Raw genomic sequence first — 57,671 nt, forward strand, 5'->3', positions numbered from 1 at the left:
GCCGCGTCCAATTTTCCGAACAACATCGACGCAGCACTGTTAAGGCCCGGTCGGCTTGATCGTCACATCGCCATTGGTCTGCCCGACCATGCGGCACGGGCACAGATGCTCTCCATGCATCTCGAAAAAGTGCTTCCGCCGGAAGACCTGCAGGAGGTAGCCCGAGCAACAAGTGGCTATACCGGAGCCACCATCGCGCAGGTCGCGAAGGATGCTCGCCGGATCGCACGCAGACAGGGTAGGGAGCTCAGCGTGCAGGATCTACTGGCGCTTGTACCGCCCGTCGCTGTTCTCGGAATCGACGAGCGTTGGGCAGCATGCGCGCATGAGGCCGGACATGCCCTGGTCGGTCTCGAACTCGCTGTAGCCGAGATCGAAATGATTGTCGTCGCGAAAGAGATGGGTCATCGCCATGGTAGGATTGGGTACGTTCAATGGCGGAGGCAGACAACACGTCGCCGAAGCCGTCAATCCTATCTCGACGAGATCGCGATGATGCTCGGAGGTATGGCTGCCGAAAAGGTCGTTCTCGGGGATGTTCTCGAGGGCTCAGGCGGTGTCGATGGGTCAGACCTTCAGCGGGCTTCGGACCTTGCCACTCTCATGCTTGCCAGCCTGGGCCTCGGGTCGCTCCTTTACTGCGATGTATCGACGTCAAAGGACCTCGACGAGCTTCGAAGGCAGAATCCTGTGCTCCGGCGGCAGGTCGAACGGCTTCTCGCGAAGCAGCTTGAACGAGCTGAGGAGATTATTCAGGCCCGCATGAAAGATGTGAAGACACTCGCCGGACTTCTCATGGACCGTGATTTCGTTCCCGGCCGCGAAGTCTTCAGGCTGGTCAACGGATCGTCCGGGGATCAGACGGCTTCCTGACAAGTGACGACATGGGACGGCGCCTTTCGGTGCCGTCCGATCCTATGGTTCTCGGAGCGAAGCTCTAACGCAGACAGTCGGCTCACTGCCGAGGGGGCGGACTTGCCGAGATCGTCGAATTTGCCATCCACCCTAGTCTGTCTTGATCGACCCGCACGCGGCTCCAGCCTCCCTCGACCGCCATCACCACGACCTGCGTGCTCTTGGGGATGACGGTGATGACGGCAAACCTGGTACCGGGTCCGTCGCGAAGGTTGACTGCAGTCTGCGTGTACCGGAGTTCCAAATGATCGGAGGGATTCTTCTCGGTCGCTTCGGACCGGACTATGGCGACCGAGGACGGAGAGGAGGTTGTCGAGAGCGGAGTGGCTGCGGTACCTGCCGCCGGAGGCGAGGATACGGTCATGACGTCCAGTGACGGAAGCGGAGCCTTGGCCTCATCCGATTCGGGGACGGCTGTCTCAGCAATCAACGGAGGCTGCTGTCCGGTTGCCGGCTGCCTGCTCCCGGATGCGAATATGACCCCGAAGACCGGAACGCCCACCAGGATGCCGAGGATCGTAAACATTGCGGCCCTGAGGCTACCACGCCGTTTTACCTGCTCGACAGCGGGAACGGCCGCGATTGGATCGTCTGCGGGCGTAGCGGGCTGGAGCGCCAGGCGCTCTCGGGGCAATGCCGCAAGCATTCGGCACCCTTCAACGAAAGCGACTGCCACGCCAGTTCGGGAAAACTCAACGAGTTCGTTCACGCCGCTGCCGCTGGTGAAGTGCATCGTCTCGTAGAGGCAGATCGGGACCTGCCTGTTGTCCTTGAAGCGGCGGTCGGGGCCACCGTTCTTGTTAGGATGCTTCCAAGTGTGGTCCACGACCTTGGCATCGCTCGGAACGCGCTCGGTTTCGATGAACCGGGAGTCCTGCCATCGGATATTTAGATCGGCGTAGTTGACCGCACCGACCCGGCTGCCATGCTGAACAAGCACGATGTCGGGCATGAAGAACATGACCTGCTTCCCCACATGCAGAGCAGGGGGAGTGACGTTGCTCTTGATTACCGGAGGCAGACTGTAGGCGAGGGTGGTCGCCTTCCTCTTTACAAGGTGAGAAGCGCCCGCGTTACGCTTCCAAGCGGTGAGGCTCTGGATCGCGCCTCCGGCCTCGATGTGCCATTTGGCGGCGCACCCCGTGAGGCCATCAAACCCTTGCGCAAGGCGGGTGTACGCTGTCTCCGCGTCACCTTCTAGGTCGTAGTAGAGGACCATCGTCCTGCGATAGGAGTCGAACCAATTTCCGATCGCCCAGCCAGGCAGTGCAATGATGCAGAGCAGTAGGCCAGGGCCGCCGGTTGCAAGTCCTGCCAGAAGGCCGATTACCGCCGCCGTCCATGCCAGTGCATTGGACATACGCGTCTGGCCGGCCTTCGAGTTGATCTCATTGAGAAGTTCCGAGAAAGACTCGTCGCGCATGTGCATGACATCGCCGGATTCGATCTCGATCATCGCGACGTCATCGTTGTCGAAAGTCACTTGAGGCGCCGGTGATCGATGGGGTGCCCCTGACGAAGACGGGCTTCGCCCGGCGTGGCCCAGCGTGGCCCTATAATAGAGGCCTCCGCGCCCTGCGTGGACATAGTGCCCGCGGGGACCGGTGCCGATGCGCAGGCCTTTCACGCCCACTGAGACGCCGACTCCTCCCTTTGAGAAGTTGAAGCGGAACGGCCCCGCCGAAACCGATTTGCGAATGTAGAATGGCAAATGCGCCCCCGCACCGTAGCCCTTCCCCATACTTCCTGCGAAAATGCGCTCTCGCGATCGTAGAGGTATCTGGAATATTGAATAGGAAGCCGGACTGCGCAAGTGTATTCATGCCGTCGCCTGCAATCGGAGGCGGTGCAGTCCGCATTCTGCCAATATGACCCCATACCAGCAGCCGGTGTCAGGAGTGCAATGGGCGGTAGTCCGATTCCGGTTCCCATATCGGTAGGTACAGAAGGCCACGCAAGGCTTGCACGCAACTCGGATTTCCTGCCCCGGAGACGTGCGCGTTGGACCATTGTCGTGACCGGCTATCGTCAGTCCGACCTGAAAGCGGAGCTAAAGCCATGGATCGATGCCTTCTCAAGCAGACTAAAACCACGCGCAGCGTTTCGAAACGGAATTTAACGTCAAATCTCGGTCGCGTGCTTGTCGAGGCAGCGGGCGGAACGCTGACGGTTCGCGGGGTGGTGCGGGATGGTCTGAGTGCAGTTCTCAGGCGTGCCCGTGAGGGCGCCCCACGGGCGATCGGCGGCGGCCGAAGAGGGGGCGTGGTCATCTCGGTGAGAGACCTCGCCACTCTTATTGATGCGGTGATGGAGCCAACGCTTTCCGAAGTCCTTGAGCGCTCGGGTTCGAACCTTGCCGCGGCAAACGCATCGTTGTCGGTGAGCGACGCAACCACGAGTCGTTGAAGCGCCAAGGCGACACCCCGCCCATGCCAGAGGGCTGAGAGATATTTCATCTACCGCCCGTCGACGTTTGAGCGGACCGCCCAGATCCCTCAGCGTGTGCCGCTTCCCTCACGATTTTTTTGGGGGCAGTTCATTCGCGCTGCGGACGTAGTTTTCGGGAGTCGAAGCGAGCTGGAACCGGAGCGTCGCGTTTTGTTTACCACGGTCGTGCGGTCGATTTTGTCATTCCTCATCATTCGGTTGGCGACGAGTGCAATGATACCCGGTCTTCGCGCCGTTAATCCCCGGCTGGCCGAGTGTGGTTGTCGATCTGACCCGTAACTGCAAAGGGCACTGGCACTTTAGTAAGCGGTATTCCGGGAATAAACGCAGAAGTTGACGGCTTGGCTACTGGACCCGTTGGCCTTCTTTATGCATGACTTGTCATGGAGAGGGCTGAGGAAATGTACGACACTATTTTGAACCCCGGGGATGGATCCGAGCAATCCGTTTTCCAAAGCAACTTGTCTGTCGAAGCTAAGATTGAACGGGCGCGAACGGAACTTCTTGATCTGTCGGCCCGAAACCGGCTTCTGAACGTGCCGCGCTTCTCGAAAAGTGCGAAGACCATTGACATCGTGGACGAGCAGTCTTCCGAAATATTCAGGATACTTGTCACCGAAGGAAAGGCGATGACCTTCCTGGCAGGGGCGAAGGGGCGCGAGCCCAAGGATGGTGATGCAGCCGAAGAACTGATCGAACTTGCTCTTCCGGATGACGACGAGCGTGACGATAGCGGACGTCTTGTTCGACACGGTGACACCAAGCTCCAGACACGGATGACCCCCAACGCGCTTCAAAAGCGCCTCCTCGATCTCCATTTCGATGCCCGCACCTTAGAGGAGGAGCAAGGGGTCAACATCCTTTACCTGGGGCTTGGTACGCTGAAGTGGATTGACCCCAACAACGCCGAGAACATTCGTTATGCGCCACTCATCCTGGTTCCTGTCGCGTTGGAACGCGGCAGCGCGGCGGAGCGTTTCAAGCTACGGGTGCGGTCTGAGGATTTCGCATCCAATCTGTCGCTCGAAGCCTTCCTGGACCGCATTCATAAGATTCGCATGCCGGATTTCGAAGCGTCTGATGACTTCTCCTTCGAGCGCTATGCCGAACAGGTTGCTGCCGCTGTGTCGATCAAGCCCGATTGGTCGGTACAGCCAAATGATATTGTCCTCGGCTTCTTCTCGTTTGCGAAGTTCCTGATGTATCGCGACCTGGATCCGAACCTCTGGCCCAAGGATGCCAAATTTACGGACCGGCCGCTCATCACCTCGCTCGTATCCAACGGCTTCTCCCGCACCGACGATCTGCTGCCTGACGATGCTCGGATCGACGAGCACATCTCTCCAAACGAGATGACCCATATCGTTGACGCAGATAGTTCCCAAACCATCGCGATCCATGAAGCCAGGCGAGGGCGGGATCTCGTTATCCAGGGTCCGCCTGGAACCGGGAAATCACAGACGATCGCCAACATCATCGCGTCCGCCGTGGCAGATGGAAAGACCGTGTTGTTCGTTGCCGAGAAGATGGCTGCGCTCGAAGTGGTGAAGCGCCGTCTCGATCAGGCAGGTGTGGGCGACGCATGCCTTGAACTGCATTCGAACAAGGCCAACAAAAGGGCGATCCTTGCGGAACTGCAGCATGTCTGGGAACTGGGAGCGCCGAAGGGTGAACCCGCCGATGCCCTGGACCGCCGGCTTGTGGAAGCGAGGAACAGCTTGAACGCCCATCCGGCTCGGCTTCACCAAGTCTACCGCCCATACCAACTGTCCCCGTATCAGGTCATGGGCCACCTGTCGCGCCTGAGGCGCTTGGGAATGCCTCCGTCGGACATCGAGCTTGCGGATTCCATCTCGTGGACTCCCGAGTTCCGGGAACGCATTGTCGCCATCCTTTCGGAACTTGCCCAGCGGATCGAGGACATCGGTCTGCCCTCGCAGCACGCCTGGCATGGTGTGGGCGTGACAGGTATCACTCCGCTCGATCTGGAGAGGTTGACGAAGAGGTTGTCGGATGCGTCGTCGGACCTTTCGAAGTTGACTGCTTCCATGGGGGACGTGACCGATGTGCTCCATCGTGAGCCGACGGCATCGATTTCAGGGTTCAAGGACGACCTCGCGCTCGCAGAGCGTGTCGCGAGCTGCCCGGCAGGTCAGTCGGCCGAAGCGTTGGCCAATCCTGTCTGGAAAACGTCGCTCCAAGACATCGCCAACGTGATCCGGGGCGGTGCGGAGTTCCAGCGCCTTTCCGAGCAGGTTAGGGCGCAGATGCTTGACGAGGCGTGGGAAACGGATCCGCAGCCTCTTGTGACATCGTTCCGCAGACTGCCGAGATCATTCCTGCAGTCCGGATTTGCGACACTCGCGCAATTGGACAACCTGCTGCCGAGGTTCCTGAACGCTGCCGCTTCACTGAAGACGATGCTGGGTGTGAATGCATCGGCAACGCTGGGATCCATTGGCCGATTGGTCACAATCGGCGAGCGCGTTGCGGATGCTCCCGATGCAAGCCCTGATGCTTTCGTCGCTGCCGTATGGGAGCGGGGCCTCGATCAGGCAAGCGATCTCGCCGAGGCGGTCGCCACCTATCGGCAGGTGAGGACGGATATTTCCGGCAAGATTGCCGATCAGGCGTGGGATATCGATCTGGTCCCAACCCGGACCGCCGTCGCGATGCATGGGCACAAGTTCCTGAAGTTCCTCAGCGGGGACTGGCGCAAGGCGAAGGCTCTTCTGAAGACCGTCATGTCCGAGACGCCGCCGGCCGAGACGGTGCGGTTGCTGGACCTTCTTCAAAAGGGTAAGGAGGCCAGATCTGTCATCAATGACGGCGACAGCCTCGGACGCGCGGCATTCGGCGCAGACTGGCGCGGCGAGCGATCCGATCCGAAGCCACTTGAGAGTCTGGTGCTCTGGATGAGGAGTCTCCGGGGCGTGGGCGCTGAAGCGAGGATGATAGCAAGCAGGCTGACCGACAAGTCCTCCGTAGCCGCGCGCTGCGAGCATGTTCGGACTCTGCTCGAGGAGACGCGGAGGCTGTTGCTTTCGCTCTGGAGCGATCTGGGCGACGGGACGGGAGCATTGTTTCCCAATGCTATCGGGCCGGATGAGATTGTACTGACGCAGGCGGTCGCAGTCATCAAGGAGATCGCGGGCGCTGACCGCGCATTCTCGCCTCTTGTGCGCACCCTGCCGGATGATGCCGGAGGCCGGATTGCTGCCATCGAGCGGCTTGCGGCCGCCCAGGCTCGCAGAAGCTCCATTGATGCGTCGGCGGATCTCGGCCGAGCGGCATTCGGGGGGCTTTGGAAGGATTCCTTGTCCGAGTGGCAGGAGCTGTCCGTCATTTGCGACTGGATATCGCGGAATGGCGACATCAGGCTTCTTGTTACTCGTGTCGCCGATCGTGTGGGGGTGGCCGAGAAGGCGCGGCAGGCTGCAGCTCAAGGAGAAGCCTTCGCGACCACCATGTCGGAAATCCTTCAGTTCCTGAAGGCGGATCTGGATATGCTCTTTGGAACAAGCGATGTGGCCGGCGCGCCATTGTCCCAGATCGGCGCCAAGCTGATCCGTTGGATTGAGAACGAGGAGCAGCTTTCGAAGTTTGCTGCCTACAATGGCCGTGCAGGCGATGCCGCGAACATGGGTGTCGGTGCCCTTGTCGAGCGTCTTGAGGACGGCCGCATTTCCCCGTCCGATATCATTCCTCATTTCGAAATGGCGTTCTACGAAGCGATCCTGCGTCGTCAGCATACCCAGAATCCTGAACTCGCCCGTTTCGATGGGGAGGTGCATGGCAGACTGGTCGGTGAGTTCGCATCGCTCGACCGCAGCCGCATGAGCCTGTCTCGACTGGAAGTCGTGCGGGCGCATCATCGGAAAATTCCCTCGATCAGTGGTATCGGACCTGTCGGTGTCCTGCGTGCGGAGATGGCGCGCCGTCGCGGCCACATGCCGATCCGACAGCTCATGCAGCGGGCATCGCCCGCGATCCAGGCCCTGAAGCCAGTGTTCATGATGAGCCCGCTGTCGATCGCGCAGTTCCTTCCACCGGGCGTTCTCGAGTTCGATCTCCTTGTCATGGACGAAGCGAGTCAGATTCAGCCTGTCGATGCGCTCGGCGCTGTCGCCCGTGCGAAGCAGGTTGTCGTCGTTGGCGACGAACGCCAGCTACCCCCAACGAAGTTTTTCTCGAAAATGACGTCGGGGGCGACCGAGGAGGATGATGATCAGGAGGGTGCTCAAGTCTCCGACATTGAGAGTATCCTCGGCCTCTTCTCGGCCCGCGGTCTGCCGGAGCGCATGCTGCGCTGGCACTACCGCAGCCGCCACCAGTCGCTGATTGCCGTCTCGAATTCGCAATTCTACGACAGCAAGCTGTTCATCGTGCCGAGCCCATACACGCAGGAAGCCGGGATGGGGCTGCGTTTCCATCATGTGCCGGGCGGAGTGTTCGAGGATGGCGTGAACAAGGTGGAGGCCAAGGTCGTCGCCGAGGCGATCATCCGCCATGCCCTGCATTCGCCGCATCTTTCGCTCGGCGTTGCCGCGTTCTCGATCAAGCAGCGGCGCGAAATCCAGGACCAACTGGAATTACTGCGCCGTCTCAATCCTCAGACCGAGGAATTCTTCCACTCTCATCCCCACGAACCGTTCTTCGTGAAGAACCTCGAAAACGTCCAGGGCGACGAGCGCGATGTGATGCTGATCTCCGTGGCTTATGCAAAGAATGCCCAAGGCTACCTGGGCATGCGCTTCGGGCCCTTGGGTGCCGAAGGCGGCGAGCGGCGCCTCAATGTCCTGATCAGCCGCGCCAAGCGACGCTGCGAGGTATACGCTTCCATCACCGACGAGGACATCGATCTCGAACGCGGCAAGGGGAAGGGGGTGTTTGCCTTCAAGCTCTTCCTTCACTACGCGCGGACAGGGCGGCTTTCGATGTCACAGCGCTCTGACCGGGCGATGGAAAGCGTGTTCGAGGAACAGGTCATGGCGGCCCTCCAGGAGAGGGGATACCAGGTCCATCCGCAGGTCGGCATTGCGGGGTTCTTCATCGACCTTGCCGTGGCTGACGATGCGGTCCCCGGCCGCTACCTTATCGGGATCGAATGCGACGGTGCATCCTACCATGACTCCCGTTCGGCGCGTGAACGTGACCGACTGAGACAAGCGGTGCTTGAGGATCATGGCTGGACGATCCACCGCATATGGAGTTCGGATTGGTTCCAGAGGCCTAAGGCCGAACTCGATCGCCTGATTGCCGCCATCGAACAGGCCAAGATGAATGCTTTGTCTGGAGCAGATCACACGCATGCATCTTCTCGGGCGGTTCCGGTGGAAGTCGTGACAATCGAACGCGCCACTGTGACGGAGATCGGTCTCCAGCCGGTATCGACCGATGGAGGTGGCTCGAACCTCTACGAGGAGGCTTCGCTGAAGCCAAATATCGTGGGCGAGCTTCATGAAGCTCCGACAGGGACACTGGTCAAGTTGATCAAGGAGACGGTCGAGGTCGAAGGCCCCGTGCATAGGGACGAGGTGGTGACCCGAATCCGGACTGCCTGGGGTCTCCAGCGGGCAGGAAGCCGGATCGATGCGCATGTCGGCAACGCCATTCGTGTCGCCGTGAATTCGGGGGAGATTCTTCGCTCAGGAGATTTCCTCCTCTGGCCAGGCGCCATAGTTCGCATGCGCGACCGCAGCATGGTCGCCTCGCCCGGACTGCGCAGGAGCGACATGATCCCGCCGATGGAGATCGACGAGGGGCTCACCTCGATCATCGAGACGAGCTTCGGCGCGACCGAGGACGAAGCCGTCAATGCCATTGCGAGGGGACTGGGATTCCGCGCCACCAGCAGTCAGTTGAGAGATTTGATCGTGTCCCGGATCGAACTGCTGAAGGAGCAGGGGACCCTGCAGGTTCGTGATGGAATGCTCACCTTGGGGGCGACGACCGCACCCGCATGATGATCTTCCTCGGAGCGATAGAGCGCTTTCGGGCTTGCCATGGTACTTGGCGCATCCTCGTGGTCGCCACTGCTCTTATGCACGCAGCAAGTCTTCAGGCGGCGAATACTCCCTGCAGCGGGAGGAAGGGTGGCATCGCAGGTTGCCGTGGCGATACGTTCATCTGCAACGACGGCTCGGTGAGTGCCAGCAAGAAATCATGCGCCGCCACGATGGGCGGTGCCATGGGGCTGATGGGTAGCGCATCGCAATCGATGGCCCCGGCGGCAGATGAAGAGTGCCTGTGTCGTTCAGGGGCATTCTGCACAGGGCCTCGTGGCGGGCGGTTCTGCTACACCGACAGTGGTGCAAAGAGCTACCTTCGCAAATGACCTCATTGAATTCCTTCGCCCAGAGAGTTTAGGTTGCCTTATATTGAGGGGCTGACGATGAAGATGTCTGCGCGGATTGTTGTGGCCGGAATCCTTGCGGTTGCCGTGGTGATGGATGCTGCCGCCGAGGAACCGAAATCTTCCGGAACAGGATTCGCCGTTACCGCGGACGGCTGGCTCATGACGAACGCCCATGTCGTAGATGGTTGCGACCGCGTGGAGGTGAAGGGCAGGGGCGTTGCGACCGATCCGAGGATCGATGCGGCGAACGATCTCGCATTGATCAAGGTGAACGCAGACACCCCCATGGTTCCTCTCACCTTCAGGCGTGCGCCCATCCGATTGGGAGAGGACATTGTCGCCATCGGCTATCCCCTCGCGGATCTGCTGGCGGACTCCGTGAAGATCACGACCGGAAATGTCAACGCGCTCGCTGGTCTCAAGAATGATACCCGCTACATCCAGATTTCGACGCCGATCCAGCCCGGTAATTCCGGTGGCCCCGTCGTGGATCGCGACGGTTTCCTGCTGGGGATCACGAGCGCCACCTTCTCGAAGCAGGCCGCCGATCAGATCGGGATCACGGCACAGAACGTCAACTTCGCCATTCGAGCGTCCGTGGCCGATCTCTTCATGCAGTCACAGAACCTCGCGAGCCAGTCCGGAGACCGACAGGAGGGGCAACCCACGTTTTCGACCGCCGATCTCGCGGACAAGGTTACGCCGTCCGTCCATCAGGTGCTGTGCTACGGGAAACCCGACGTCGAAGGTTCGTCGCAGAGACAGGAGACAGTGACTTCGCTTCCCCGATCCTCGGTTTCGGTGACCCTTCTGGACGCTCACGGATACGATGCCATCGGCTTCGACTACGCCACGCTGAAGGATGTGACTTTTCAGGGCTGTCGGGCGGCTTGCGAGAGCGATAGCCAGTGCAAGGCGGTGACCTACAACTCTAAGCATCGGTTCTGCTTTCTGAAAGACAATGTCGTCGCGCTGATCCGGAATGCGGACGCGATCGCTGCCTATTCTGCCTCAAAGGCGGCGGACGTGATCATCTCCGACTTCACGAGCTATTCGGGAATGGATCTTCCCGGCGGCGACTACAAGCGGATCACGCAGACCAACTATCTGGAATGCTTCGTCGCTTGCGTCGGCGACAATGCCTGTCGTGCCTTCGCATACGTCTCCAAGAAGAAGGAGTGCTGGTTGAAGAACGTTCTCGGTCGGCCGACGGCGGCCAAGGGGGTTGATCTTGGGGTCAAATGACCCTCGCTTTGCTGGAGAGGTCGGCTCCGCTCTTCGATCACGGCCTGCCTGCAGGGTCATGTCCTGTCGTTTCCGCGACTGCATTTCCGGCCGGCTTCCGGAGCGTCGATCTCGTGGAGGCGACAGATGATGCCGTCGATCTCGACCGTGTCACCGTCGATGACGCGCATCGTGACCACTGCCGCGGTCGTGGCGGTCATCACCGCGAGGAATGGACGCAGGTGTCGAATGTAGGAAGAACTTATGTCCGATGCTCCGGATGCTGCGTGAAAACCGAGTTGGGGAAAACACGCCTGGCGTGTGCGATCCATAGTGCCTAAAGCATCGCGATGAAGTAGTCTGCGACCGGTCGTTCAATGGAAACAAAAATGGCGCGCTATTCTGCTTTCTATGCTTATCCTCAAGGATCCGCGACAGTGAAGGATGCGATCCATGGAGCGGTTGAAAAGAGTTCGCGGGGAAACCTGGCGATCAAACCTTGGGAGAACATGAACATCGCAGGCTTCAAGCTTGATGATCTTGTGCGCGACCAGATTAAGGAGGCCGACGTCCTCCTCGCGGATATCACCTATCCGAACCACAACGTCCTCTACGAGATCGGATATGCGATAGCTCTTGAGAAGCCTGTTATCCCTACGCTCAACCTTGCCATCGACAAGGCGGCAGACCGGGTCAGGATGATCGGGCTGTTCGACACGCTCGGGTGGACGACCTACCACAACGCAGACGAACTGCACGGTTACCTGATATCCTGGCAGGAAGTAAGCTGGATCAACCGTTACGTCCGGAAGCGCGATCACTCGCAGCCGCTGTTCATTCTGGACATGCTGGCGAAGACTGATTTCAGAAATCACATCTTCCATGCGGTGGATAACTCCAGCGTTAATGCCCGCACCTTCGATCCCCAGGAGATACCACGCCTGACCGCGGCGCAAGCCATCTCGGACATCTCGGCGTCCGCAGGGGTGATCCTGCCCATCATCGGAAAGGAAATCGTCGACGCCGAGCGGCATAACCTCCGTGCGGCGTTCATGCTCGGACTGAGCCGTGGCTACGGCATCGAGGCGATGGCGATCCAGTATGAGAACGGCCCGGCTCCTCTCGACTATCGTGATTTCATCACGAATTCCACGTTCCGCAGGGAAACCGAAGACCACATTTCGAGATACTGCGAAAGCACGCTTATCTGGAACCAAAAGGCGACGTCGCGCGACGCTCACGGCAGTCCTGGCTTGCTCGGGAAGATCGACCTCGGATCCTCCGCTGCCGAGAACGAGACGCAGCAGTTGAACTACTACTTCATCAGAACCGCCGAGTACGCCCGGGCGCTGCGCGCCGAGGGCGGGGTGGTCACCGGGCGCAAGGGTTCAGGGAAGACCGCAGTCTATCTCCAGATAGCAGCCGCCGCGCAGCATGACCGGGAATCCTGTGTCGTTGATCTGCGGCCGGCTACCCACAACCTGAGCGAAATGCGGGAGAAGCTTCTGACGGTGGTGAACGCGGGTGTTTACGACCACACCATCGCGGCGTTCTGGCAATACACTCTCTACGCGGAGATTGTGCTGAAGATGAGGGAGATCGTCCTGCCCAAGGCCCGCAATGACTTCTCGCTGCAGGAGCGGATCCGGAAGATCGAGGAGGATTTCCGTTTCGACGAGGGGGCTGTTTCAGGTGACTTCACCTCGAGGCTGGAGACAGCGGTCAGGGAGGTCATCCGCGCGACCCAGAGTGTGAGCACAGAAGCCGATCTCCGGAGCCAACTCACAAATGCGATGTACGAGAACCTCATTCCGAATCTCCGCGAGGCCGTCCTTTCATTCACGGACTTCTTCTCGACGGTGCATGTCCTCGTAGACGACCTCGACAAAGGATGGCCGCCCCGGCAAGTCGAACAACATGATGTGTTGATCGTGAAGCATCTCATTGAGGCGCTAGGACGAATCCAGCGCGACCTGACCAAGCGCCGTCTTGAGTTCAAGCACTTGGTCTTTCTCCGCAGCGACGTCTACGAGCGGCTGGTGCAGCAGACTTCTGACCGCGGAAAATACAATCCCATCAAGATCGATTGGTCGGATCCCGCGCAGCTTCGCCACCTGTTGAAGCAGAGGGTGGTTAGCAGCGTGGAGAAAGACCAGGAGGACGCGGTCTGGAACGCGTTCAACCCTGTCCTCGATGATGGGCGGAATGCGTTGGATTGGATGATCGAAACTTCGTTGCGGCGTCCGAGATTCCTGATCGACCTGTGCGAGCGCATCCTGTCCTTTGCCATCAACCGCGGCCACGCTTCCGTCGCCCAAGAGGACGTCGAGGAGGGACTCCGGCAGATGTCTCTGTATCTGGTCTCTGACTTCGGCTACGAACTACGAGACGTAGCCGGTACGCCGGAAGACATCTTCTACTACTTCATTGGAAAGGGCAGAAAGCTGTCCGCAGAGGAACTGCGGTCCCTTCTGTCAGACGATCATCTGGGGCTGGGGTTCGAGGAGACGCTCGACCTGCTGCTCTGGTATGGCTTCCTGGGAGTGGAGACAGCCTCTGGACCGGTCTTCATCTATGACCGGGCGTATGACATCCGGCGGCTGGAGGCGGAGCGCGGCCGTGATCGGGGGAACGCGACCTACTCGGTCAATCCCGCTTTCCTCCGGGGGTTGAACTAGGTCCATGGACATCCTGCGCCGGGCCGTTTGGATCTTGACATTGCGACGTGGCGAACACAGTGGGTTATTTTCTTCAGCATGCCAAGCAGGTTCCCAACGATCGTCGACTGCATGTCCGCGACCGGAAAGCCCAAGGAGCCAGCTAGCCCTTCGACGCACAACAGCGTATCCCGGTGGATCATGGGGCCGAATGGAAGGTTACTGAGCCATTGGAAAGCATCCGGCATGCTGCTGGCTTCGTTCATTTCCACGACAATGCTCCTGCGTTTTGTGCTTCCGATCAGGAACCACTCTGTAGATCATGCAGTTTGAAAGAAGTAATCCCCATTTCGGCTATATCTTTTTGCGGCCGATTGTAGGATTATTTACTCGAGAGGTTCTATCTTGATTCCATCTTAGGATGTGTGGGCGAAGGAGCCGAGGTTCTTGATTGTTGACTCGAAAGTCTTCCGGTTGGCAGAAGAGCGGGCGGCCGCTTCCGAGCGTCCAAATTTCAAGAATTCCCGGTCGCTGTTCTTCAAAGAGGTGAACGATGAGAACCTCACGTACGACAAATTTGCGGAGCTGATGCTTGCCGCCTTCATCAAGCGGCCGCAGCGATTTCGGTTTGCAAGGCCATTCTCCGACGACGACCTGGCTCCTAATTTTCTACTTTGGGTGGTTTTTGATTTCGAGCCAATAAGGCAAGAAGGTACAAGGGTCGATATTGATACCTTCAAGATATTCTATCCAGTAAAGTTTGCAGACAGATTCAGAGACGTGACGGGTGTTAAACTCGACTTCTTCGAACTGAGGTTCGGTTGCTTGGAGTTCACATATTCAAGCAAATACCTGACTAGGGAAGTCGTGGAAGTGTTTTGCACGCAAGATAGATTCGATGATCTCTGCGCAAGCTACTCAATCAAGATAATAAAATACGAAAACACATTTCTGCGCCGGGAAGCCTGAACAATGCGAGCAGCGATTATCATTGCTCTTGAAGAAGAGCTCTCTAATGCCTTTGATTGTCTTGAACGATACGGGAAATTCCTGGCTCCCAAACAATCCCTGAAAGAGGGCCAGACCAATTTCCGTTACATGCTCTCTGACGAAGCCGGCGGAGGCGCCCATGATTGCCAGATTTTCCTGATTAATGGCATGGGCAATGTGGCCGCCTCGACCTATGTAGGGCGCAGCTTCATGCACTCCGATCCGGACATTCTCATCAGCGTCGGTATATCTGGCTCTTTGCACGACGATGTTGCGCTGGAAGATGTCGTGATATCGAATCAAGTGAAGTTCTATGGACCCGACAAGATCGGCGAATTTCCAGAGAATGGAAAAGTGAAGACAATTCAGGTCTCCGAGGCTGTTCCGCAAAAGGAAGATGGCGAATATCTAGTCGACGTTCGCGACCTCCACGGTAATGTATATTTGCGGTTCCTCAGAGAACATATCATTCTCCGTGAATTCTCGTCCATCCTGGATGAGTTCCTGCATCATCGAAAAGGCGCCCAGGGTTCCGGTCAGGTTTTACTCGCGGATGCGAAATTGGTGCGCGGCACTATCCTCGGCTCCAACTGGGTCGTGGATTCCACCAAATATGCAGAATACATCCATTGGAAGAACGACAATGATCATCTCGATTACTACAAGCTGAACAAGCCGGACGAGTATCGTCAAAGGTGCACTTGGGGTGCGTCCGATCTGCATGCGGTCGACATGGAGACTTATGGCTTCTTCAAAGCGATAGACTTTCTCAATAAGACGCGTCAGATGAAAGTGCCTGGGTTCGCGATCCGGGGGATCAGCGATCGCGCTGCTGGCAAGGCGGCCCTCGATGAAAAGTCCGGTGGTTCGCATCGAGCGAAATCGGTCGAAAACGCAATGCTGGTGGTGGTTGAGTTTCTGCGGTTTTTTGCCTCGCAGAATAGGGCAAGCGGGGAAATGCGCGCCTATCGCTGAGGATCGAAGTGGATTCGTTTGCCATCTATCGGACATCAAAGCATGCTGGGCATTGAAAGGGTGGCCGAAGGTTTAATCGAGCGTGAGGTGATAGAGGCTTGTCTTGGCAGTCGCGAACAGGTCTTTGCCATCTTCCACCAAAATAGAGATTGTCTACGCATTCCGGAACTGCGATGTGACCGTTGCAAGCACATTGAGGCCGTGCGAATGCGTGTGGAATTCGCTGGGTTCCCCTTGCCATACGGCAACTGCAACCCTACCTTGAATCTGCGAGCGTCGGGAATGACATCTCGCCCGAGCACGATTTAACAAAGGTGTTCTTTCATGTCTGGCAACGGCAGCGACAATAGCAGCAGAAGCTCAACTCCGCGAACCACCCAAGTTCAGCCCCAGCCCGGCGGGCATGGTCACGAACAGGGTTCCGCTCAACCGCTGACAACTGGCTCTGGCGATACACCGCCGCCGCCAAGGCGCTGATTATTTCTTCCAGCCAATGTCGATTTGCTTGATTTCTGATCGCGGTACGTATGTGACGATATTTTCACCGGAGGGTGTCACCAGATCGTAATCCCTGCGATCGCCTTCCACTGGATGGACTGCTGTGGCATACAACGCGATGCCGTCCTCGTTGATGATAAGCGGCTTCGTGGGGATTCCCGATTTTTCGGCTTTGTGGAAAAGGCTTTCGAGAACCGTTCCGTTGGTTAGATGGATCTGAATAAAGCTCCATCGTGCGTTGGCGGATGTCAGAGATCTGAGAGCCGATGTCTCGTGGTCGTCATGATAGACGTTCAGCGCCGACATGAGTCTTTTGATGGCTCCGTCGAGATAGCGTCGCCAGACAAGAGCGAATAGGATAGCACCTGCTACGGCCAGCGTGCCGATGATCAGGACGCTTCTGTAGTCGGTGTCTACCACGGCCGTCGGCGCCGAGTAGCCGAGCTTCACCACCAGCTTTGTCACCACGTAAGAGAACGCCCTTCCGAGCGTGCCCAAGACCAAGACCTGCAGAAGGAAGTCTTCTGTCTTGTGCTCGACCTTCCGTGCGGCTGTCGTGAGCTTGTATCCGAGATAGCCCGCCACGAGGACGATCTGGATTTCGAAGGGAAGCTTGAGAAGCTCGTTCATCTGACCTCGTCACGCGACATACTGGGGAATCACGGGCACAGGTGTCGCAGCGGCCTTTCGCTTGCGCTCGGCAGCCATCCCGGCAGCTTCTCGGACGATCACCAGCTTCTCGGGATCGCCACCGAGGATACGCAGAACATCGGCGTCTTGTGCGCCTTCGATGTTCGCAATGGCGTCCAGTCGGGCTTCGGCAAGCGCGCAGTAGTCTCCTCGGGTAAGGCTCGCTCCGGCTTCCCTGGCGAGATCGGCGGAACTCGCCGGAATACCGTAAGTCAACCGAAGGCTCAGCTTCTGCACGCGGTCTGAAAGATCGAGTTCGGGATGCAGGATCTCGGCGACCCTGGCTGCTACCCCGATGAGATCAGCGGCACGGGATGCCACGCTCCGGATCGGACCCGCTGACCCGCCGAATGCGCCACCATGCTGCCCCATGGTTACTTCGATCTCGCTGATCGGTCGGCCTGAGACGTAGAGCAGCGACGCGACGGCCTTCTTTGCCCGCAGGGTCGCGCTATGCTGATCGAGCGCCTCGGATTCCAAGCTGCGAAGAACGCTCCACGGGATACCCTGCTGCTGAAGAAGGGAAGGCCAGGTATGCGGTTCCTTGTGCTTGCTGCGCTTGTTGATCGGAAAATGGACCTCATCCAACTCGACTGTGTTCTGAATGACAGCGAGCAGCACCGGATCCGTGATGTCCGAGGGCGCAAGCCGCGAAAGAGCGCCGACAAGGCGAACGATTGATCCAACCTCGCTGGCGCTTTCTCCGGCAAGGCGGCCGAGCGGCGCGAGCGCATAGAAGCCATCAGCGTCCTTCTCGATGAGCCCGTGTCCTTCGAGACTCGTGAGCGCTCGTATGAGATCCTCATGCGACCATCGCCATCCGTCCTGCCGGCGGCCAGCGAGAAACGCTCCGAAGCTGCTCTCCAGGAAGGAGACGATGGCATCGCTCGAGGCCCCAGCCTTCGCGGAGCGAGGCAGCGCGACAAGGACCCGGACGACAAGAGACCTCGGATCGGTATCTCCCGCCACGAACCGCGACGACAGATCTTCAGGCTTGCCCACAACGTACCTGCGCCAGAGATAATCTTCATCTCGTGGGTTCAGAGCAAGCAGATAGGAGGTCCCGGCCTCGGCATAGCCCAGGCGACCCGCACGGCCGACCAGGTTCTTGTACTCGGCGATCGAGTACGGGACTTGCCCCGGGTGCTCGAGGCCAGCGATGATCACGCTGTTGGCCGGAGTATTCACGCCCATGGCAAGCGTCGTCGTCGCAGAGATCACCCGCAGACCGGACCCTTCGCGACGGAATTCCTCCTCGATGACTTGACGCTCGACAGGTTGAAGGTCGGCGTTGTGGAAGGCGACGCCATGCTGGAGATCCGCGATCAGGTCCCTGTGCGCCTGCGACGGGTCGAGCCGCGGCATGCGCTTCACCGCCTCGCTTGCGGGCGGCAGTCCAAGCTGAGCGGCGAGATAGTTGCCAACGTTGCGGGATTCGCTCTTCGTCTCGCGAAAGATAATGACCTGTTCGCCCGCAGCAGTCAGATTCTTGATGAGCGGGATAATCCAGTCCTGCGCGCTGTCCTTCATCGCCATCCGGACGACAGCGTCCCGTTCGACTTTTTCGCTCCCGTCGGCAGGATCGATATACCGGAAGGAGCCATCGTATCTCAGCACGCCTTCGCGCAACGGTACGGGCCGCTCCTCGCGACGAAGTAGTCTGCCGCCAAGCCACGTTTCCAGACCGCCGGTATCGCCGATCACAGCGGAGAGGGCGATTATCTGAGGTTCGATGCCTTCTCGTCTGCGCATCTTGATCAGCGTGAGGATAAACTCCAGGTTGGCTCCACGCGATTGGTCGGCGATCATCTGGACTTCGTCGACAACGATCGTCCCGGCCTGAGCCAGGACATGCGGGTGGGCCAGGGCGAGGGCTGCGAACTTCTCGTAGGTAAGAAGTGCGATGTCGTACTTGCCACGAATGAGGGGCGAGATATCGTCGGTTTCTCCGGTAGCCTCCAGGATGCGGAGACCGAACCCGCCATAGACTTTCTCGAAATGACGGCGTTTGTCGGCAACGAGCGCCTTGAGCGGAAGAAGGAAGATCGCGCGTCTTCGATCCAGGACCTGCCGAAGGGCGGCCAACTCGCCAACCATCGTCTTGCCGGAAGAGGTCGGAGCGGACACGAGAAGATGTTTCCCTTGAAGGATGCCATACTCGTTGATCGCTTCGACCTGAAGTGCATTCAGCGAGGGGATTGTCTGTCCCCAAGCGGTGATGACGCCTTCCGGGAAACCGTGGGCGGCAAGACTCTGGATGTCCGATGTGACTGCAGCCGGGCAAACCGAAGGAAAGGCCTTCGTGAAACGCTCTCCTTGAACGAAGATGGGCCAGGTGAGGCCTCCATCGATCTGGCCGCGCATGGCAGGGTTCTGGCTCTTGCCAATCTGCCGGGCCGCCGCCTGCACCCGAGCAGTGACGTATTCAAGCATTCGATAGACGGAGAGCCGTCCGGCCTCCAAGATTTCCGCGGGGCCGCGGAGTGCTTCCAGAAGATAGTAGGTGAGTAGCCCGTGGCCGTGGCTCGAGAACTCCCATGCCTCTTCCGAAACACCCGATGCGGTGAGGACGAGACGACCATCGCCTGCTAGGTTCTGAAGGCGGACTTCCGTCGACTCAAGGCTGCGCGGCACTGCTGGCACTTGCAGAACCTTTGCGCCGAGACCTCCCGAGAAGCAGCAGTCCAGAAACAAAATGACTCGTCGAGCGGGAATCCGAGAGAACAACTCCTGAAGACGGTCGAGCGGGAGGGAAGTAGCCGGTATGTCGTTGTAGTCGGTATCATGAACGATCAGTTCGTGCGTTTCTGAACCATGACCGGAGAACGCGATAACAACGGTGTCGTCGGGGTCGCAAGATGAGAGCGTCGTGAGCTCTTCCTCGATCCTTGCAAGCGAGGCTTCCTGGTCAGTCAGGAGGACGGTATGGCCGCCCAAGGTATCGGCGAACATGGCGTCGAGCGCGGTCGCATCGCGCGTCGCGCACGACAAGTCGCGGATCTCGGACGATTGGTAGCGGTCGATACCGACAAACAAACCTCTGAAAGTCATCGCATTCACCGTTTGTTCCTAAAGGCATTTTCCGGGCACTTTTCAGTGCCCGGAAATAGTCAAATTTGGCATTGGCCAGTTTCAGGTTCCAAAATGGCCAGTTCTAGCGGTTTTTGGCCAATACTTGGTTCGGTTTCTCAGGCCGAATTCTCAATCAGAACTGATGCCTCAGCTGCACCCGCTCGTCGCGCCGCAGGTGTCGCACTTCTCGCAGGTGCCGTTGCGCACCATGGTGAAGTTCTGGCACTCCGAGCACATGTTGCCGGTGTAGCCCTGGGCGATCGAGCGCATGCGGCGCTCGGCCTCGACCTTCTTTGCCTCCGCCTTGGCCGATGCCGCGTCGGCGGCCGCCTTGTCGGAGAAGAGGGCGGTCTTTTCCTGGCCGGTCTCGTCGGTCACCGTCTCGGCCTCGATCTCCTCGGCGAGTTCGGCGGCGCGTTCCTCGTAGTCCCGCTTGAAGGAGACGATCTCGGAGGTCGAGATCGCGACCGTCGTGTCGAGCTTGCGGGCGGCGGAGCCGGCAAAGGCCGTCACGTTGCCGCCGGCAGAAGCCTTGGCGGGAGCGGCGGTCGAGGCACCCTTCGGTTCGGAGAGCGACCGGTCGACGCCCGTGCCGCCGACCAGCGTCGGCTTGTAGCCGCGGGTCCAGCCGGTGGAGACGAGGTTGGTCTTGCCCTCCTTGATGCCCTTGCCGAGCGCGGTGTTGGAAAAATCCGACGTGTCGACATGGGCGAGATCGTGGCGGCCGAGATAGGAGACGGCGAGTTCGCGGAACACGTAGTCGAGGATCGATGTCGCGTTCTTGATCGCGTCGTTGCCGATGACCATGCCGGCCGGCTCGAACTTGGTGAAGGTGAAGGCCTCAACATATTCCTCGAGCGGCACGCCGTACTGCAGGCCGAGCGAGATGGCGATGGCGAAGTTGTTCATCATCGCACGGAAGGCGGCCCCTTCCTTGTGCATGTCGATGAAGATCTCGCCGATGCGGCCGTCACCGAACTCACCGGTGCGCAGATAGACCTTGTGGCCGCCGACGGTCGCCTTCTGGGTATAGCCCTGGCGGCGGTTCGGCAGTTTCTCGCGTTCGCGGGTGACGCGCTCGATGACCCGCTCGATGATCTTCTCCGTGACCGTCACCGCCTGGGCGGCGGCCGGCTGCTGGATCAGATCCTCGATGGCGTCCTCGTCTTCCTCGTCCTCGACCAGCGAGGCGTTGAGCGGCTGCGAGAGCTTGGAGCCGTCGCGATAGAGCGCGTTCGCCTTCAGCGCGAGCTTCCAGGAGAGCATGTAAGCGCTGCCGCAATCCTCGACGGTCGCCTCGTTCGGCATGTTGATCGTCTTGGAGATCGCCCCCGAGATGAACGGCTGGGCTGCCGCCATCATGCGGATATGGCTTTCGACCGAAAGGTAGCGCTTGCCGATCTTGCCGCACGGATTGGCGCAGTCGAAGACCGGCAGGTGCTCGGCCTTGAGGAAGGGGGCGCCTTCCAGCGTCATCGCGCCGCAGATGTGGATGTTGGCGGCCTCGATGTCCTTCTTCGAGAAGCCGATGTGCTCCAGGAGGTTGAAGCTCATGTCGGAAAGCTGTTCGTCGGTGACCTTCAGCGTCTCCTTCAGGAAGTCGGCGCCGAGCGTCCACTGGTTGAAGACGAACTTGATATCGAAGGCGGCCTTCAGCGCGCCGTTGACGGCTTCGATCTTCTCGTCGGTAAAGCCCTTGGCCTTGAGCGTGCCGGGGTTGATGCCCGGTGCCTGGTTGAGGTTGCCGTGGCCGACCGCATAGGCCTCGATCTCGGCAATCTGGGACTCGGAATAGCCGAGCGTGCGCAGGGCTTCCGGAACGGCGCGGTTGATGATCTTGAAGTAACCGCCGCCGGCGAGCTTCTTGAACTTCACCAGCGCGAAGTCGGGCTCGATGCCGGTGGTGTCGCAGTCCATGACGAGGCCGATCGTGCCGGTCGGCGCGATGACCGAGACCTGCGCGTTGCGGTAGCCGTGCTTTTCGCCGAGTTCCAGCGCCTTGTCCCAGGCGGCAGTCGCATGGGTGATGAGCGCCGGGTCGGAGCAATCGGCGTGGATCAGCGCAACCGGGTCGACCGACAGCCCCTCATAGCCTTCCGAAAGGCCATGGGCGGCGCGGCGATGGTTGCGGATGACGCGCAGCATGTCGTCGCGGTTCGGCTGGTAGCCCGGGAAGGGGCCGAGCTCCGAGGCGATCTCGGCGGATGTCGCATAGGAGACGCCGGTCATGATGGCGGTCAGCGCGCCGCAGATGGCGCGGCCTTCGGCGGAGTCGTAAGGGATGCCCGAGGACATCAGGAGGCCGCCGATATTGGCGTAGCCGAGGCCGAGCGTGCGGTACTCATAGGAGAGTTCGGCGATCTGGCGGGACGGGAACTGCGCCATCATCACCGAAATTTCGAGCACGACGGTCCACAGCCGCACGGCATGTTCATAGTCGCCGATCGCGATCTTTCCGGTCTTGGCGTCCTTGAACTGCAGAAGGTTGAGCGAGGCGAGGTTGCAGGCCGTGTCGTCGAGGAACATGTATTCCGAGCACGGGTTCGACGCGCGGATCGGACCGGCGGCCGGGCAGGTGTGCCAGTCGTTCATCGTCGTGTTGAAGTGCAGGCCCGGATCGGCCGACGCCCAGGCGGCGTAGGAAATCTTTTCCCACAGGTCGCGCGCCTTCAGCGTCTTCATGACGCGGCCGTCCTTGCGGGCGGTCAGGTTCCAATCGCCGTCATTCTCCACGGCGCGCAGGAAGTCGTCCTTCAGCGAGACGGAGTTGTTGGAGTTCTGGCCGGAAACGGTGAGATAGGCTTCCGAATCCCAGTCCGTGTCGTAGGTCTTGAACTCCATGTCCTTGTAGCCCTGCTGGGCGAACTGGATGACCCGCTTGATGTAGCTTTCCGGAACCTGGTCCTTCTTGGCGGCGCGGATTTCGCGTTTCAGGGCCGGGTTCTTGCTGGGATCGAAGCAGTCTCCGTTGTCGGCCTCGCAGTTGACGCAGGCCTTCATGATCGCCTTCAGGTGCCGGGCGACCATCTTCGAGCCGGTGACGAGAGCGGCCACCTTCTGCTCTTCCTTGACCTTCCAGTTGATGTATTCCTCGATGTCCGGGTGGTCGATGTCGACGACGACCATCTTGGCGGCGCGCCGCGTGGTGCCGCCCGACTTGATGGCGCCCGCCGCACGGTCGCCGATCTTGAGGAAGCTCATGAGGCCGGAAGACTTGCCGCCGCCCGAAAGCTTTTCGCCTTCGCCGCGCAGGTAGGAGAAGTTGGAGCCGGTGCCGGAGCCGTATTTGAAGAGGCGCGCTTCACGCACCCAGAGATCCATGATGCCGCCCTCGTTGACGAGGTCGTCCTCGACCGACTGGATGAAGCAGGCATGCGGCTGCGGATGCTCGTAGGCCGACTTCGACTTGACGAGCTTGCCGGTGAAGGGATCGACGTAGAAATGGCCCTGGCCGGGACCGTCGATGCCGTAGGCCCAATGCAGGCCGGTATTGAACCACTGCGGCGAGTTCGGCGCGACGCGCTGGGTGGCGAGCATGTAGGCGAGTTCGTCGCGGAAGGTGAGGGCGTCTTCTTCCGACGAAAAATACTTGCCCTTCCAGCCCCAGTAGGCCCAGGTGCCGGCGAGACGGTCAAAGACCTGACGGGCGTCGGTTTCGGCGCCGTAACGCTCTTTCTCCGGCAGCGCCTTCAGCGCTTCGGTGTCCGGAACAGACCGCCAGAGGAAGGAGGGAACGTCGTTCTCCTCGACCTTCTTGACGATCTTCGGAACGCCGGCCTTGCGGAAATACTTCTGCGCCAGCACGTCGGTCGCGACCTGGCTGAACTGCGCAGGCACGTCGATGTCGGCAGCCCGGAAGACCGTCGAGCCATCGGGGTTCTTGATTTCACTCACCGCCTTGCGGAATTCGATCTCCGCATAGGGCGACTGACCCGGCTTGGTAAATCGGCGTTCGATGCGCATCTGCCTTCGTCCCTCGTTGTTCGGCGCCAGACGGCGCGACAAATCCCGTCCGGCCACTCGGTTCGACGCGTGCAGCCGGTCTCACTTTATATTGTTCAGGTGAATCATTCCTGTGATGATCGACCTGTATCTTGTGGTGAATGTGGCTGCAAACACTAAATATAGTATTAACAGTTTATTTCCGCCAGTCCCCGCATCGCGCTTTGGCAGAAAATTCCGCGCACGAATATCTCCAGGTTGCGCTCACGTCATGTGAACTGCCCCCTCGCTTCGCATCGCGATTTTTCTGGAACGAACCGGTCTCGTTAATCCCGGTCCAGCCGCCGCCGCAACATAAGAATGTATTAACTTTGAAACGGCCGATTCCGTCAAGGGCTGGTTTGCGTCGAAATGGTTAACACAAGATATTGGGGCGTTTCATTGTGGAAAACGGGGAAATCAGGAGAGACCTGTTCGACCCGGCGGACGGCGTCGTGGACCTGGATTCACGGACGAATTTGCGCTAGCGCTGAGCGCACCGCTCCGGAGATACAGTCCGGGTAGTACGTGGTCGTGGACGTCCCGAGGAAGCGGTGCGCGCCACTTTTGTCGTCTCTCACGAAGTCGTCGCTTCGAATGCCCCAAAAATTGGACGATCTCTAATCGAGAATTCGGCTTGTCTTCAGCTTTAGGTAGAATATATTCGCGCGACGAAAATAGTCGAGCTCTGTGCTGGTTGACCTGAAACTGTCGCTTTGACTTTCAATGGAGGGCATCGGTGAGCGGATATCGCTCCTCGCCATGGTGTATTGCTATTCGCCTCTTCGCATGTCTGATCGCGATGGGCTTCATGTCACTAGGCGCGTCAGCACTGCCGCGTAATCCCGAGAGGCCGATGACGGCCGCCTCATGCAAGGAAGCGAGAGCAAGGCTGGAAGAAGCCCGCCAGGGAAGCTCGCTTATTTCCGATAAGGAGAACCAGGAGGTCGTGCGACGCGCGGAGGCGCTCGTGTGCGAGCAATGCGCAGGGGGCAAGCCCTGACCCGTGCAGGCTTCCTGTCGGGCGGGCAGGAGGCAAAGAGAATGAAGTCAGCAACGATCGTGATGGTTGCGTCCGACCGATGAGAAGGGGAATCCAGCGTGCCGAATGTGATTGAGAGAAGTGACGCGGCTGCGAGCAGTTCGACGGCCTATGCGATACGCGTCGGTCAGACGGCGCAGGGGAACATCGGAAGCGCCGGCGACCATGATTGGTACGCCGTTCAGCTGACGGCCGGCCAGACCTATACGTTCGCGATGGTGGGGACCGGCACCAATCTTCTGGCTGATCCCTATCTCACCCTCAGAAGCGCCGGTGGCACGGTGATAGGCACGGATGACGATGGCGGCCCGGACCTCAATTCGACGATCACCTTTACCGCGACCGCGACCGGCACCTATTATATCGACGCCGGCGCCTATACCGCCAGCGGCCTTACCGGGCAGTACGGCATTTCGGTGACCGCTGGCAACCTAGCCCACTACGACTACATGATGGGCGCGGGCAATCTCGTACGCCCGGACAACAATTACCACCAGTACAGCTGGGCGTCGGGAGCAGGGCAGGCCGTCAATATCACCTATTCCTTCGACACGTCCAATCCGGACCAGACCGACGCTGACGGAAATCTGACTGCCTTCATCGCCCTGTCGGCTGCCCAGCGCGCGGCTGCTCAGCAGAGCCTGTCACTTTACTCCGACGTCGGAAATGTCACCTTCACCCAGGTCGCCGCCAATACCGGTACCATGCGTTTTTCAGCCTACAACTCTACCACTGACGCCGCCGGCGCCTACGCATATTTCCCGGGTGGCACCGGTGCCGGCGATCTGGCTGGCGACGTCAATCTGAACAATAACAGCGTGTTGACGGGCAGTATTCCGCGCGGCAGCTATTCATTCTTTGCCATCCTCCATGAACTCGGCCATGCGATGGGGCTTGCTCATCCCGGCGAATTCAACGCGGCACCTGGCGTCAACATCACCTACGACCCGTATGCCCAATTTATCGAAGACTCTCACCAATATACCGTGATGAGCTATTTCGATGAAAGCAACACGACTGCAAGCTTCAACAGTTACCCAGACACGCTGCTGATGTTCGACATCCTTGCGATCCAGCAGCTTTATGGCACTAACTATAGCACTCGCGCCGGCAATTCCGTCTACGGGTTCAACGCCAACACGGGTTCAATCTATGATTTCGCCGCAAACACCGATCCGGTGTTTTGTATCTGGGATGGAGGCGGCAACGATACGATCGATGCGTCGCTCTATTCCATGGCACAACGCATCGACCTCAACGCCGCTTCCTTCTCCGATATCGGAGGCTTTACGGGGAATATTTCGATTGCAGCTGGCGCTGTCATCGAAAACGCGATCGGCGGCTCGGGCAATGACAGGATCTACGGCAACGGCGCGGCAAACGTTCTGACCGGCGGCGCCGGTAACGACATTCTCTATGGGCGCGGTGGTGCCGACACCCTGAACGGCGGCACCGGCAACGACATCTACATTATGTCGGATCTGGGGGATAAGATTATCGACGCGGGTGGAACCGATACGGTCATGTCGTCGATCAGCTTTTCACTAGCCGCTTACGGCATGGTGGAGCGTCTGACATTACTCGGTTCTGCGAACATCAACGGTGTCGGGAACGCGCTCGCCAATATCATCACCGGCAATAGTGGCAACAACGTCCTGAATGGCGGGGCTGGCATCGATACTCTAATTGGCGGTCTCGGCAACGACGTCTATGTGCTGGGTGCCGAAAATGACAGGGTCTCGGACAGCGGTGGTATCGACACGATCACGTCGACCATTTCTCGGTCGCTGGCCGGCTACTCGGCGATCGAGCGCCTGACATTGCTTGGCACGGCGAACATTAATGCTACCGGCAACGGTTTGAATAACGTGCTTGTCGGCAACAGTGGCAGAAATATTCTCGACGGCGGCGCTGGCAACGACGTCCTGAATGGTGGAGCAGGGGCCGACAGGCTTATCGGGGGCCTGGGTAACGACGTCTATGTTCTTGGAGCCGAAAACGACACGGTCTCGGATGTCGGTGGTATCGACACGATCACGTCGACGATTTCTCGGTCGCTCGGAGCCTATACAACGATCGAGCGTCTGACACTCCTCGGCACGGCGAACATAAACGGGGTGGGGAATGGGCTCGCCAATCTCCTCTTGGGCAATACCGGAAACAACATTCTGAACGGTGTCGGCGGAAACGACACGATCAGTGGCGGAGCCGGCGCAGACAAGCTTTACGGGGGGCTCGGCAATGACACGCTGGTCGGCGGAGCGGGAGCGGACGCCTTTGTCTTCAACACCACGCCGAATTCGTCCAGCAACGTCGACACGATCACCGACTTCTCGGTTGCGGATGATACGATCTGGCTGGAGAACGCCGTATTCGCGACGCTGACAACGACCGGAACGCTCGCTTCCTCTGCCTTCTACGCCAGCACGGCGGGGGTCGCCCATGATTCAAACGACCGGATCATCTACGAGACCGACACGGGCAATCTCTACTATGACTCGAACGGCAGTGCCGCAGGCGGCGGGGTCATGTTCGCGCATCTGAAGGCCGGTCTTGATTTGACGTACCAGGATTTCCTCGTCATCTGACGATCTGCGGGTCTCCGTCGAAACGAACACGAAAGGCGCCGGCGATCTCTCGCCGGCGCCTTTCGTTTGTTCGGTTTGCGAAGAGCCTCAGCCTCTGTGGCCCTTGGCGATCGGTTCCTGATAAGTGAAACCCATGTCCCAGGGGAAATAGATCCAGGTGTCTTGGCTGACCTCGGTCACGAATGTGTCGACGGTCGGGACACCCTTCGGCTTTGCGTAGACGCAGGCGAAATGCGCCTTGGGCAGCATCGCGCGCACCTCTGAAGCGGTCTTTCCGGTGTCCGTCAGGTCGTCGACGACCAGAACGCCTTCTCCGCCGTTCTCCATGAGGTCGGCCGTAATCCCCTTCAGCACGTTCATTTCGCCCTGGCTCACATAGTCGTGGTAGGAGGCGATGCAGACCGTTTCGATAAGGCGGATGTTGAGCTCGCGCGAGATGATTGCAGCCGGAACGAGCCCTCCGCGCGTGATGCAGACGATCGCGCGGAATTCCTGGTTGAGGCCGGCGAGGCGCCAGGCAAGCGCACGGGCATCGCGATGGAACTGGTCCCAGGAAACGGGAAAGGCTTTATCGGGGAGGGACATTCTGGGACTCCGAAAGATGTTCGATAGTGGCAGCGCCGGAGGGCCGGCGGGTTTTCGGACGGACGGCCAGAAGCGATCGTCGTCGTGCCGGCGCGCGGCCAAAAGCACGATTCGCGCGGGCGGTGCCGCGCGAATGTCGCCCTGGGGCTTCTGTCTTCGATCGCTGCTATTACCGGGTTTTGCCGGCGCCTGGCAAGAGCGCCGCACAACTCGCTCAGCGGGAGAGAAGTGTGAGTGCTGTCATCGAATCAAGCACGGTGCGGGTCACGCCGCCGAAGAGTGCCTCCCACCACCGCTTGTGGCTGTAGGCTCCCATGACGAGAAGGTCGATACTGCTGTCCGACAGCCGGTTTTCGATGGCCGCGGGAGCGGGCATTGCATCCGTTGCCGCCTGCGAAACCGTCACGTTGATGCCGTGACGGGCAAGCGTGGCGGCGATTTCCGCGCCGGCGACCGTGGTGGAGCGGCCGCTCTGCTCCGGCGGCTCCACAGAGAACACTTCGACCGTGTCGGCGTTCTTCAGGAAGGGAAGAGCGTCGAAGGTCGCCCGCGCCGCTTCGCGCGAACCGTTCCAGGCGATCAGCACACGCTTGATCGGTTTCGGCTGCTTGAAGATGTACGGGACGAGGAGGACGGGCCGGCCGCTTTCGAACAGGAAGTGTTCCAGCTCTGACCGGCTTTCGGAGAGAATGCTGTCGTCTCCCTGAGCGGCGATCACGAGGTCGCAACTGCGGGCGCTGTCGACCAGCGACGCGGCATTGAAGCCGGCCGATGACAGAAAACTGCGCCACTCGTAGGAGATGCCTTCCCGCGCGCAACGATCGCGGAAGAACTGTTCGATGGTCACCGTCTCGTCATGCGCCATGTCCTGAAGCGCCTGAACGGTTGTCGGGTCCGGGATTTCCATCGGCGCCACCAGCGGTACGGAGGCAATGGCTTCCGCGTGGAGGCCGATGACATGGGAACCGAACTGTTCGGCGATGGAGAGGGAGAATTCGGTAATCTGCCGCGCGTCCTTGGGTGTGTCCAGGACGGCGAGAATGGTCTTATATGCCATGATTGCCTCCTCAGCGGTGACGCGGGGAAGCCCCGCATCAGAATTCTATGCCGCGATTGTCGCGCGCTTCCTTGACTTCGGTCAATCCGCGCGACGAAGAAAGGTCGGTCAGACAGGTTCGGCCGGATGCCCTCGTTCGTCGTGAACGGACTGTTTTTTCTCTGTGATTTCCTCAATCATCGCAGTGATCGCTGCTGTCGCCGCCTCAAGCGAGGCCTTGTCGCGCGAGCGCACGACAAGTTCGGTCGAGAAGCGTTCGCCGTCAAACTTCGGATAGGAGCCGATACTGGCCGAAGGGTGCGCCTTCTGAACGGCCGCGAGCGCCGTGCCGATGTCACCCTCGCCGTAGGGGCAGAGAACGGCCTGCGAGAGGACCCGGGCGCCTGCCGGCAAGGTGGAGATCACCTTGTCCACCATAGCCTGGAAGACTTGCGGCACGCCGGCCATTACGTAGACATTGCCGATGATGAAGCCCGGTGCGGTCGAGACAGGGTTCGGGATGTGGCGGCTTCCCTCCGGCATGCGCGCCATGCGCTGGCGCGCCTCACTGAACTCCATGTTCCGGCGCGCATACATTTCGCCGAGCAGGCGCATGGCCTCGGCGTCATGGGTGCAGGCAACGCCAAACGCACGGGCGACGGCATCGGCAGTGATGTCGTCGTGGGTTGGTCCGATTCCGCCGGAAGTGAAGACATAGTCGTAACGAACGCGCAGCGCATCGAGCGCCTCGACGATCGCGTCCTCTTCATCCCCGACGATGCGGACTTCCTTCAGGTCGATGCCGGCGAGCGTCAAGACATCCGCGAGATGGCCGATGTTCTTGTCCTTCGTCCGTCCGGAGAGGAGTTCGTCGCCGATCGCGAGCATGGCGGCCGTCTTGATGTCGTCAGTCATGGAGGTTGTCCCGGAAGAGATGGTCATACCTATCTAGCGGGCCGTGCCCGGTTTGAGAAGCGCGCCGCAGCGACCTTCTCCACGAAAAGCCGGAAAGTCGTTCGCACGTGTCGTTGCGCTGGATGGTGAACACTGCGTCTCGCAGCCGTGATCTGTTCGTCGTCGGGCCGAGTGCTACATGGGGGATTAGACAAAACGGGTGATCGCCCACAACGAAGGAGATGTTTCGTGGCAAAGGTCCTGGTTCTTTATTATTCGTCTTACGGCCATATCGAAACCATGGCGTATGCCGTCGCCGAAGGCGCGAAGTCGGCCGGCGCGGACGTGACCGTCAAGCGCGTACCGGAACTCGTGCCCGAAGAGGTTGCCCGGTCCTCGCATTTCAAGCTCGACCAGAAGGCCGAGATCGCGACGGTCGACGAACTCGCCGACTACGATGCAATCATCGTCGGCGCCGGTACACGATTCGGCACCGTCGCCTCGCAGATGCGCAATTTCTGGGATCAGACCGGGGGCCTTTGGTTCAACGGCAAGCTGGTCGGCAAGGTCGGCTCGGTCTTCACCTCTTCCGCCACCCAGCATGGCGGGCAGGAATCGACGATCCTCGGCTTCATTCCGACGTTGCTGCACCACGGCATGGTCGTCGCCGGGCTCCCTTATGCCTTCCAGGGGCAGATGGGCGTGGAAGCGGTGAAGGGCGGATCGCCCTACGGTGCATCCACCATCACGGACGGCGACGGTTCCCGCCAGCCTTCGGAAATCGAGCTCGAAGCGGCGCGCTACCAGGGGGCTCACGTGGCACGCATTGCGACCAAGCTCGCCTGATATTCGGCTCTTCGACAATCGGGGCGCGGGGACAGGTTCCTCGCGCCTTTTTTGTTGGCCGGAACAACAATTCATACTGGCGAAATCCCCCGTACGTTGTATGAATCATGCGTGATATTTCACATAGACGGCGGGGATGCAAAGCAATGGACGACAAGAGGGCGGAGCCACGCCTGCGCTCGCTCAAGGGCGCACGGATCGTCTTCAACAACGGCTTTTCGACGATGGACTGCATGGCGCGAAATCTCTCGCCCGGCGGCGCCAAACTCGTGCTGCAATCGACTGTCGGTATTCCCGATTCCTTCGGTCTCAATTTCGAAGACGGCAGTCGTCACAACTGTTCCGTGCGCTGGCGCACGGCCACGGAGCTCGGCATTTCCTTCGAAGATTGAGACAGCCGCGGGCCTGCTCCTGCGAGCGGTCGCACTGGATACCTCAATCGTCGCGGGCACTCTTGACGAGTGCGAGCAACTCGTTGAAACAGGAGCCCGCGCGGACGTGGCGAAACTGGTAGACGCAAGGGACTTAAAATCCCTCGGAGCGATCCGTACGGGTTCGACCCCCGTCGTCCGCACCAACAGCAAGCGGCCTCGGTCTTCTATTGCGCAGCGAGCGTGAAGGGCTGCTCCACCTCGGCCGTGGTGCCGCCGACCGTATCCTTGATCGTATAGTGCAGCACGTAGTCGCCGGGGTCGGCACCGCTCACATCCAGCGTCAGATGCGTGAATATTTCCTGGTTCCGCACGAAGCCCGTAAAGGTGAAATTGCCGAAACTTTCCTGCGACGCAAGCGTCTGCCCGGAGGTGTCGGTGATCGCTAGGTCAACCGTGAAATTGGCCTGGCGCCTGCCATCTTCGACAGGTTTCCAGTCGAGGCCGAGGAGCTCGACATAGGTGACGAGCGGCTCGCCGGCCTTGAAGACCGAATTGGTCCTCTCGTCGTAGGCGCCGTAGGCAGAAGGCTTTCCGGTGACGAACACCGCCTTCTTGACCGTAAAGGGAAGCGTCATGGCGAAATCGGCAGTCGCTTCGGCCAGCGTCTCGTAAGCCCCGACGACATCGCCGGAGGCCGCTTTCTCTTCCGCAGCTTTTGCCGCGTCGGCCAGCGGGCCGGCTTCTGCCTGGAAACCTGCGAGCAGCAATGCGCAGAGAACGCCGCAAGTGCGGCGGAACCAACGGCGGTTCCAACTGCGAAGAATTGACATTTGAAAAGTCCTCCCGCGCCCGATGATTTCGAGAGTTCTTCCAAAAGAGCCGCCCGTCAAGAGGCCGTCTTCAGGTGCGCCAGAACATCGGCATCAGCAGCACGAGGACGGTCAGCACCTCGAGACGCCCAAGCAGCATCAGCAGCGAAAGCACATAGAGTGCGGGTTCGTTCAACGTCGAGAAGTTGCCGGCCGGACCGACGATCTCGCCGACGCCCGGGCCGACGTTGGAGAGCGCGGTGATCACCGAGGACGTCGACGTCAGGAGGTCGTATCCGAACGCACTCATCGCCAGGGAGCCGACGACCCACAGGAACAGATAGGCGCTGAAGAAGAGGAAGACCGTGCGCTGGGTGTCGGCATCCACCGTCTGGCTGCCGTAGCGGACGGAGTAGACGGCGTTGGGGTAGATGAGCTTTCGCAGGCCGATCATCACGATATTGGCGAGGATGACGAAGCGGTGGGACTTGATACCGCCCGCTGTCGAGCCCGAGCATCCGCCCATGAACGTGGCGAAGAAGGCGGCCATCACCACGAATGGTCCCCAGAGCGTATAGTCCTGGCTGGCAAAGCCCGTCGTCGAGAGTACAGACGAGAAGTTGAAGAAGGAGTGGGTGAGGGCCGAGGCGAATTCCACTCCATTCATGAGGTGGTTGTAGACCGCGGTCGCGACGGAGAAGACGCCAAGATAGGCAATGAAGACGCCGATCTGCGGGTCACGCAGCGCATCGAGCCGCCCCCGCACGATGAACACGATCAGGATCGAGAAGGGCAGACTGCAGACGGTCATGAAGAATGTCGAGACCCACAGCAGGAGCCCGCTTCTGAAATAGGCGAACGAGGCATCGTGGGTCGAGAACCCGCCGGTGGCGACGGTGGTCAGCGCATGGTTGATCGCGTCGAAGTGGCTCATTCCGGCGAAGTCGTAGGCGATGGTGCAGAGCAGCGTTATGCCGAGGTAGATCGCGAAGAAGGCCCGGGTAAAGCTCGCGAGGCGCGCGAACGGCTTGTCGGCGATATCGGAGGATTCCATCTTGAAGAAAGACATGCCGCCGACCCTCAGGAACGGCAGCACGAACAGGCCGAGGGCGACGATGCCGATGCCGCCGAGCCATTGCAGCAGCGACCGCCAGACCAGCAGGCCCGGCGGCATGTGATCGAGCCCGGCCATGACGGTGGAACCGGTGGTCGTCACTGCCGACACCGATTCGAACAGCGCCTGCGCAAAGCCGGTGACCTGCCCGGAGAACAGAATCGGCAGAGCGCCGACCACCGAAAAGACGGTCCAGAGCAGGTTGACCAGCAGGAAGCCCAGCCGTTTGGTGAAGACCGGCGGTGGACAGCGCGTTGCCATCGCCGTCATCAGCGAGAGCCCGCCGACCATGAACGAGCAGAGCGCAAAGATCTGCCAGTCGGAATGGCCGTAGTAGAGGTCCACAATGGCGGGGATGAGCATCGCCGTCGCAAGATAGAGACCGCAGATGGCGGCGATGTATATCGAGAAGCGGAAAAGGCTTGCGTTCAATGAGGGCTCCCGTTCGCGGTGCCGCGGAAAGAACCTTTGTCTCCGCAATGGGCATATGCCATAGCGGGAGAAGCGCAATTTTTCAATGGATGGATGACGTGACGCGCAACGACGTGCGGGCGGCCGCAGAAGCCATGCGGGAGATCTTCCCGGTAACTCCCCTGCAGTTCAACGAGCACTTGAGTGCACGGCTCGGGGCAAGGGTCTACCTGAAACGGGAAGACCTGACGCCGGTCCGTTCCTACAAGATTCGTGGTGCCTTCAACTTCTTCCGCAAGGTCATCGCCGCAGGCGGCGGCAATACCACCTTCGTCTGCGCGTCGGCCGGCAATCACGCCCAGGGCTTTGCGTTCGTGTGCCGTCATTTCGGTGTCCCGGGCGTGGTCTTCATGCCGGTGACGACGCCGCAGCAGAAGATCGACAAGACCCGCATCTTCGGCGGCGAGTTCATCACCATCCGCCTTTTCGGCGACATCTTCGACCAGTGCTACGCGGCCGCCCGCGAGCATGTCGAGGCGATCGGCGGCCATATGGTCCCGCCGTTCGACGACGCCGACATCATCGAGGGGCAGGCGACGGTCGCCGCCGAAATCGAGGAGCAATTGCCGGAAGGCGAAAAGGTCGATCTCCTGGCCATTCCGGTCGGCGGAGGCGGTCTGTCGTCCGGCATAACCGGCTATCTTTCCGACACGCTGCCGCCGGAGGCCTTCCTGCTTGCCGAGCCCGCGGGTGCGCCGAGCCTCAGGAAGAGCCTCGAGGCAGGCGAGGTGGTGACGCTCGCCAAGGTCGACAATTTCGTCGACGGTGCGGCGGTCGCCCGGATCGGCGATCTCAATTTCGCAGCGCTCAGGCACTTTGCTCCCGAACAGGTACGGGTGGTGCCGGAAAATGCCATCTGCGTCACGATCACCGACATGTTGAACATCGAAGGCGTGGTTCTCGAACCAGCCGGCGCACTGTCGATCGCGGCCCTCGACCTCATGCCGCGCGAAGCGATCGCGGGCAAGACCGTGGTGGCGATCGTCACCGGCGGCAACTTCGACTTCGAACGCCTGCCGGACGTCAAGGAGCGGGCGATGCGCTATGCGGGCCTGAAGAAGTACTTCATCCTGCGGCTACCGCAGCGCCCCGGCGCACTGCGCGATTTCCTGAACCTGCTCGGACCCGACGACGACATCGCCCGCTTCGAGTATCTGAAGAAGTCGGCGCGCAATTTCGGTTCCATCCTGATCGGCATCGAGACGAAGGACCGGCGGAACTTCCAGGAACTCGTCGGCCGCTTCGAAGGGGCGGGGCTCGGCTTCGAGGACATCACGGAGAACGAGATTCTCGCCAATCTCATCATCTGACGGTGGGAGAGGGCGGGGCGCCGAAACGGCATTCGCCGCCGGCCGCGCCGGACTTTGCACAGAAGCCGCTTTCCTCGGCGTAGGTCCGGGCCTTTTCGATCCGGTTGGTCCAGATGAAGCCCGGGAAGCCGGCGGGCACCATGCGCCACGTCGCGACGTCATCGATGCCGGCGCTGCCGGTATCGCCTTTCTCGTAGGCTCCGAGCAGGATGACGTCGGAGCCGGCCGCCTGCATGCGGTTGTAGAATTTCTCCGGCCAGCCCCACAGCAGGAAGGCGTAATTGACCGGCACGGGCACGAGCGTATCGCGGCAAGCCTCGGGCACGTAGCCGCTCCAGCCGAGTGCGAGGTAGCCGAGCAGGCAGTCCTTGGCGCTCCGCGCCGTGTAGCCCTTGAGGCCCGGCGTTGCCGCAATTGCGGCTTCGGTCGGCTCGCCGCCGCCATAAACGGCAAACACGGCCTTGCGATAGGCGGGGTGCGAGGTCAGCAATCGGGCGAGAGCATCGCCCTCTTCGGCGCGGCGGCTCTTGAAGTTCACGAGAAAGCGGCCCTCCGGCAGCGCATCGAGAGCCTCGGTCAGTGTCGGCATCATGCCGATGCCCTGGCCGCGGAAGGGAAACGTCTTGCCGCCATCCGCGGTATAGCCGTGGCCGATGTCCAACTGCTTGAGCCGCGTCATTGGCGTGTCCTCGGTGACCCCGTTCGCCTCGGTCCGGCAGTCGAGCGTCCAGTCGTGGAAGACGGCGAAAGCACCGTCGGGCGTCAGGTGCACGTCGAGCTCCACCACGGCGGCGCCGGCATCGAAGGCAGCGCGCATCGAAGGAACGGTGTTTTCGAGGAATGCGTGTTCGGGCGGACGGATGCGGCCTGCCGTACAGGTTTCGGCGGTAAGCCCCTCACGGTCGAACATCTGGTGTTGGCCGCGATGGGCGAGCAGGCGCGGCGCCTCTCTCTCGGGAAAGCGCGAAAACAGGCTGGTGTTCACACCCCAGAGGAGGGCGATCACCGCGGTCGAGGCGATCAAGGCGATGCGAATCATGGTGTCTCCCGGAGCGCGTTCGCCACGAGCCTTGCTCCAATTCCGGCATTTCGGTGGTCAGGGGCCTTCTTCGTGCCGCGCGGATATGCTAACGAGGGCGCATGGCATCGTTTTTCTCGAACATCTTTTCGGCCTTCTCCGGCGCGTCCAAGGACAAGGCTGCCCCGACGGCCACCGCCGAACCTCAGGCCCATGCCGGCTGCACCATTCATGCCGCTCCGATCCGTGAAGGAAGCCAGTATCGCCTGGCCGGCCGCATCGAAAAGGTGGTCGACGGGGAAACGCTGGAGCGCACCTTCATCCGGGCGGATGTCTTCACCTCCGCCGATGATGCTCTCGAATGCACCTTCCGCAAGGCGCGCCAGATCATCGATCAGAACGGAACGGCTCTCTTCGCAGACGGCGTCAGGTCGCGTCCGGTCTGAAGGCCGGCGCTCGATCCCTCGGTTTATTCCTGCTTTGATCGCGGCGACGGTTTTGTCGCAAAACAGTCGACGGATTTGGACGTTCTTCGCGTTTTGCGGCTTGCGCGAAGCCGAGCTTCGAATCCAAGACTACCCCGGAGTATAGCGACTCAAGGCGCATTCGGCGTACCGGAGCGAGGGGCTGCGTGGCAACCACCACGGTTCGACCGTAGGAATGTTGCCGGAGAAGAGGGGCAAAGGGGATGAACCAGGGCACGAATCTTGCGCTCTTCGTGGTCGAGGCGGTGTTGTACTTCACTCTGCTGACCACGCTCCTTCATTTTCGCCACCGCATCGGTCTCGGTGTGTTCCTGACCGCGCTCGGCGTCATGCACTTCGTTGAGACCTATCTGGCCGCCGTCTTCTACGTCGACTTGCCGATCGGTGTCGTCTCGCCGGGCTCGTCGATCTTCTTCGCAGGCAAGCTGGTGATGATCCTGATGCTCTACATCAAGGAGGACGCCGCAACGGTTCGCCAGCCGATCTACGGCCTGTTCATCGGCAATGCCGTAACCCTGCTCATCGCCCAGTTCCTGCTGCTCCACCACACGGTGTCGCTTACGCCGGGACAGACGGCGGACGTGGCTTTTCTCCGTGAGATGGGCCTGCTGATGCTCTGGGGAACGGCCCTTCTCTATATCGATTCGCTTGCGATCATCCTGCTCTACGAACGGATCGGTCGACTGTTCCCCGGACCGACGATCACCAGGATCGCCGCAAGCAGCACGCTCGTGCTCACCTTCGACCAGGTCGGTTTCTACGGCTTGCTCGCCTATCTCTACGATGCGCCGGCGGCCGTGTTCTGGGGCGGCTGGAAAGCCAAGATGGTGGCGGCGCTTCTCTATTCGGCGATGTTTGCGCTTTATCAGATGTTCTTTCGTGACCCCGGCATGGTGCTTGCGCGCCGTCCGATCCGGGACATCTTCACCGACCTGACCTTTCGCGAGCGCTACGAGGACCTGCTGGCCCGGACCGGGCGCGATGTTCTCACCGGCGCCTTCGACCGGGGGCGCATGGAGATCGAAGCGCCACGCCTGCTGCGGGAATCAGCCGAGCGCCGCAAGGCGCTCAGTGTTGCGATCGTCGACGTCGATCATTTCAAGGCGGTGAACGACCGTTTCGGCCATCTCCACGGGGACAGCGTGCTTCGCGAGGTGGCCGACGAACTGCATCGCGGCACCCGCACCGGCGACCTGCTGTTTCGTTACGGCGGGGAAGAATTCGTCATCGTCCTGCCGGAGGCCAATCACGCCGACGCGATGCTGATCTCGGAGCGGATGCGGCAGGAGATCGCCGCGGGGATCCGCGACCATGGCGGTGAGCCGATTACCGTCAGCATCGGCGTCGCGACGGCACCGGAGGACGGCGCGAACTTCACCAGCCTCCTCGCGGCCGCCGACAACCGCCTCTACCGGGCGAAGAATGCCGGCCGCAACCGCACGGAAGGAAGGCCGGACAGCGGCGTCTGAGCACGCCGCCGGTTTCTTGCCCGAACGTCAGAGGATCAGCCGGAACTTGGCAAATCCTTCTGCGCCGTCGCCTGCATCCTCGATCTTCGCGCCCTTGATGTCCTTGGCGTATTGCCGACCCTTCGGCCCCGTCTCGAAGATCGCCGTGGCGCCCTGGTTCGGGGCGAAGGACCAGTTGCCGTCGGCCGACGGATTGATCTGGCCTTGGTCGACAATGTAGCGGACGATCACGTCGCGGTTTGTGTCCGGAGCGACGAAGATCACCTTGTCGGCTGCGATTTCCGGGAACTTGCCGCCGCCGCCGGCACGATAGTTGTTGGTCGCTACCACGAACTTTCGGCCGGGATCGATCGGCTGGCCGCCAAACTGCAGGTTGACGATGCGGTTGGCTTCCGGATTGATGACCTTGCCGTCGCCGTCGTATTTCGGCGGCTGTGAGAGGTCGATCTGGTAGGTGACCCCGTCGATCACGTCGAAATTGTAGGACGGGAAGTGCGGGTTGAGGAGCGGTGCGTCCTTCGCACCGGGCTCCACCTGGTTGAACATCCCCGCCGACATTTCGAGCCAGTTCTTGACCTGCTCGCCGGTCACCAGCACCGCCTGCACCGTGTTCGGATAGAGATAGAGGTCGGCGACGTTCTTGATCGCGACGTCACCGGCGGCCACGTCGGTATAGTATTCCGGACCACCGCGTCCGCCCGCCTTGAAGGGGGCAGCGGCCGAAAGGATCGGATAGTCCTTGTATTCGGACTCCTTCAGCATGTCGCGGATGTACCAGGTCTGCGCGTTCGAGACGATCTGTACCGAAGGGTCGTCCGCGACGAGCGCGAAATAGGAGTAGAGCGGCGCCGAGGTCTTGCCGACCGGCGTTCGGACATATTGCAGCGTGGCCTCGTGCTCGGCGCTGACGGAGGCGACGATCTCCGGTTTGTCGGAGACGTCGGCGATGACCTTCCGGTTGTCGTCGCGATGGTAGATCGGTCGCGCCTCGCATGTAAAGTCGACGATCTTCCAGCTCGCGCCGTCCTTTTCCAGCAGGAGGTCGATGAGCCCCAGATGTGAGCCCCAGAAGCCTCCCATCACCGCCGGCTTGCCGAGCAACGTACCCTTGACCGGGTCGGCGCCGGGTACGTCGTCCCAGGTCTTGGGACCGGGGAAGACGAGGTGCTGGTGGCCGGTGAAGACTGCGTCGATACCGGCGACGCCGGCGAGATAGAGCGAGGCGTTCTCCATGCGCTCGCTCTGGCCGTGCCCGTCGATGCCGGAATGCGAAAGTGCGACGACGATGTCAGCGCCGTCCTCCTTCATCACTGGAATCCAGGCGCGCGCCGCCTCGACGATGTCGCGGGTCTGCGCCCGGCCGTCGAGGTTCTTGGCGTCCCACACCATGATCTGCGGCGGAACGAAGCCGATGAAGCCGATGCGGATCGGGCTCTCGTTGCCGGCGCCGTCTCTGATCTTCCGGTCGAGAATGGTGTAGGGCTTGAAGTGGAGCTCGTCCTTCGTCGGATCTTCGGCCAGCATGCCCTTCGTAAGGTTCGCGCAGACGATCGGGAAGTTCGCCCCGCCCAGCGTGTTGAACATGAAGTCGAGGCCGTAGTTGAACTCGTGGTTGCCGAGCGTGCCGCAGTCGTAGCCGAGCACGTTCATCGCCTTGATGATCGGATGCAGGTCCCCGGCCTTCATGCCCTTTTCATAGGCCATGTAATCGCCCATCGGATTGCCCTGCAGCAGGTCGCCGTTGTCGATCAGCATCGAGTTTCCGGCCTCAGCGCGGATCGAATCGATGATTGCGGCTGTGCGGGCAAGTCCCATCGTGTCGTTCGGCTTGTCGGCATAATAGTCGTACGGCATCACGTTGACGTGGATGTCCGTCGTCTCCATCAGTCGCAGGTGCGCCTGGTTGCCGTTCGCCCGGGCCGCGAAGGGATGGAGCACGATGAGGGCGGTGGTCGCTGCAAAGCCTCCGAGGAGGCTGCGTCGGGAAATGGGATGCAGATCAGACAGGGACATGTGGGGTCTTCCTCCGGTGGCTGTCCTCGCGACGGGCAAGACTAGAGCCGTTTGGGCACAACTGCATCCAGAAAATGACAGGCATGTGTCAGTTGTACCCCTGGCTTGTGGGCAGCAGCGGACATCACCTTTCGAAGGCGCACAAACGGCACAACATACGGGCGCCGTCGCGCCGAATCCGGCGAGCGTGATTCTTCGCTGGCGCGATGCGCAACGTTATGGACTTGCCGTTCAGCGGGTGAGGACGGGCCGGACTTCCTTGTGGAAGTGCCGGAAATAGGCGGACATCTGGGCAAGCGCATTGCTCGTGCGCAGAACCTCGACCCCGAGACGGCTTGCCCTGCGCCAGCGCACGGTCGCCTCGATCAGCCCGAGATGGTCGTTCTGGATCTGCACGGTACTGCCCGCGGCGGCATGAAACGGCGTGGCGAGTTCGAGCGCGAGCCCCGTGCGTGAAACGTCGACCATCCGCGCCGCAGCTTCCTGCTGCAAATACCTGACCTTGCTGTCGACACGGCACCGCTGCCGCGGCGAGCGGCGCGTCTCCATGTTCAGGTTGGACTTCTTCATGGTTCCTCCGGGAATGTTGCCTTCGACACGCAACCTTAGGAGGAGTTCTTTGCCGGACGTTGAATTCTGCCGCTAAAATTGTTGCTATATGCGTCAAAGGCCGACATTCGGCCGGTCGATGATTTCGCGGAGCGCAAAGCTGGAGTTGATCTTCACCACATGCGGCAGGGCCGACAACCAATCGCGATGGATGCGCTCGTAATCCTCGAGGTCCTTGGCCGCGACGCGAAGGATATAGTCGTATTCTCCCGACATCAGATAACAGACGAGGACGTTCGGGCACCGCTTCACTGCTGCCTCGAAATCGGAAAGCGTTTTCGCGAACTGACCCGAAAGTGAGATGTGCACGATTGCGATCATCTTGTATTCGAGTACCTTGTTCGACAGCCGCGCGTGATAGCCGCTGATCACACCCGAGCGTTCGAGGATGTCGTGGCGCCGCGAACAGGCGGAGGCGCTCAGCCCGACCTTTTCGGCGAGCTCAGCGTTGGTCATGCGACCGTTTTGCTGAAGTGCCTTCAAAATCGCAAAATCAATCGCGTCTAGTTCCTGCATTCGAATATCCTTCGATGAATCTGTCTTTGCGTGCAATAATGCGCGAAATTAATGCTGGTCAAAATTGAAATTTGCAAGGACATTTTGCGTCTTCGGTGTTTCAAATTCGGGGTCAAATCACCCGTGGCGAAAACGCCGGCAAGAGAGGAACGAAAATGCTCGTAGGCTGCCCCAAGGAAATCAAGAATCACGAGTACCGGGTCGGGCTGACCCCCGGTGCCGTCCGCGAATACGTGGCGCACGGCCACAAGGTGCTGATCGAGACAGGCGCGGGCGGCGGCATCGGCGCCGACGACAATGCCTACATCGCGGCGGGTGCCGAGATCGTCGCCTCGGCCAAGGACATCTTCACCCGTGCCGACATGGTCGTGAAGGTCAAGGAACCGCAGCCGTCGGAATGGTCGCAGCTGCGTGAAGGCCAGATCCTCTACACCTATCTCCACCTCGCTCCCGATCCGGAACAGACGAAGGGCCTGCTCGAATCCGGTGTAACGGCCGTCGCCTACGAAACCGTGACCGACGAGCGCGGTGGCCTTCCGCTGCTCGCTCCGATGTCTGAAGTCGCCGGTCGTCTGGCGATCCAGGCAGGGGCCACCGCGCTGCAGAAGGCGCATGGCGGCCGCGGCGTGTTGCTCGGCGGCGTTCCGGGCGTGCTTCCGGGCAAGGTCACCGTCATCGGTGGTGGCGTCGTCGGCCTGCATTCCGCGCGCATGGCGGCCGGCCTCGGTGCCGAAGTCACCATCATCGACCGCTCGCTGCCGCGCCTGCGCCAGCTCGACGACATCTTCGCCGGCCGCGTGCGCACGCTCTATTCGACGATTGACAGCCTCGAACAGGCCGTCTTCGCCGCCGACCTCGTGATCGGTGCCGTGCTGATCCCGGGCGCCGCCGCGCCGAAGCTCGTCACCCGCGAAATGCTCTCGGGCATGAAGAAGGGCGCGGTCATCGTCGATGTCGCCATCGACCAGGGCGGCTGCTTCGAGACCTCGCATGCGACGACGCATTCGCATCCGACCTACGAAGTCGACGGCGTCGTGCATTACTGCGTCGCCAACATGCCCGGCGCGGTGCCGGTAACATCGACCGAGGCGCTGAACAACGCCACGCTCATGCACGGCCTGGCGCTCGCCGACCGCGGCCTGCGTGCTCTCGCCGAAGACCGACACCTGCGCAACGGCCTCAACGTGCATCGCGGACGCATCACCAACCGGCCGGTCGCGGAAGCGCTCGGCTACGAGATGCACGCGCCGGAGATGGTGCTGAACGTCGCGTAACGTAAGCCTGCGCCTCGGCGTAGACATTCCGTAACGTTAAGACGACAGGACGTTCCTGCAGGCATCACGACCGGCCAGTCTCTGGCCGGTCGTTTCCGTTAACGCTCATGCCCGGTCGATGCGGCACTGGTAACAGTTGGTGGCAGTCGATCGGACGTGCACGTAAGCAATGTCGTCCCGTTCGAGAAGTTCGGCGGCATACCGCCTGATCTCCTCGCGCGGCACGACGGCGCCGGAACCGTAGACGATCCGGTCGTTATCGCCGTAGCCGCGCAGGATGTAGCTCGGGTGCCGCAGGATCGGCGGTAGTGTATCTCCGCCGTCGTAACGCTCGCAGGCCTCGGCATGCAGGAAGATCGGCCCGGTCTCCGCGTAGGGCTGAAGTGCGGGGAAGGGGCGGTGTGCCAGCGTGAGATAAGGCTCGCCGGCGCCGACCAGCCGCAGGCAGTGACGGCAGGGAACGCCGTCGCCGTCGGAAACGCGTCGCTCCGGGGCGAGGCCATAGGCGTCGACCCCTCCCTCGCGATAGCCGGCTGCGGTGGTGGACGATAAGGCGGAAAACTGGATCATGGACATGGTGTCTCCTTTCGATGCCGCCATTTTCCGACATCGCCGTTCCCAGACCACCCGTTTCCTGCCGACTTGTGAAGAACTCAGCCCAAATTTGGCTATTTCCGCAGATTGCCGCCGCGTGGCCGGATGCACTATGCAATGAATTCGGGCTGTAGAATTCGGGGGAATTATGCTCAGAAAACTAATGTGTGCGGCGCTCGCCTGTGTCGCGTTTGCTGTACCTCATGCCGCGCGGGCGGAAGAGGTGCTCGATCTTGGCAAACTCAACGACGAGCAGATGACCGAGGCGATCAATTTCGTCACGGGCAACGCGATCTTCGTTCTTTTCCACGAAGCCGGCCACATGCTGGTTTCCGAACTCGGCGTGCCGGTTCTCGGCCGTGAGGAAGACGCCGTCGATGCGTTGTCGTCGATCCTGCTTCTCGAGGCTCATGACGAGACGCTCGACCAGGCGATCACGGATTCGGCGGACGGCTGGTTCCTCGCAAGCGACAAGAGTGCCGAGAACGGTGACGAGCTCGCCTTCTGGGACAGTCACGGGCTCGACGAGCAGCGTGCCTACCAGATGGTCTGCATGATGGTCGGCAACGACGCCGAGGGCTTCAAGCAGTTTGCGGACTCGATCGACTTCCCGCAGGAGCGGCGTGAGGAATGCGCCGTCGAATACGCCCAGACGGCCCAGAGCTGGGTGAGCGTGCTTGCACCCTACAACAGGACCGACGGCAAGAAGGCCGACATGAAGGTGACCTATGAAAAGGTCGCCGACGAGGAACTCGCGGCCTATGCCTCTATGATCCAGTCGGCAGGACTGCTCGAGGTCGTGCGCGACGTGTTCGCCGAGAGCTACAACCTGAAGGACGGAATCCGCGTGACGGCCAAGGCCTGCGGCCAGCCGAATGCCTTCTGGCATCCGGGCGAACGCGAGCTCACCTATTGCTACGAGCTTGCACAGATGCACATGACGCTGATCGCCGACTATCTGCTCAACAAGGCGGAATGACGGAACCGGCGCGGCCTCACGAGGAGGCCGCGTCCCGGCGGATCATCTGAAGCAGTTCTTCCTCGGTGAGCGGCTCGACGAGCGCGTCGAAGGTCTCGACCGGCGAGAAGCCGAAACGCTGGTAGAGCTGCAGGGCGCGCGGATGGTCGAGCGTGTTCGTCGTGACCGTCACCTTCTTCGGATCGTTCTGCCAGGCGAGATAGAGCGCCTGCAGCAGGAACCATTTGCCGAGGCCCATGCCAAGCACGTGCTCCATCAGCCCGAAATAGGAAAGCTCGACGACGTCATCGTTCTTCTGTGCCAGTTCGAAGAAGCCGGCCGGTGCACCGTTGACGTAGAGAACGTTGATGCTGACCTTCGGGTCGTGGACGATCGCGCGCAGTTCGGCGTCGTTCATGCGCAGCCGGGCGTGCCAATGCCAGCGTCCGCCGACCTGGCGCTGCAGGAAGCGGTAGAAGGGCAGCGGAATCTCGACCGCCCGCATGATCGCGGTCTGGATATTGACCGGCACAGGCAGGCTCGTCTTCGGCGGTGCCGTCATTTCGAGCCGCGTGACGTGCGCGCGAAGCGGACCATGCGTTCTCGGTGCGACCGGTCCGGCGGGGCCGGTGGTCACCGGCGTTTCGGAACGTCCGCCCCATTCCGACCAGGAGCCGTCATAGAGCGTGTTGTCGCGATGGCCGAGCGATTCGAGTGCGAGCGTTATCACGGCGGCGGTCACGCCAGAGCCGCAGCTGGTGACGACCGGCTTTGCGAGATCGATGCCGGCGTCGTTGAAGATCGAGCGCAGCTTGGCGAGGTCCTTCAGGTGTCCACCCTCGGAGAGCGAAAGCGCCGGTACGCTGCGGGCGCCGGGCATGTGTCCCGAGCGCATGCCCTCGCGCGGCTCCGGCTCGTCGCCGGTAAAGCGACCGGCCGGCCGGGCATCGGCAATCTGCCGCGAGCCACTGTCGGCGATTTCCTGCATTTCCGCGAACGAGGTCAGCCGTTCGCGATGGAAGCTGGTGGCGAAGTTGGCCGGGGCCGGTTCGGGCAGGTCGGTTTCGAGCGGCCGGCCCTCTGCCTTCCAGCCGTCAAGCCCGCCGTCGAGCACGTAAACGCTGCGGGCGCCCATGACGCGGAACATCCACCAGACGCGCGGGGCGGAGAAGATGCCCGGGCCATCATAGACGACGATGGTGTCGGTCGCCGAGATGCCGAGCTTTCCGACTTCTTCGGCAAAGAGCTCCGGCGAGGGAAGCGAATGCGGCAGCCCCGTCGTCTGGTCGGCGATCACGTCCTGGTCGAAGAAGACTGCACCCGGAATGTGCCCGGCGGCATATTCGACCGCGCCGTTGCGGCCCTGTGCGGGCAGGTACCAGGACGCGTCGACGATCCTGAATTCCGGCGCACCGAGTTGCTTTTCCACCCAATCGGCGGACACGACGAAGCGACTTTTCTCCGCAGGCATGGTTTTCTCCCGTTGCCGTCAGGCAAGGGCGTCCGGTGTTCCGAAACGGATGCGGAACCGGCGGTTCTCCTTGCCCTTCTTTTCAATCTTGGCGATGTGAATCGCCCCGACCTCCTGGGTCTCGGAAACATGTGTGCCGCCGCAGGGCTGGCTGTCAACGGCGGAGTCTTCGCCGATGCAGACGAGGCTCACCCTGCCCATGCCGACGGGCGGGCGCACATTCTTGGACTTCACGATGCCCGGATTGGCGACGAGTTCGTCGTCGGTGATCCACTGTACGAAGATCGGATGGTTTTCCGAAACGAGCCGCATCAGGTCCTTCGTCACCGTGTCGCGGTCGATCGTCTCCGTCATGTCGAAATCGACACGCGACTCGTCCTCGCCGACCGCGGCGCCGGTGATCGGGAAGGGGCAGACGACCGAGAGCAAGTGGCAGGCCGTGTGCATGCGCATCAGCTTGTACCGGCGCGGCCAGTCGACATGCATCACGATCGTTTCTCCGGCCGTCGGAAGATCCTGCCCCTCCGCCGGCATGTGGAGGATGATGTCCTTCGTCGCACCGTGCCGTGTGACGTCGAGCGTGATCCGGGAACCGTCGGCGCGTTCGAGAAAGCCGGTGTCCCCGGGTTGGCCGCCCGAGGTTGCGTAAAAGCAGGTCCGGTCAAATTCGATGCTGCCGTCCTCGTTGACCGCCGTCACCACCGCCTCGCAGGTCGAAAGATAGAAGTCGTCGCGATAGAGAGCGGTGGTCGGCATGGTTTCTCGCTTATGCGGCCTCAAAGGGCAGATCGAACTCGGGTTGCGTCTCGAGCCAGCCGGGCACCGGCAGGGCCTTCGATGCGAGGAAGGCAGGGTTGAAGAGCTTCGACTGGTAGCGGTTGCCGTAGTCGCAGAGCATGGTCACGATGGTATGCCCCGGACCGAGCTCGCGGGCAAGGCGGATCGCGCCGGCGATGTTGATGCCCGACGAGCCCCCGAGGCAGAGCCCCTCCTGTTCGACGAGATCGAAGATAACCGGCAGCGCTTCCGAATCGGGGATCTGATAGGCGAAGTCGGGCGTGAAGCCTTCGAGATTGGCGGTGATGCGGCCTTGACCGATTCCCTCGGTGATCGAGGAGCCGGAGGACTTCAGTTCGCCGTTCCGGTAGTATTCGTAGAGGGCGGCACCTTCGGGATCGGCGATGCCGATCTTGACGCCGCGCTTCAGCGCCCGCAGGCCGGCGGCGGTGCCGGCAAGCGTGCCGCCCGAGCCGACGGCGCAGATGAAACCGTCCACCTTGCCGTCCGTCTGCGCGAAGATTTCCCGCGCGGTGGTCGCGACATGAGCGTCGCGGTTGACGGTGTTGTCGAACTGGTTTGCCCAGATCGCCCCGTTCGGCTCCGTCCTTGCGAGCTGTTCGGCGAGCCGGCCGGAGAGCCGGACGTAGTTGTTCGGGTTCTTGTAGGGAACGGCCGGAACCTCGACGAGCTCGGCACCGAGAAGGCGCAGCGCATCCTTCTTTTCCTGGCTCTGGGTTTCGGGAATGACGATCACGGTCCGATAACCGAGCGCCTTGGCGACCAGCGTCAGCCCGATGCCGGTATTGCCGGCCGTGCCTTCGACGATGACGCCGCCGGGCGCGAGCAGACCTTTCTTCTCGGCATCGCGGATGATGAAGAGGGCGGCGCGATCCTTGACCGACTGGCCGGGGTTCAGGAACTCCGCCTTGCCGAGAATGGTGCAGCCGGTCGCCTCCGAGGCGTTCTTCAGCCGGATGAGCGGCGTGTTGCCGATCGCCTCGAGGACGGAGGGATGAAATGCCATGGGATGAGCCTTCTCTTTGTCGGAAGATTAAGGAGCGACTTTTCAAATCTCAAGACGAAGAAGACAAGGAATTCGGTTCCGCGGTGGAGCGTCGGCATAGAAAAACCGTGCTTTGCGGGCGATTGGCTGCGAGCGCGATCTATCCGGCCGACGGACCGGCGAGCCCGCGAAAGGCCGCGAGCGCCCGTTCGCGCGCCGCCTTGTGGTCGACGATCGGCAGTGGATAGGTCTTGCCGAGGGAAACGCCGGCGTCTTCGAGCACTGAAAGCGGCGCGTCGAAGGGCCTGTGGATGAACCCGTCCGGGAGCGCCTTCAGCTCCGGCACGAAGCGGCGGACATAGACGCCGTCGGGATCGAATTTCTCGCCCTGGCTGACTGGGTTGAAGATGCGGAAGAAGGGGGCGGCATCGGCGCCGGACCCGGCGACCCATTGCCAGCTCGCGGCATTCGACGCCGGATCGGCATCGACGAGCGTGTCGCGAAACCAGCGCTCGCCTTCCCGCCAGTCGATCAGGAGGTCCTTGACGAGGAAGGAGGCGACGATCATGCGCACACGGTTGTGCATCCAGCCCGTCTGCCAGAGCTGCCGCATGCCGGCATCGACGATCGGGTAGCCGGTCTCGCCGCGCTGCCACCGCCGCAGCCCTTCCGGATCGTTCCGCCACGGGAAGCCGTCGAACTTTTCCGAAAAGTTGCGGTGCGCGAGCGCGGGAAAGTGAAAGAGCAGGTGATAGCCGAACTCGCGCCAGACGAGCTCCTTGCGGAAGCTGGTGACGTCCTCGGCAGGGACGCTCCCTGAAAGTCCTCGCGTCGCGTGCCACACCCGCGCCGGCGAGATTTCGCCGAGGGCGAGGTGCGGCGAGAGCATGGAGACATGCGGTTCGGCGGGGAAGTCGCGACCGACGGCATATCCTGCGAGCCCGCTCCTGACGAAAGCCTCCAGCCGCTTGCGGGCGCCGGCTTCGCCCGGCGTCCAGACCTCGCGGAATGCCGCGGCCCAGTCCGGCTTCGCCGGCAGGAGGTGCCAATCATCGAGCGTCTTGGTGTCCGGCCATTCGGCCGGCGCGGGCAGGGTGCTCGGCGCTTCGATCGGGTCCTCGGGCTCTCCGGAAGCCTCGAAGGCCCGCCAGAAGGGCGTATAGACGCGATAGAAGCCGCCTGTGCCCGTCTTCATCCGCGACGGCTCGTGCAGCAGCTGGCCGGAAAAGCTGTGCACCGCGACCCCGTCGGAGCGAAGCGTCGACTTCAGGTCCGTATCCGATTCGATTCCCGCGGGATCGTAACGTCGGTTCCAGAGGACTTCGGTCGCGCCGGTCTCGGCGATCAGGTCCGACAGAATCGCTTGGGGAGCGCCGCTGCGGAGCAGAAGCCGGCTGCCGAGTCTTTCCAGCGCGTGGCCGAGGGCGACAAGCGAGTGGTGCAGCCACCAGGACTGAGCGGCGCCGAGCGGTCCGTTGTTCGGTTCGCGAATGTAAAGGGGAAGCACCGGCCGCCCCGTTGCGGCCGCATGGGCGAGTGCGCGGTTGTCGTCGAATCGCAGGTCCTTGCGGAACCAGAGAATGACCGGGGTGCCGCCTGGATCGTGCATCTGCCGTCTCGCGGTTGCTCCTGCTGCTACCTTATACGAGGTGGATGGCAAGGGGCTAGGCGGAACCTTCCCGCTGGCGGCGGGTGTGGAGGCTGCTCATTTCGTATCCCTGGCTTCCTGACACCGTTGCCGCACCTGAAAAAAGTGTGGCGCAACGGTTCAGGTCCAAACTGCCGAGTCTGAAAGATATAGTAATAAATTCAGGTGTTTGAATTCGCGAAAGAAGAGCGGTGGAGGCCTCGCCCGGAATCGAACCGGGGTGCAAGGATTTGCAGTCCTCTGCGTAACCACTCCGCCACGAGGCCGTCCGATGCTTTAAAAGCGAGTGGTGACGGGCGTTTAGAACGGATCAAAGACGAGCGCAAGGGGGAACCTCCGTAGAGGTCCGTTTTTTTGTCGCACGCCCCGCTGCCGGGCAGAAAATCACGGATGAGCTTCAGCGCCCTGCACGATTGACCTGTGGATAGCGCTTGCGCCACCAGATCGCGGCCTTGCGTCTGCGTCGGCGCACCGAGGGCAGTTCCTGCGACAGGATCAGCAACCCCAGCGGAATCATCCAGAAGCCCAGAACCGGGAGGAAGCCGAGGATGCCGCCGGCGACGAGGCCGGAGCCCACGGCAACGCGCCCGTTGCGCGAGCGGGGGAAGGGCAGTTCCAGCCGCCCGAGGATCAGGCGACCTTTCTCCCTGTCGATGTGATACTTCTTTTCGGCCATTCGCTATCTATATCACGGAAACGTACCAAAAACCCTGTCCCGCCTGGGGAAAAGATGGGTGCTTGGGAGAATTGAACAAGGGGATGGCGTTTTTTTTGAAAAAACCGCTTGGCAAATCGAGCAAGCATTTGTATTAGCCCCCTCACGCCGCGGCGAGCGGTGATCCCTGGTAGCTCAGCGGTAGAGCATTCGACTGTTAATCGACAGGTCGCCGGTTCGAATCCGGCCCGGGGAGCCAGTTTCATCAGCAGAAATGCTGAATACAAGGCCGGTTCGGTTTCCGAACCGGCCTTTGTTTTTCCGGAGCCGCCGGCCGGTCCGGTCCTTCCCGCCGTGCTTTTCGATGTCAGTTCGTCGCGATTTCCCCCGATCACGGAGGGGAAGCCTTGAAAGCGGCCCTTCCTGCAATTATGACACGCCGAGAGACAGACACCCGGCCGCAAGTGGGACGACAATCATGATGGACTTCGAAGCTGCACGCACCAAGATGGTGGACAACCAGATACGTACGACCGATGTGACGTCGCACTCCGTGCTTTCGGCGTTCCTGACGGTACCGCGCGAGGCATTCGTGCCGACCGAGCTGAAGCCGCTCGCCTATATCGACGAGGACCTGCAGATCGCGGGCGGTAACCCGCCCCGCTACATCATGGAGCCGTCGCCGCTCGCCAAGCTCATCCAGCTCGCCGCCATCACCAAGGATGACGTCGTTCTCGAGATCGGTTGCGGCGCCGGCTATGCCGCGGCGATTCTCTCGCAGGTTGCCGGTTCGGTGGTCGCCGTCGAGTGCGACGAGACCCTGGCGGCCAAGGCGACGGGTACGCTTTCCGAACTCGGCTACGATAACGTCGCGGTGGTGACCGGCGATCTCGAAAAGGGTTATGCGAACGAAGGCCCCTACGACGTCATCTTCGTCAACGGTGCGGTCGAAGAGGTGCCCGAGGCGCTGCTGTCGCAACTCCACGAGGGTGGGCGACTGGTCGCCGTCGTCGGCTACGGCAACGCCGCCCGCGCGCGGCTCTATGTCCGTGCCCACGGCGTGTCCTCCTTCGGAGAGCATTTCAACGCCGCGGTGAAGCCGCTGCCAGGCTTCCGCAAGGCGGCCGAATTCGTCTTCTGACCTCAGCCTGCGACATATTGGCCGGGGATGGCACCGCCGCCCCGGATTGCCTTTGATCGAACCGATGCGGCATGTTGTTTTTTGGCAACGTCGCGTCGGTTTTCTTTTTGCGACGGAGCGGTCCGGGTTGCGACTTTGCGAGCGTCGGGTCATCTAGGTGAGGGAGCTTCCGCGACAGCTCGGGAATCAAAGCCATGGTTTTGCCCGAGGACCCGTCGGGTTAGCGGAAAAATTTGGAGTTGATGTCCCGTGTCGTTCATTCGAAAGACCGTATGTGCCGCCACTCTGGCGTCCGTTCTGGCGCTGATGCCGGGAATGGCCGCTGCCGAAACGATCTTCGGCGCCATGGCAAAGGCCTATGAGAACAATCCGGATCTCAACGCAGTGCGGGCACGCCTGAGGGCAACCGACGAAAACGTCACCATCGCCAAGGCCGGCATGCGGCCGCAGATCGCGGCCACGGCCTCGGCGACGCAGCTGTCGGTCGGTCACATGAGCGGCATGCCGTCCGGATACACGAACGACTACAATCAGACGGATGTCGGCCTCTCGATCACGCAGATGATCTTCGACGGATTTCAGACGCTGAACAATGTCCGTGCAGCGGAATCGGGCGTCTTTGCGAGTCGCGAGAATCTGAAGGCCAACGAGATCTCCATCCTGCTCGCAGCCGCGCAGGCCTATGCGGACGTGGCACGCGACCAGCAGATCGTCGTCATCCGCAAACAGAACCTCGCCTTCCTGCAGGAGCAGCTGAACGCGGCCAATGCCCGTCTCGAAGTGGGCGAGGGAACCCGCACCGACGTCAGCCAGGCAGAGGCGCAGCTTGCCGGCGCGCAGGCGCTTCTTGCCGCCGCGATCGCCCAGCTGAAGCAGAGCGAGGCGACCTATGTTCAGGTCGTCGGCGAAGCTCCCTCGGGAATCAAGCAACCCGGTCCGGCGAGCAAGGCGCTGCCGTCGACCCTCGATGGCGCGGTCGCCTCTGCAATCCGCGAGCATCCGTCGGTTCTCGCCGCTCTGCACGCGGTGGATGCCGCCGGCTACCAGGTGAAGTCGGCCGAAGGCATGCTGCTTCCCGGTGTCGTCATCCAGGGCAATGTCGGCCGTCACACGACGACGAATTCGAGCAGCAGCGATACGGACTATTCGAGTGCCTCGATCACGGCCCAGCTCAAGGTGCCGCTCTACCAGGGCGGCGCGGAATTCGGCCGCATCCGTCAGGCGAAGGAGACGTTCGGCGAACAGAGGATCATGGTCGACTCGGCACGCGCAGCGGTACGCCAGCAGGTAACCTCGGCCTATGCTCAGATGCAGGCCGCGACCGCCGCGATTTCGGCTGCACGCAAGCAGTTGAGCGCCGCCAATCTCGCTCTCCAGGGCGTCATCGAGGAACGCAATGTCGGGCAAAAGACCACGCTCGACGTCCTGAATGCGCAGGATACCGTGCTTCAGGCCAAGGAGAGCCTCGTCGGCTATCAGCGCAATGCGGTCGTCGCCAGCTATTCGGTGCTGGCGGCATCCGGCAAGCTGACCATCCAGAGCCAGGGGCTCGAGGTCGCCGAATACCGCTCCGAAGGGCACTACGAAGAAGTCAAGGACAAGTGGTTCGGCCTCCGCACGGTCGACGGCCGCTGAGTCTGCCTCCTTCCTGAATAAACCTGTGCATCACGCCGAAGCGAACCTGCGGCGTGATTTTTTTCCCCGAGGGAGTATCCTAAGGTGGAACGAATCAATGTCCGGTGCATGGTGCCGGCGATTGAATCTTCAGGGAAAACGGGGAAGAATATGGCTCAGCCAAGTGTAGCGCGTGAACCGTCGATGGAAGAGATCCTGGCGTCGATCCGCCGGATTATCGAGAGCAACGATCCGGAAAGCGCGAAGCTCGACTCGGCCTCCCTGCCGCCGGTCTACGAAGACGAAGACGGTGACGACGATCTGGCGCTGGCAGTCGATGACGCTGCACCTGCCATGTATGCTGCGAACGACCGGGGCGGCGCAGTCCCCTCCGTCCAGACCACCGCTCCCGAACCCGTCGAGAAGCCGTCCCCGAAGAACGTTTCCCTTGCCGATCTCGCCGCACGCGTCCGCTCTTCGAGCGAACGGGTCGAGCCTGTGCTCGGTCGCTCCGTCGAGACGCCGCTGCCGGTCAGCCCGGTGATGACCAGCCGCATGGCAGAGTTGCGCTCGTCCATGCCGCAGGTGGAGCCGGAGCGGAAGGTTGCCCAGCATGCCGCCGAGCCGGCAGAGACCTTTGTCGTACCGAGTGCGCCGGCCGACGTGGCTGTCGAAACACTGCAACCGGTTGCCCTGCAGGGCGAGACGGAGAGCAAGGCGCTCGTTTCGGCCGAAACGCGCGAGCAGGTGGCCCGCTCCTTCGGCGAACTCGCCGAAGCCATCGACGGTAGCCAGCGCCGCTCGCTCGACGAGATGGCGGAGGAAATGCTCCGTCCGATGCTGCAGGAATGGCTCGATGACAATCTGCCGACGCTCGTCGAACGGCTGGTGCGCGAGGAGATCGAACGGGTCGCCCGCGGCCCGCGCCGCTGATTTTCAGCGACGAAGACAGGGACAGGCCGCTTCGGGCCGCTCCGGCGTCCGGGGCGGCTTTCTTGTTGACACTGCCGTCCCCGTCCGGTTTACCGCTTAAGTAACATCAATCCGTGTTGATCCCTTCAACGCTTTCTAGGTTTGGTCAGGAAATGCTCGAAAAAACCTACGACGCCACGACAGTCGAACCGAAAATCGCCAAGGCCTGGGAGGACGCCGACGCTTTCCGTGCCGGCGCCAACGCCAAGGCAGGCGAGGACAGCTTCACCATTGTCATCCCGCCGCCGAACGTGACCGGTTCGCTGCACATGGGACACGCACTCAACAACACCTTGCAGGACGTCATGATCCGCTTCGAGCGGATGCGCGGCAAGGACGTGCTGTGGCAGCCGGGCATGGACCATGCCGGTATCGCCACGCAGATGGTCGTGGAGCGGCAGTTGATGGAGCGTCAGCTTCCCGGCCGGCGCGAGATGGGGCGCGATGCCTTCGTCGAGAAGGTCTGGGAATGGAAGAACGAGTCCGGTGGCCTGATCTTCAATCAGCTGCGCCGTCTCGGCGCCTCCTGTGACTGGTCGCGCGAACGCTTCACCATGGATGAAGGGCTCTCCGAGGCCGTGATCGAGGTCTTCGTCAGCCTCTACAAGGAGGGGCTGATCTACAAGGACAAGCGGCTCGTCAACTGGGATCCGAAGCTTTTGACGGCGATCTCCGACCTCGAGGTCGAGCAGATCGAGGTGAACGGCAATCTCTGGCACCTGCGCTATCCGCTGGAAGACGGCGTCACCTACCAGCATCCGGTCGCCTTCGATGAAGACGGCAATCCGACCGAATGGGAGACGCGTGACTATCTGGTCGTCGCGACGACGCGTCCGGAGACGATGCTCGGCGATACCGGCGTCGCCGTCCATCCGGACGATGCGCGCTACAAGGAGATCGTCGGCAAGCACGTGATCCTGCCAATCGTCGGGCGCCGCATTCCGATCGTTGCCGACGAATATCCTGACCCGACCGCCGGCACCGGTGCGGTCAAGATGACGCCGGCGCACGACTTCAACGACTTCGAGGTCGGTAAGCGGGCCGGCCTGAGCATGGTCAACATCCTGAACGTCGATGCGACCGTAGGCATCGTCGGCAATGACGATTTCATGGAAGGCTTGGCGCCGACCCGCGAGCAGGAGATGGTCTGGTCCGAACTGGAAGGGCTCGACCGTTTCGCGGCCCGCAAGAAGATCGTCGAGATCCTCGAGGCGGAAGGACTGGTCGACAGGATCGAGCCGCACAAGCACATGGTGCCGCACGGCGACCGCGGCGGCGTGCCGATCGAGCCGCGGCTGACCGAACAGTGGTATGTCGACGCCAAGACCCTCGCCAAGCCGGCGATCGCCTCCGTTCGCGAAGGCCGCACGAAGTTCGTCCCGAAGAACTGGGAAAAGACCTATTTCGAGTGGATGGAGAACATCCAGCCCTGGTGCGTCTCGCGCCAGCTGTGGTGGGGACACCAGATTCCCGCCTGGTACGGTCCGGACGGGCAAGTCTTCGTCGAGAAGACCGAGGAAGAGGCGCTGCACGCCGCCATTCAGCACTACATCTCCCACGAGGGCCCGTGGAAGGCCTGGGTCGAGGAGAAGCTCGAGAACTTCGCGCCGGGCGAGATCCTGACGCGTGACGAGGACGTGCTCGACACGTGGTTCTCCTCTGCGCTCTGGCCGTTCTCGACGCTCGGCTGGCCGCAGAAGACAGAGGCGCTCGCCAAGTACTATCCAACGGATGTACTGGTCACCGGCTTCGACATCATCTTCTTCTGGGTTGCCCGGATGATGATGATGGGAATGCACTTCATGAAGGACGAGAACGGCACGCCGGTCGAGCCCTTCCATACCGTGTATGTGCATGCGCTGGTCCGCGACAAGAACGGCCAGAAGATGTCGAAGTCGAAGGGCAACGTCATCGATCCGCTGCAACTGATCGACGAATACGGCGCCGACGCGCTGCGCTTCACGCTGGCCATCATGGCAGCGCAGGGGCGCGACGTGAAGCTCGATCCCTCGCGTATCGCCGGCTACCGCAACTTCGGCACCAAGCTCTGGAACGCGACCCGCTTCGCCGAGATGAACGGCGCGGCAAACGATCCGCACTTCCTGCCCGAAACGACGACACTCGAAATCAACCGCTGGATCCTGACAGAACTGGCACGGACCGAGCGTGACGTGACGGAGGGGATTGCCAACTACCGCTTCAACGACGCGGCAGGCGCCCTCTACCGCTTCGTCTGGAACCAGTTCTGCGACTGGTACCTCGAACTGCTGAAGCCGGTTTTCGCGGGCGACGACGAGGTTGCCAAGAAGGAGGCGCAGGCCTGTGCGGCCTATGTGCTGGAGGAGACCTACAAGCTCCTGCATCCCTTCATGCCTTTCATCACCGAAGAACTCTGGGCCCACACGGCGGGCGAGGGCAGGGAGCGGGAGACGCTGCTTTGCCACGCGGCCTGGCCGGCACCCGACTTCGCCGACGAAGGGGCCGCGAGCGACATCAACTGGCTCATCGACCTGGTGTCCGGCATCCGCTCGGCGCGTGCGGAGATGAACGTTCCTCCGGGAGCGGTTGCACCGCTCGTCGTCGTCGGGGCAAACGGGGTCACGCAGGAGCGCCTGCTGCGCCACGAGGCATCGATCAAGCGGCTGGCGCGCGTGGAAAGCATCGCGCTCGCGCCGGAGGCTCCGAAGGGAGCCGCCCAGATCGTCATCGGTGAGGCAACAGCCTGCCTGCCGCTCGGAAGCCTCATCGACATCGGCGCCGAAAAGGCGCGTCTCGAAAAGGCGATCGCCAAGGTCGAGCAGGAAATGAACCGTATCGCCTCGAAACTCGCCAACGAGAAGTTCGTCGCCAACGCCAACCCTGATGTCGTCACCGCCGAACGCGAACGCTATGGCGAACTGGAGATCCAGCGCGCGAGCCTCGATACCGCTCTTAAGCGTTTGGCGGAGGCCAGCTGAGTCGCGGCAACCTTCCGCGAATCTCCGGATTCCTGTGTACTTTGGCGGAGCCGTATGCCGAAAGGCATGCGGCTTTCTCATATCGAGTTGATTCGGCATGGAAAATGTCGCTCGAAGCGCTTCGAGAACCACGTTGTCTGTGATTGGTCACAAATCTGTGAGTGTGTTTTTAGGGTAACAGATCGTTCGCGTACTGGAAAATATTACCTCAAAATGCGTAATCCGGTTGAGCTATGGGAATTTTGTTGCTCAGTTTCCGATATCTTACGTGTGCGTCAGCATTTTACGTAAATTTGGACGGTTCGCGGCGGCGGTGGTCTCTGGTGTGGTAACGTTGTGATATCAAAGACCGTGATTAGAATGCCCAACAGTCGTTATGCCTTGGAGTGGGGAGAGAGATGGCAAAGCAATTTTTTAAGTCCAGTGTCGTGTTCGCGGTCGGTTTCGGCGCCCTGGCGTCGGTAGCGAACGCCGGTGGCTTCAGTCGCGGCGAGGCCGATACCGACATCCTGTTTGAAGACGGAACCTACGTGGCGCGGGGCGGCGTCATCTATGTTTCTCCGCATCGCAAATTCGACACCATTGGTCCTAGCAGAGCCGCGGGCACCGATGACCGCTACACCAACGACTACTGGATTCCGAGCTTCGCCGCGAAGTTCCAGATGTCTGAAAACTTCGGCTGCGCCTTCACCTATACACAGCCCTTCGGCGCCGATGCGGATTATGGCCCGCAGGCTCAAATGGCAAGCCTTATGGCCGGCGGTTCGGGCGCCAGCCACAAGGACTTCATCACGAACGAATATGGTGCGACCTGCGACGTGAGCGCGCAGGCTGGCAAGGGCCGCATCCACTTCCTCGGCGGCGTCTTCCTGCAGGACTTCAAGTACACAGCGAACGCCTACGCCGGTGACCTGAAGCTCGAGGATAAGGCAGCCTTCGGTTATCGCCTCGGTGTCGCCTACGACATCCCGGAATATGCGATGCGTGCGCAGTTGATGTACCGTTCCAAGGTTGACCACAACGCGGACGTGGGGTCGTTTGATTGGGATCCGACGGTTCGTCCGGGTTGGGGATTGCAGGACGCCTATGGCAGTGGCACCTTGCCGCAGTCGCTGAAGCTCAGCCTGCAGACCGGTGTCGCCCCCGGCTGGCTGGTTTACGGCTCGGTCAAGTGGACCGACTGGAGCGTTCTGCAGACCCTTGATTACAGTCTCGGGACGCCGATGCCAGGTGTCTATTTGCCGCAGCATGACTATTACAACTGGAAGGACGGCTGGACGCTTCAGGCCGGCGTCGCCCACAAGTTCAACGAGCAATTCGCCGGCACGGTGAACCTCACTTGGGACAGTGGCGTTGCAACCGGCGCCGACATCTACTCCGATACCTGGACCGTCGCCGCCGGCGTCTCCGTCAAGGCCGGCCCGGGTGAGCTTCGCTTCGGCGGCGCTGTTAGCTACCTGACCGAAGGCAGCCAGCACACGAATCCGGCGGGTGATGGAGCTCCCTTCACTGCCACGGCGAACGGCGATTGGGCCTACGCGGTTTCCGGCTCCTACCGGATCACCTTCTGAGATCCGCATCATTGATATTGAAAAGCCCGGCTTGTCCGGGCTTTTC

Annotated in this window: 39 protein-coding genes, 3 tRNA genes and 1 pseudogene (1 of these 43 only partly in view); 21 read left to right on the forward strand and 22 right to left on the reverse strand. The window is 61.2% G+C overall.

Features of this window, described 5'->3' with window-relative positions; genetic code table 11:
* Positions 1-873, forward strand: the 3' portion of a protein-coding gene (locus NHF53_RS07995) for an AAA family ATPase (protein ID WP_252833751.1). It extends 1,005 nt beyond the left edge of the window; only the last 873 of its 1,878 coding nucleotides appear in the window; its start codon lies beyond the left edge, outside the window; its stop codon occupies positions 871-873.
* Between the two features lie 82 nt (positions 874-955).
* On the opposite strand, the gene NHF53_RS08000 is transcribed toward NHF53_RS07995, so the two are convergent.
* Positions 956-2,371, reverse strand: coding sequence for an SH3 domain-containing protein (locus tag NHF53_RS08000; protein ID WP_252833752.1), 1,416 nt, complete (start codon positions 2,369-2,371; stop codon positions 956-958).
* 108 nt (positions 2,372-2,479) lie between these two features.
* A pseudogene (locus NHF53_RS24275) lies at positions 2,480-2,656 on the reverse strand (DUF4236 domain-containing protein); the annotation flags it as partial.
* A 1,108-nt stretch (positions 2,657-3,764) separates the two neighbouring features.
* Here NHF53_RS24275 and NHF53_RS08005 point away from each other — a divergent pair.
* Positions 3,765-9,329: a DUF3320 domain-containing protein gene (locus tag NHF53_RS08005; RefSeq protein WP_252833753.1), complete on the forward strand. Its 5,565-nt coding sequence runs from the start codon at positions 3,765-3,767 to the stop codon at positions 9,327-9,329.
* 482 nt (positions 9,330-9,811) lie between these two features.
* Complete coding sequence (locus NHF53_RS08010) at positions 9,812-10,966, forward strand: trypsin-like peptidase domain-containing protein (protein ID WP_374591166.1); 1,155 nt, start codon at positions 9,812-9,814, stop codon at positions 10,964-10,966.
* A gap of 56 nt (positions 10,967-11,022) precedes the next feature.
* Here the strand turns inward: NHF53_RS08010 and NHF53_RS08015 are convergent, their stop codons facing one another.
* Complete coding sequence (locus NHF53_RS08015) at positions 11,023-11,166, reverse strand: hypothetical protein (protein ID WP_252833755.1); 144 nt, start codon at positions 11,164-11,166, stop codon at positions 11,023-11,025.
* A gap of 168 nt (positions 11,167-11,334) precedes the next feature.
* On the opposite strand from NHF53_RS08015, the gene NHF53_RS08020 reads away from it, so the two are divergent.
* From NHF53_RS08020 to NHF53_RS08030, 3 genes are all read left to right on the forward strand, one after another.
* Complete coding sequence (locus NHF53_RS08020) at positions 11,335-13,623, forward strand: P-loop ATPase, Sll1717 family (protein ID WP_252833756.1); 2,289 nt, start codon at positions 11,335-11,337, stop codon at positions 13,621-13,623.
* A 426-nt stretch (positions 13,624-14,049) separates the two neighbouring features.
* Positions 14,050-14,571: a hypothetical protein gene (locus NHF53_RS08025; RefSeq protein WP_252833757.1), complete on the forward strand. Its 522-nt coding sequence runs from the start codon at positions 14,050-14,052 to the stop codon at positions 14,569-14,571.
* A 3-nt stretch (positions 14,572-14,574) separates the two neighbouring features.
* Positions 14,575-15,567, forward strand: coding sequence for a hypothetical protein (locus tag NHF53_RS08030; protein WP_252833758.1), 993 nt, complete (start codon positions 14,575-14,577; stop codon positions 15,565-15,567).
* A gap of 477 nt (positions 15,568-16,044) precedes the next feature.
* Here NHF53_RS08030 and NHF53_RS08035 read toward each other — a convergent pair whose 3' ends face one another.
* From NHF53_RS08035 to NHF53_RS08045, 3 genes are all read right to left on the reverse strand, one after another.
* Positions 16,045-16,695: a hypothetical protein gene (locus NHF53_RS08035; RefSeq protein WP_252833759.1), complete on the reverse strand. Its 651-nt coding sequence runs from the start codon at positions 16,693-16,695 to the stop codon at positions 16,045-16,047.
* A 9-nt stretch (positions 16,696-16,704) separates the two neighbouring features.
* Positions 16,705-19,806 (reverse strand): DEAD/DEAH box helicase, encoded by a 3,102-nt coding sequence (locus NHF53_RS08040; RefSeq protein WP_252833760.1) that lies wholly within the window; start codon positions 19,804-19,806, stop codon positions 16,705-16,707.
* Between the two features lie 168 nt (positions 19,807-19,974).
* On the reverse strand, positions 19,975-23,790 hold the full coding sequence (locus tag NHF53_RS08045) for a vitamin B12-dependent ribonucleotide reductase (RefSeq protein WP_252833761.1): 3,816 nt from the start codon (positions 23,788-23,790) through the stop codon (positions 19,975-19,977).
* 1,119 nt (positions 23,791-24,909) lie between these two features.
* On the opposite strand from NHF53_RS08045, the gene NHF53_RS08050 reads away from it, so the two are divergent.
* The gene (locus NHF53_RS08050) at positions 24,910-27,438 is read left to right on the forward strand and encodes a M10 family metallopeptidase C-terminal domain-containing protein (protein ID WP_308218638.1); all 2,529 of its coding nucleotides are present in this window, start codon (positions 24,910-24,912) and stop codon (positions 27,436-27,438) included.
* Positions 27,439-27,525: 87 nt separating this feature from the next.
* Here the strand turns inward: NHF53_RS08050 and gpt are convergent, their stop codons facing one another.
* The 3 genes from gpt to NHF53_RS08070 form a co-directional block, all read right to left on the reverse strand.
* Positions 27,526-28,023: a xanthine phosphoribosyltransferase gene (gpt, locus tag NHF53_RS08060; RefSeq protein WP_148157089.1), complete on the reverse strand. Its 498-nt coding sequence runs from the start codon at positions 28,021-28,023 to the stop codon at positions 27,526-27,528.
* Positions 28,024-28,237: 214 nt separating this feature from the next.
* Entirely contained in the window at positions 28,238-29,080 is an 843-nt protein-coding gene (locus NHF53_RS08065) for a universal stress protein (protein WP_252833762.1), read from the reverse strand.
* Positions 29,081-29,188: 108 nt separating this feature from the next.
* A complete protein-coding gene (locus NHF53_RS08070) occupies positions 29,189-29,974 on the reverse strand; it encodes a competence/damage-inducible protein A (protein WP_252833763.1) in 786 nt (261 codons plus the stop codon).
* A 228-nt stretch (positions 29,975-30,202) separates the two neighbouring features.
* On the opposite strand from NHF53_RS08070, the gene wrbA reads away from it, so the two are divergent.
* From wrbA to NHF53_RS08085, 3 genes are all read left to right on the forward strand, one after another.
* A complete protein-coding gene (wrbA, locus tag NHF53_RS08075; protein ID WP_252833764.1) occupies positions 30,203-30,799 on the forward strand; it encodes an NAD(P)H:quinone oxidoreductase type IV in 597 nt (198 codons plus the stop codon).
* Between the two features lie 146 nt (positions 30,800-30,945).
* The gene (locus tag NHF53_RS08080) at positions 30,946-31,191 is read left to right on the forward strand and encodes a PilZ domain-containing protein (protein WP_112688484.1); all 246 of its coding nucleotides are present in this window, start codon (positions 30,946-30,948) and stop codon (positions 31,189-31,191) included.
* 100 nt (positions 31,192-31,291) lie between these two features.
* Positions 31,292-31,376, forward strand: a tRNA-Leu gene (locus tag NHF53_RS08085).
* Between the two features lie 21 nt (positions 31,377-31,397).
* On the opposite strand, the gene NHF53_RS08090 is transcribed toward NHF53_RS08085, so the two are convergent.
* Complete coding sequence (locus tag NHF53_RS08090) at positions 31,398-32,003, reverse strand: hypothetical protein (RefSeq protein ID WP_252833765.1); 606 nt, start codon at positions 32,001-32,003, stop codon at positions 31,398-31,400.
* Positions 32,004-32,073: 70 nt separating this feature from the next.
* Positions 32,074-33,528, reverse strand: a complete 1,455-nt coding sequence (locus NHF53_RS08095) for a TrkH family potassium uptake protein (protein ID WP_252833766.1) — start codon at positions 33,526-33,528, stop codon at positions 32,074-32,076.
* Positions 33,529-33,626: 98 nt separating this feature from the next.
* Here NHF53_RS08095 and ilvA point away from each other — a divergent pair, with 98 nt between their 5' ends.
* On the forward strand, positions 33,627-34,877 hold the full coding sequence (ilvA, locus tag NHF53_RS08100) for a threonine ammonia-lyase (RefSeq protein ID WP_252833767.1): 1,251 nt from the start codon (positions 33,627-33,629) through the stop codon (positions 34,875-34,877).
* On the opposite strand, the gene NHF53_RS08105 is transcribed toward ilvA, so the two are convergent.
* Positions 34,870-35,916 (reverse strand): glycerophosphodiester phosphodiesterase family protein, encoded by a 1,047-nt coding sequence (locus NHF53_RS08105; protein WP_252833768.1) that lies wholly within the window; start codon positions 35,914-35,916, stop codon positions 34,870-34,872. The genes ilvA and NHF53_RS08105 overlap by 8 nt on opposite strands.
* A gap of 101 nt (positions 35,917-36,017) precedes the next feature.
* Between NHF53_RS08105 and NHF53_RS08110 the strand changes: the two genes are divergently transcribed.
* Together NHF53_RS08110 and NHF53_RS08115 are read left to right on the forward strand one after the other, a co-directional pair.
* A complete protein-coding gene (locus NHF53_RS08110; RefSeq protein ID WP_114363045.1) occupies positions 36,018-36,341 on the forward strand; it encodes an HlyU family transcriptional regulator in 324 nt (107 codons plus the stop codon).
* Positions 36,342-36,583: 242 nt separating this feature from the next.
* Positions 36,584-37,849 (forward strand): diguanylate cyclase, encoded by a 1,266-nt coding sequence (locus NHF53_RS08115; RefSeq protein WP_252833769.1) that lies wholly within the window; start codon positions 36,584-36,586, stop codon positions 37,847-37,849.
* Positions 37,850-37,876: 27 nt separating this feature from the next.
* Here the strand turns inward: NHF53_RS08115 and NHF53_RS08120 are convergent, their stop codons facing one another.
* The 3 genes from NHF53_RS08120 to NHF53_RS08130 form a co-directional block, all read right to left on the reverse strand.
* Positions 37,877-39,862: a bifunctional 2',3'-cyclic-nucleotide 2'-phosphodiesterase/3'-nucleotidase gene (locus tag NHF53_RS08120; protein WP_252833770.1), complete on the reverse strand. Its 1,986-nt coding sequence runs from the start codon at positions 39,860-39,862 to the stop codon at positions 37,877-37,879.
* Positions 39,863-40,093: 231 nt separating this feature from the next.
* Positions 40,094-40,432: a PilZ domain-containing protein gene (locus tag NHF53_RS08125; protein WP_114363048.1), complete on the reverse strand. Its 339-nt coding sequence runs from the start codon at positions 40,430-40,432 to the stop codon at positions 40,094-40,096.
* A 93-nt stretch (positions 40,433-40,525) separates the two neighbouring features.
* Positions 40,526-40,987, reverse strand: coding sequence for an Lrp/AsnC family transcriptional regulator (locus tag NHF53_RS08130; protein WP_252833771.1), 462 nt, complete (start codon positions 40,985-40,987; stop codon positions 40,526-40,528).
* 155 nt (positions 40,988-41,142) lie between these two features.
* Here NHF53_RS08130 and ald point away from each other — a divergent pair, with 155 nt between their 5' ends.
* The gene (gene ald, locus NHF53_RS08135; RefSeq protein WP_114363050.1) at positions 41,143-42,261 is read left to right on the forward strand and encodes an alanine dehydrogenase; all 1,119 of its coding nucleotides are present in this window, start codon (positions 41,143-41,145) and stop codon (positions 42,259-42,261) included.
* 105 nt (positions 42,262-42,366) lie between these two features.
* Here the strand turns inward: ald and NHF53_RS08140 are convergent, their stop codons facing one another.
* Positions 42,367-42,837 (reverse strand): DUF1203 domain-containing protein, encoded by a 471-nt coding sequence (locus NHF53_RS08140; RefSeq protein WP_252833772.1) that lies wholly within the window; start codon positions 42,835-42,837, stop codon positions 42,367-42,369.
* A 166-nt stretch (positions 42,838-43,003) separates the two neighbouring features.
* Between NHF53_RS08140 and NHF53_RS08145 the strand changes: the two genes are divergently transcribed.
* Positions 43,004-43,834: a DUF4344 domain-containing metallopeptidase gene (locus NHF53_RS08145; RefSeq protein ID WP_252833773.1), complete on the forward strand. Its 831-nt coding sequence runs from the start codon at positions 43,004-43,006 to the stop codon at positions 43,832-43,834.
* 16 nt (positions 43,835-43,850) lie between these two features.
* On the opposite strand, the gene sseA is transcribed toward NHF53_RS08145, so the two are convergent.
* The 6 genes from sseA to NHF53_RS08175 form a co-directional block, all read right to left on the reverse strand.
* Positions 43,851-45,284 (reverse strand): 3-mercaptopyruvate sulfurtransferase, encoded by a 1,434-nt coding sequence (gene sseA, locus NHF53_RS08150; protein WP_252833774.1) that lies wholly within the window; start codon positions 45,282-45,284, stop codon positions 43,851-43,853.
* 18 nt (positions 45,285-45,302) lie between these two features.
* A complete protein-coding gene (locus NHF53_RS08155) occupies positions 45,303-46,040 on the reverse strand; it encodes an alanyl-tRNA editing protein (RefSeq protein ID WP_252833775.1) in 738 nt (245 codons plus the stop codon).
* A gap of 10 nt (positions 46,041-46,050) precedes the next feature.
* The gene (locus NHF53_RS08160) at positions 46,051-47,088 is read right to left on the reverse strand and encodes a cysteine synthase A (RefSeq protein WP_252833776.1); all 1,038 of its coding nucleotides are present in this window, start codon (positions 47,086-47,088) and stop codon (positions 46,051-46,053) included.
* Positions 47,089-47,227: 139 nt separating this feature from the next.
* Positions 47,228-48,676, reverse strand: coding sequence for a deoxyribodipyrimidine photo-lyase (locus tag NHF53_RS08165; protein ID WP_252833777.1), 1,449 nt, complete (start codon positions 48,674-48,676; stop codon positions 47,228-47,230).
* Positions 48,677-48,907: 231 nt separating this feature from the next.
* A tRNA-Cys gene (locus tag NHF53_RS08170) sits at positions 48,908-48,981 on the reverse strand.
* Positions 48,982-49,112: 131 nt separating this feature from the next.
* Positions 49,113-49,391 carry a PGPGW domain-containing protein gene (locus NHF53_RS08175; protein ID WP_252833778.1) on the reverse strand — a complete coding sequence of 93 codons (279 nt, stop codon included), beginning with the start codon at positions 49,389-49,391 and terminating at the stop codon, positions 49,113-49,115.
* A gap of 163 nt (positions 49,392-49,554) precedes the next feature.
* On the opposite strand from NHF53_RS08175, the gene NHF53_RS08180 reads away from it, so the two are divergent.
* From NHF53_RS08180 to NHF53_RS08205, 6 genes are all read left to right on the forward strand, one after another.
* A tRNA-Asn gene (locus tag NHF53_RS08180) sits at positions 49,555-49,629 on the forward strand.
* Between the two features lie 222 nt (positions 49,630-49,851).
* Positions 49,852-50,511 (forward strand): protein-L-isoaspartate O-methyltransferase, encoded by a 660-nt coding sequence (locus NHF53_RS08185; RefSeq protein ID WP_252834939.1) that lies wholly within the window; start codon positions 49,852-49,854, stop codon positions 50,509-50,511.
* A 306-nt stretch (positions 50,512-50,817) separates the two neighbouring features.
* Positions 50,818-52,146, forward strand: coding sequence for a TolC family outer membrane protein (locus NHF53_RS08190; RefSeq protein ID WP_308218660.1), 1,329 nt, complete (start codon positions 50,818-50,820; stop codon positions 52,144-52,146).
* Between the two features lie 150 nt (positions 52,147-52,296).
* Positions 52,297-53,058: a PopZ family protein gene (locus tag NHF53_RS08195; protein WP_252833779.1), complete on the forward strand. Its 762-nt coding sequence runs from the start codon at positions 52,297-52,299 to the stop codon at positions 53,056-53,058.
* Positions 53,059-53,210: 152 nt separating this feature from the next.
* The gene (locus NHF53_RS08200; RefSeq protein ID WP_252833780.1) at positions 53,211-56,054 is read left to right on the forward strand and encodes a valine--tRNA ligase; all 2,844 of its coding nucleotides are present in this window, start codon (positions 53,211-53,213) and stop codon (positions 56,052-56,054) included.
* A 398-nt stretch (positions 56,055-56,452) separates the two neighbouring features.
* On the forward strand, positions 56,453-57,625 hold the full coding sequence (locus NHF53_RS08205) for an OmpP1/FadL family transporter (protein ID WP_252833781.1): 1,173 nt from the start codon (positions 56,453-56,455) through the stop codon (positions 57,623-57,625).
* The last annotated feature ends 46 nt before the right edge of the window (positions 57,626-57,671 follow it).

The organism is Ciceribacter sp. RN22 (assembly GCF_024054295.1).
GTDB classification, from domain to species: domain Bacteria; phylum Pseudomonadota; class Alphaproteobacteria; order Rhizobiales; family Rhizobiaceae; genus Allorhizobium; species Allorhizobium lividum.

What these genes read in the sequence shown, in the direction of transcription:
- NHF53_RS08000 (WP_252833752.1), bottom strand. Translation starts at nt 2,371, where the DNA reads ATGATCGAGATCGAATCCGGCGATGTCATGCACATGCGCGACGAGTCT.
- NHF53_RS08005 (WP_252833753.1), top strand. Translation starts at nt 3,765, where the DNA reads ATGTACGACACTATTTTGAACCCCGGGGATGGATCCGAGCAATCCGTT.
- NHF53_RS08010 (WP_374591166.1), top strand. Translation starts at nt 9,812, where the DNA reads ATGGATGCTGCCGCCGAGGAACCGAAATCTTCCGGAACAGGATTCGCC.
- NHF53_RS08015 (WP_252833755.1), bottom strand. Translation starts at nt 11,166, where the DNA reads ATGACCGCCACGACCGCGGCAGTGGTCACGATGCGCGTCATCGACGGT.
- NHF53_RS08020 (WP_252833756.1), top strand. Translation starts at nt 11,335, where the DNA reads ATGGCGCGCTATTCTGCTTTCTATGCTTATCCTCAAGGATCCGCGACA.
- NHF53_RS08030 (WP_252833758.1), top strand. Translation starts at nt 14,575, where the DNA reads ATGCGAGCAGCGATTATCATTGCTCTTGAAGAAGAGCTCTCTAATGCC.
- NHF53_RS08035 (WP_252833759.1), bottom strand. Translation starts at nt 16,695, where the DNA reads ATGAACGAGCTTCTCAAGCTTCCCTTCGAAATCCAGATCGTCCTCGTG.
- NHF53_RS08040 (WP_252833760.1), bottom strand. Translation starts at nt 19,806, where the DNA reads ATGACTTTCAGAGGTTTGTTTGTCGGTATCGACCGCTACCAATCGTCC.
- NHF53_RS08045 (WP_252833761.1), bottom strand. Translation starts at nt 23,790, where the DNA reads ATGCGCATCGAACGCCGATTTACCAAGCCGGGTCAGTCGCCCTATGCG.
- gpt (WP_148157089.1), bottom strand. Translation starts at nt 28,023, where the DNA reads ATGTCCCTCCCCGATAAAGCCTTTCCCGTTTCCTGGGACCAGTTCCAT.
- NHF53_RS08065 (WP_252833762.1), bottom strand. Translation starts at nt 29,080, where the DNA reads ATGGCATATAAGACCATTCTCGCCGTCCTGGACACACCCAAGGACGCG.
- NHF53_RS08070 (WP_252833763.1), bottom strand. Translation starts at nt 29,974, where the DNA reads ATGACTGACGACATCAAGACGGCCGCCATGCTCGCGATCGGCGACGAA.
- NHF53_RS08080 (WP_112688484.1), top strand. Translation starts at nt 30,946, where the DNA reads ATGGACGACAAGAGGGCGGAGCCACGCCTGCGCTCGCTCAAGGGCGCA.
- NHF53_RS08090 (WP_252833765.1), bottom strand. Translation starts at nt 32,003, where the DNA reads ATGTCAATTCTTCGCAGTTGGAACCGCCGTTGGTTCCGCCGCACTTGC.
- NHF53_RS08105 (WP_252833768.1), bottom strand. Translation starts at nt 35,916, where the DNA reads ATGATTCGCATCGCCTTGATCGCCTCGACCGCGGTGATCGCCCTCCTC.
- NHF53_RS08110 (WP_114363045.1), top strand. Translation starts at nt 36,018, where the DNA reads ATGGCATCGTTTTTCTCGAACATCTTTTCGGCCTTCTCCGGCGCGTCC.
- NHF53_RS08115 (WP_252833769.1), top strand. Translation starts at nt 36,584, where the DNA reads ATGAACCAGGGCACGAATCTTGCGCTCTTCGTGGTCGAGGCGGTGTTG.
- NHF53_RS08120 (WP_252833770.1), bottom strand. Translation starts at nt 39,862, where the DNA reads ATGTCCCTGTCTGATCTGCATCCCATTTCCCGACGCAGCCTCCTCGGA.
- NHF53_RS08125 (WP_114363048.1), bottom strand. Translation starts at nt 40,432, where the DNA reads ATGAAGAAGTCCAACCTGAACATGGAGACGCGCCGCTCGCCGCGGCAG.
- NHF53_RS08130 (WP_252833771.1), bottom strand. Translation starts at nt 40,987, where the DNA reads ATGCAGGAACTAGACGCGATTGATTTTGCGATTTTGAAGGCACTTCAG.
- ald (WP_114363050.1), top strand. Translation starts at nt 41,143, where the DNA reads ATGCTCGTAGGCTGCCCCAAGGAAATCAAGAATCACGAGTACCGGGTC.
- NHF53_RS08140 (WP_252833772.1), bottom strand. Translation starts at nt 42,837, where the DNA reads ATGTCCATGATCCAGTTTTCCGCCTTATCGTCCACCACCGCAGCCGGC.
- NHF53_RS08145 (WP_252833773.1), top strand. Translation starts at nt 43,004, where the DNA reads ATGCTCAGAAAACTAATGTGTGCGGCGCTCGCCTGTGTCGCGTTTGCT.
- sseA (WP_252833774.1), bottom strand. Translation starts at nt 45,284, where the DNA reads ATGCCTGCGGAGAAAAGTCGCTTCGTCGTGTCCGCCGATTGGGTGGAA.
- NHF53_RS08155 (WP_252833775.1), bottom strand. Translation starts at nt 46,040, where the DNA reads ATGCCGACCACCGCTCTCTATCGCGACGACTTCTATCTTTCGACCTGC.
- NHF53_RS08160 (WP_252833776.1), bottom strand. Translation starts at nt 47,088, where the DNA reads ATGGCATTTCATCCCTCCGTCCTCGAGGCGATCGGCAACACGCCGCTC.
- NHF53_RS08165 (WP_252833777.1), bottom strand. Translation starts at nt 48,676, where the DNA reads ATGCACGATCCAGGCGGCACCCCGGTCATTCTCTGGTTCCGCAAGGAC.
- NHF53_RS08175 (WP_252833778.1), bottom strand. Translation starts at nt 49,391, where the DNA reads ATGGCCGAAAAGAAGTATCACATCGACAGGGAGAAAGGTCGCCTGATC.
- NHF53_RS08185 (WP_252834939.1), top strand. Translation starts at nt 49,852, where the DNA reads ATGGACTTCGAAGCTGCACGCACCAAGATGGTGGACAACCAGATACGT.
- NHF53_RS08190 (WP_308218660.1), top strand. Translation starts at nt 50,818, where the DNA reads ATGCCGGGAATGGCCGCTGCCGAAACGATCTTCGGCGCCATGGCAAAG.
- NHF53_RS08195 (WP_252833779.1), top strand. Translation starts at nt 52,297, where the DNA reads ATGGCTCAGCCAAGTGTAGCGCGTGAACCGTCGATGGAAGAGATCCTG.
- NHF53_RS08200 (WP_252833780.1), top strand. Translation starts at nt 53,211, where the DNA reads ATGCTCGAAAAAACCTACGACGCCACGACAGTCGAACCGAAAATCGCC.
- NHF53_RS08205 (WP_252833781.1), top strand. Translation starts at nt 56,453, where the DNA reads ATGGCAAAGCAATTTTTTAAGTCCAGTGTCGTGTTCGCGGTCGGTTTC.